This window comes from Bradyrhizobium sp. AUGA SZCCT0176 (genome assembly GCF_018130145.1).
Lineage (GTDB): Bacteria > Pseudomonadota > Alphaproteobacteria > Rhizobiales > Xanthobacteraceae > Bradyrhizobium.
Genome location: NZ_JAFCMB010000002.1, coordinates 568,086 through 625,756, shown reverse-complemented (window position 1 = coordinate 625,756; position 57,671 = coordinate 568,086). Strand labels below are relative to the sequence as shown.

The following is a 57,671-nucleotide window of genomic DNA, read 5'->3' as shown; positions in this document are numbered from 1 at the left end:
TGGTAGACGAACCGCAGCGGCTTGCCGTCCTTGGCGCGAATGCCGTCGCCGCCCTTTTTCCAGCCGGCGGCTTCCAGGATCGCGTTGGCCTTCTCTATGTTGAACTCGAATTTGGTGTTTTTCGAGCGAACCTTCTCCGGGGCGTTGAGGAAGTTTGCGGTGGCGCTCGCCGTTCGGCCATAGATGAACTTCTCGATCGAGGCGCGATCGATCAGGAGATTGATGGCCTGGCGCACCGCCGGGTCGCTGAACAGCGGATGCTTGGTCTTGACGCTGGCGCGTTCGCCGTCGACCTCCGCCGCCGGATCGGTCGAGTTGAGCATGATGAATTCGATATTGCCGGTCTCGACGATGTTGACCTTGCCCTTGCCGGCGCCTTCCAGCTTGGTCAGGATTTCATCTTCCACCTGCATGTTCCAGGCATAGTCATATTCCCCGGTCTGCAGCACCGCGCGCGCGGCCGACACCGCATCGCCGCCGCCCTTGATTTCGATGTTGTCGAAATACGGACGGTTGGGCATGTGGTAGTTCGGATTGAGCTTGCCGCGGACGATGTCGCCCGGCTTGAAATCGACGAAAACGTAAGGACCGGTACCCACCGGCTTGAGGTTGGCCGGCGCGTCGCGCGACTTGCCGCCGATGTAATCGGCAAACAGATGTTTCGGGATGATCATGCCGTAGGTGCCGACAAAGGCGTCGGCCCAGAACGGCGTCGGCTTTGAAAACGTCACGCGAACGGTGAAATCGTCGACCTTTTCGACCTTGGCGTCCTTGTAGCTGGCGATCGAGACCGCGGCGGTCTCGGGATTGCGCGCATATTCCCAGTTGAACACGACGTCGTCAGCCGTGAACGGCATGCCGTCATGCCATTTGACGCCCTTTTTCAGCTTCCAGACCACCGAGAGGCCGTCCTCGGTGAGGCCGTTGTTTTCCTTGCTTGGAATTTCGGCGGCCAGCACCGGGACCAGATTGCCCTCCTGGTCCCATCCGGCCAGCGGCTCGTAAAAGACGCGGGAGCCGTCCTGGTCCTTGGTGCCGACGGCGAAATGCGGGTTGAGCAGGGTGACTGCCTGCCAGTACAGGATTTTCAAAAGCCCGCCGCCGCCGGCCTTGGTCGGCTTGTAGGGGATCGCGGTCTGGGCCATCGCCACCCCGGATTGGGCCAGCATCATGCCGGCCATCGGTGCCGTCAGGCCGACGGCGATCATCTGCTGGACAAAAGACCGCCGCGACAAGCGTCCGGTCTTGACGTCTGCAATGAGATCTCGAAGTTCCCGTTCTTGCATCGGATTGGCTCCTCGGCTGGTGCAAAATGTCTGACTCACGCCCCCTGGCGCCCCTGCCGCCGCAGGGGGCGTGGACCAAATGATCGGACCACCAAGGAAATGGATCAGGTTAGTACCAGCCTGTCAAAGCAGGAACCGGGCCACGCTTCGCCAAAACCGTCTTGACCAAAAGTCCGGCTTGACCCGGCGGACCAAGCGACCGGTTCGCCACGAGACCGGTTATCCGGACTGCAGCCACGCTAGTTCGTTGGGAAAAGCGGCGTCCGCGCCTAATTGCGGTGGCGCACCATGCCCGGCTCAAGCCCGGCAACGACCGCCGGCGCCTGCGACGAAATGCTCGCGGTCGACGGCAAGCTCGCGACGGGCGCCGGGGTGCGATAGCGCGGCAGTTGATCCCCAAGCGAATAGAACACGCACAGCGCAAGGCTCGACCAGACCGCCAGGCTGAAATACAGCGACATCCAGGCAATCTCTTCCTTCCACTCGGCAATGTCGTGCGTCACGATCCAGCGCGTGCGCACGTCGCGCAGACCCTCGAGCGGGTGCAGCAGCGGATTGCCGTCGGCGACATCGGCCCGCCATCGGTTCAAATACATCGGGACGTCGACGGTCATCAGGAACGCCAGATAAAACGCGATCCCGACGATCGTGACGATCAGGATCGCGCGCACCGCACCGTCGAACTCCGGCAGCAGGCGGCAGAGACCGACGCCGATGATGAAGAAGACGACGGCCCAGATCGAATTCTCGATGGCGTTGTTCAGATATTTGGTGGTCAGCACCGCGTGCCAGGAGAAGCACTCCGCGATCACGATCAGCGGCACGATCACCCAGGCGGCGTTCACGGTGGTGTCCGCGCCCGTGATGGTGCCGAGCTGGTGCAGGATAACAGCCCATTGTGCCGCGAAGGCGATCTCCGCCACGGTCGCAACCGAGCGGCCGACGAACACGCTCGACAGCCAGGTGTCGAACAGGCAGATCCGTTGCACGTCGGCGCGCGGCAGGATCGAGCGGAACGCGCAACCGAACACATAGGCCGCGCTGAGCGCGAGCATCAGCTCCACGCCGGACGTGCTGGCTGGACTTCCAATCGGCTGTCCGTGGAGCTGGCGGTACAGCACGAACCAAACCGCGATATTGGCGCCGCTGACCAACGTCAGCATGCCCCACCACCGGATCACCGGATTCGACCAGGCCAGGGAGGCTGGTTGCGCGCGCCATTCCAAGCTCATTTACCGCTCCGCATTTAATCGAACTGACATCTGATTGTTTTACTTCTGTCATGAATTGCAGCGAATCACGACAAAAATATGCGTGGGTCGGAGTCTTGCGGGAGTGACGGCGAGCGCGTCGGCGTTCTGCACTTGAGGAATCGGTCTTGTCGGCGCTGATGGACGCCGCTGTCATAAAACTGTCATCAAATATTTAGGCCGCGATCGAATTCATCGTCGCGAAAATTCGTCAGCCGGCAGTTGCGTTCGATCAAGGAGCAGCGTTGCAGGTCATGCTGCAGGTGGATGCATCGGCTGGGAATGAGCCCCCTTGCAGGCTCTCACGCAACCGACCGCCCGATCGCACTGGGACGTGAACCCATAAATTTTGAGTGGTCGGCGGACGTCCGCTTTGCTGCGCGTTTCGGACTCAAGTCGGACATCACGGCACTTCCGAGAAGTGCCAACAACGGAAGTCGCATTCATTCGATTACTTCGTTGCATCCGGTCCCAGGCTGCTTTTGGTCATTCGGGCAGCCCGGCTTGCCGCAATCCTTCTTCGTATCGCAAAAGGTCTTCGGCCCGCCTAAAAGGGCCCAACACGTCTTTGAGAGTGGAAACACGTAGCGTGGGGTTCAGTCGCCGCAGCCGAGCCACTGCCTTATGTGCTTGCTCCGGCCGCCCGGCCATTGCATTGCTTGCGGCGGCGATCCGTAATCCAGGTTGATAGTCCGGATTGTCCTGCAATGCCATTGCCGCCCACGATGCCGCTTCGTCATAGCGGCCCAGGAAGAAATGTGCATTCGCGGTCCCGCTTGGCATTCTTAGCAGCGACGGATCAAGTGGGCTCAGGCGCATGGCACGCGCGAAGCGCTCGATCGCCGCTTCCGGCTCGCCGAGCCAGATTTTTACCCAGCCGCCGAAACTCCATGCCTCGGCCCAATTGGAATTGAGCACAAGCGCGCGATCGATCAAGCCAGCGCCCACCTCGAGATCGCGAACGACAAACGCTAGCGCCCACCCGCCGGAGGCGAGCGCGATCGGGTCATCCTTGCCCAACTCAACCGCCCGCTGAGCGAGCCTTGTCACCTCAGCAATCTCGTTCCGTGTGACTGAAATCCAGCCATTGGCCCTAGCTATGGCGTAGCAATGGGCGGCACGACCGTAGGCAGATGCAAAATCTGGGTCGAGCTCGATCGCGCTGTTGAACAGGCGTAATGCCTCTTCGTTCGCTTGCCTGCTTGCAACCTGATAAAACCTGGGCAACCCGCGTAAATAGAGGGCATAGGCGTCGAGACTCTCGGTCGGCTTGCGCTTGGCACGCTCGATCTCGGCTTTTTCCACCGCCGGCGCGATCGCCCCCACAACGCTCTCGGTTACCTGATCCTGCAGATTGAAGATGTCGCCGAGACCACCATCAAAACGTTCTGCCCAAAGATGTGCCCCAGTGGCGGCATCGACGAGCTGTCCCGTGATGCGCACCCGGTTTGCGGCCTTCCGAACGCTGCCTTCCAACACGTAGCGCACCCCAAGTTCGCGCCCGATCTGCTTCACGTCGACGGCGCGCCCCTTGTATGTGAAGCTCGAGTTGCGAGCGATGACGAACAGCGCCTTGAAATGAGATAGCGCTGTGATGATGTCATCTACCATCCCGTCCGCGAAATATTCCTGTTCCGGATCGGAGCTCAGGTTGGTGAAGGGGAGAACGGCGATCGAGGGTTTATTGGGTAGAGCAAGGGTCTCATCAACAGGCCAGCGGTTCGGCACGGCTGGCACGGCGCGACCGTATGGGACGCGCCAGACCCGCATCGGCTCGGCGATATTCTTCAAGGATTGCGAACCCAAATCCTCAAACGTTACATCTACCTTGCCACGAATTTGCCGACGAGCGTCGTCCGAGATGCTGATGCCGCCCGGCTCTGCCGTCCCTTCGAGACGCACTGCAATATTGACCCCGTCACCAAAGATATCGTTTTCTTCGATAATAATATCGCCGACGTGAATGCCGATGCGGAGTTCGATCTGCTTGCCGTGCGGCACGTCGATATTTTGTTCGGCCATGCCGCGTTGAATTTCGTCGGCACATCGGACGGCGTCGACCACGCTGGCGAACTCGGCAATAGCGCCGTCCCCGGTATTCTTGACGACGCGTCCGTGATGCTCAGCGATTTTGGGATCGAAAATCGTTCTTCTAAGCGCTTTCAGTCGCGCCAGCGTGCCCTCTTCGTCTATCCCTATCAAGCGGCAAGAGCCCGCGACATCCGCCGCCAGAATAGCTGCCAGCCGCCGCTCTACGTGCTCGCTGCTCAAGACGCACCCCCAAAGCTCGGGGAAGATTGAATGGGTATATAGCAGAATTGTGGGCCGGCGTCCGGCTATGCCCATGTCCGAAACGGGTCAATCGCGTCGATTTTTGCATGTCGGGCATGTCCGGTTGGCGGTTAGTCTTGGAAGTGCGCTCAGGTGCTCCCTGGCGCGACCTGCCCGCCAGCAAGAAGCCTGGGCAAACATCCCGCCGAAACGAAATCGCAAAGACGCGATCTGCTTCAGCCCGTTCCTCGCGCACGAAACTTGATCGATCGGTTCTTCAACAAGATCAAGCAATGTCGGTGTGTCGCGACCCGATACGACAAACTCGCGGCCAACAACTTAGCGTTCATGAAGCTCGCATCAATCCGCAATTGGCTGCGCGCTAATGAGTCCGCGCCCTAATTACTTGCTATTCAGGTTGGATACCGAGTTCCTGGATGACCTTGCCTGCGGACGCATGCTCGGCATCGAGAAACCGCTTCGCGCCTGCAGGCGTCACCGCGTCACCAATGCCGACATCAAAGCCGAGGGTGGGGGCGCGCTCCTGCACCTCCGGGGACTTTAATGCGCCCGCAATCTCGGAGCTGAGCTTCTGGATGATGTCGGTGGGCGTGCCGGCCGGCGCCATCAACATGAACCAGCCTTGCAGGTCGACGCTCTTCAACGTTTCCGCGATCGCCGGCACGTCCGGCAACGAGCCGATGCGCTTGCTGCCCGCAACGGCAACAGGTCGAAGCGTGCCCGCCGCGATGAAGGATTCTGCAATCGATGCGGCTTGTATAGTCACCTGGACCCGTCCCGTCATGCTGTCCTGCACCGCGTTCGTGGTCGTATTGTAGGGGACCAGAACGAAGCCGGTCCCGGCCTGCTTGTTGATCGATTGTGCGATCAGGCCCGAGAGGTTGCGCGGACCGTCGACCGCCATGCTCAGGGATCCCGGCGCTGACTTTTCCAGCGCGATCAATTCCGCAAGCGTCTTGGCCTTCACCTCGGGGTTGACGAGAAGGACGTGGTTGCTTCGGGCCACCATGGCGACCGGCACAAAATCCTTCATCGGATCGTAGGGAAGCTTCTTGAACGTATAGGGGTTGGTGACAAGCGCTGCCGAAGTGGCAAACAGGAAGGTGTATCCATCGGGGGCGGCGCGGGCGACGGCCTGCGTGCCAACGAGGTTCGCGGCGCCTGGACGGTTCTCGACGACGAACTGCTGTCCGAGCGCCCGCGAGAGTTTGTCAGCGATAATGCGACACAGCACATCCGGGCTGTTGCCCGCCGCCTGCGGCACCACGACCGACACGGGTCTTTGCGGCCATGATTGTGCGTACGCCGGACCCGAGAGGCAGAGCGCAATGCCGGTCAACAGCACGCGGCGGGATAGTTTTGGCATGGTGATCCTCCCTGAAATATTCGCCTGCGATTTCTGATCGCTTGAGGCGGCGTCCTCTCGGACAAATGTCGGCGCGGGCTACCCGCTTCGATCAAATTTCGTCGGCGACGCCATTGCGCAGTACGCCAAGGCGATCGATTTCGACCTCGACAATGTCGCCCGGCTTCAGCCAGAGCGGCGGGGTTCGCTTGGCGCCAACACCGCCGGGCGTCCCCGTTGCGATCACATCGCCCGGCTCGAGGCGCGTGAAGGACGAGCAGTATTCGATCTGACGCGGAATATCGAAAATCATCTGATCGATCGTCGCATCCTGGACGATCTGACCATTGACGCGGGTCTGCAGCCGCAGCGGTGCGACGTCGCCGAGTTCGTCCGGCGTCATCATCCAGGGACCGAAAGCGCCGGTTTCCGGAAAATTCTTGCCGGGCGTGAACTGATGCGTGTGGCGTTGAAAATCGCGTACGCTGCCTTCGTTGTAGCAGGCATAGCCGGCGATGTGGTTCCATGCGTCAGAACGCGCGATATGGCGTCCGGGCTTTCCGATGATGATCGCGAGCTCGCCTTCGAAGTCGAGATCGTGTGAGAGTTTTGGCCGGATGATGTTGGCGAGGTGCCCGGTCTGGCTGTTGGCAAACCGGCCGAACACGGTGGGGTTCTCGACTTCCGCGCGTCCGGTTTCCTTGCGGTGCATCTCGTAGTTCAGGCCGATGCAGAGAATCTTGTCGGGATTGGGAATGACCGGCAGCCAAATGATCTCAGCCGTGGGGTAACGCTTTGCCGTGCGGATGGCGTCGCGCACCGCGGCCAATGCGTCGGCGGCGATCGCCGATTTGAGATCGGGGTAGCGATCCCTGAGCAGCGCGCCGACGTCAATCGCTTCCTCGCCCTCGATCACGCCCCAGGTGCGGCTGTTGCCGATCGTAAAACTCGCCAATTTCATTGTGATGTCCTCGCTCTGGAAACCGCGTAACGGTGATGAGTGTTGGTGCCTTCAAGCTGCAATCCCTGATGGATCATTGAAGCCGTCCCGCAAGCTCTGACAGCATCTTGCCGAGTGCGCGTTCGTCGTTGGCGACGCCGAAGACGTAGTGGTCCGGCCGGATGATCGCGGCCCGGCAGCCATGGCGGTCGAACCAGGCTGCGAGAACGCCATCTTCTTCAGTGACGGCGTCGTGCCCGGCCTGATCTGCCGCGTCAGCAGGACGGACGCGGATCAGTCGCATGCCAAGCCCGGTCAGGTGCGCCCGCACATCAGCGCTCAGATCCGGCGCGTTGCGCTGGTCCAGCACAAGCCGCCATCCAACGCCCGCAGTGATGTCGAGCAGACGCCGCCCTTCTGCCGTTCTGATCCAGGGCTGCGGAAACAGCGTGCCGTGCGCCGGCTGCAGCGGGAACGCCAGCAGGCCTTTCTGAAGCGGGGGGACAATCTCCTGGCGGGTGAAGGTGCGGGGAAGTCCGCCGCCTTCGGCAAGGATGCTGATATCGCGCGCCTCGGCCGCGGCGGGATCGCGCTCGCAAATCACGTGCCCGATCGCCTTGATCCGGGTGGTGAGTTGGCGAACATGCTCGCTTCGCTCCTCGCCATAGGTGTCGAGGAGCGTGGGGCCGGATTGTCCTTTGAGTACCCGATCAAGCTTCCATACGAGATTTCCGACATCGCGAATGCCCTGGCACATGCCCTGGCCGATAAACGGCGGTTGCTGATGCGCGGCATCGCCGGCGAGGAATATGCGGCCCCGCCGCCACTCCTCCGCAACGAGCGCATGAAACCGGTAGCTCGCCGCACGCCACAGCGTGGCGTCGTCAGGCTTGATCCATCGGCTGAGCAACCGCCAGAGTTGATCAGGCGCTTCCATCTCACGGGGATCTTCACCCGGCAGGAGCATGATCTCGAAGCGGCGATGATTGCCGGGGCCGACGATGAACGACGTCGGGCGCGACGGATCGCAGAATTGCGCCGCCGTCTCCGGCAGCTTGCCGAGTGCGGCATCGTTGACCCGGAGATCGACGACAAGCCAGGGCTCATCGAATACGAGGTCTTCGAAGGTGATGCCAAGCGCTTGCCGTGTTCCGCTCGAGGCGCCGTCGCAAGCGATCATATAGTCGGCGGTGACCGAACGCGTCGCTCCCTTGTCGTCGCGCAGTTGCAGCGACACGCGCTCCGGCGATTGGTCGAAGCCGATGAGCTCAGTTCCGAGTTCGACGTCGACGCTGTCATAGGCCGCCGCGTGCGCGCGCAGCGCCGCCTCGACCGGCGGCTGCGTGAACACCATGCTGGGGGTGTATCCAAGCGGATAGGGTTCCGGAACCATATCGATCCGGCGTATCAGCTGGCCCTTGGCGCCGAAATGCTGCGAGGCAGGAAACGGTGCGATGTAGGGCAGCACGCGCTCTGCGGCGCCGAGATTATCGAGCAGGCGCAGGATTTCGTGGTCGATCGCAATCGCGCGCGGCTTGTCGTAGACGTCGCGCTGACGGTCGATCGCCAGGGTACGGATATTCCTGTCTCCGAGCAGGCTGGCCGCGATGGTGCCCGACGGGCCGTGACCAACCACGACCACTTGGAAATCGCTCCGGTGCTGCTCTGATGAAAGCGTCACTCAGGACTCCAGTCGAGATTCTAAAGCGAAGCGGATCGGGCGGTTAAGCATCGGCGTAGAGCACGGCCGTCTGGGCCGCCTTGACGTGATCGGCCTTGGGAGGGGCGATGCCCCAGTGATCTGTCCTGCCTGACGGCCAGACCCATTCCGACGGCCCGCGCACCACATAATTGTCGTCGACCTGCAGAACTTCGGCGGTGTATTCGATGACGATCCCGACCGGATCGATGAAATAGGCGAAGACGTTGTCGCCCGGGCCGTGGCGGCCGACGCCCCAGGCGATTGGAAATCCGGCGTCGATCATGCGGCCCGAGCCCCGCATCACCGCTTCCAGGTCCGGCATCATGAAGGCGACGTGATTGAGCCCGTTCACCGGCGCATCGGCGATGACGATCGCATGGTGGTCGTCATTGCAGCGGACGAACGCCATGGCTTTGGTGCGATCCGTCAGGCGAAAGCCAAGCGCCCGCTGATAGAACGCGGCCGAGCCGTCGACATCCCCAGCGTTCAGGTTGACGTGAGCCAGTCTCGTCGGCCGGTTCTCGGACGGAAGAGATGCGGCGTGCCGCATGTCCCCGTAAACAAAGCGCAGCACGCCGCCGCCGGGTGCCCGAATGGCCATGACCGTCCCGCCATCGGGACCGGAATTTTGGACAGGGCCATCGAGCAGCGTCGCGCCCTGCTGCTGTGATGCCGCAGCGATAGAGTCGAACTCCCCATCGGAATCCAGTCGGAAGGTGACAGCCCGGAGCGCCGGGCGATCGCCCTGCCGCAAGGCGACCACATGATGATCGGTACCGCTGGCCCGCAGATACGTCACGCCGTCGTGGCGCGTCACCAGATCAAGCCCCCAGACGGACGTATAGAAATGCTCCGACCGGCCGATCTCAGGCGTTTCGAGCTCGACGCTGCGCAATGCCGTGACGGGAAAATGGGTCATTCCGTAGCGTGCTCCCAAATCCGGGAAACGTTGAGCGTTGTCGCAAGCAGCGTGGCTTTCGGTCCCGCTGGACGTTTCCTCGGTTCTCGGAGACTCCTAACCTATATAAAATGTGCTTAGCAAACATTAATTTATATATTTCGTACGAATACGAGAAAGTGTATATAAGGGGAATCGGTCACCGGGTTGAGGACCGAAAGGAGAGTTTGGGCGTGGTCACCACATCAGCGCTTCGCTTGGCGTCGGTTACGCCATCCTCCACGCAAGCGAGCACGGTCTATGATCGGCTGAGGGAAGACCTGCTTTCGGGGAGGCTTGAGCCAGGCCGGAAGTTGCAGATGCGGTTCCTGACCGAGACGTATCAGACCAGCCAGACGCCTTTGCGCGAGGCGCTCAATCGCCTGACCGCCGATGGCCTGGTCGAATGCCGCGAACAGCGCGGGTTTTACGTCGCGGACATCAGCCGGAACGAATTGATTGAACTGACCAAGACCCGGTGCTGGGTCGAAAGCCTTGCGCTGCGGGAATCCATGGCGGCCTCGACGCCGCAATGGGAAGAGCTGCTGCTGCTCGCGGAGCATCGTCTGGCCAGGACGCCTCGTTCGCTCAACACCGAACGCTTCGAAGACAATCCGGAGTGGGAAAGACTGCATCGCGTCTTTCACAGAACCCTGATCGGAAATTGTGGATCCCAGTCACTGATCGCGTTTTGCGGACAACTTGCCGACCAGCTGTACCGGTATCGGCGCCTGTCAATCCAAAGGGCCTTCCCATCGAGGCACGTGAGCGACGAACATCAGGCGATCATGGCGGCCGTATTGAGCAAGCAGGCGGACGATGCCGTGGCCCTGCTTACGGCGCATTACAATCAAACGGCCGAAGTCATCCTGAGGGATCAGAAGATATTCCCGGAATTGCAGAACGACGGCGAACTCGCATAGGCCGCGCGTCGTGATCAGACGCCAGCCGCTGGCGTGCTTGAAAGCTCAAGCCTGCAGCTTTCTCTGCGCCATTTCCGCCGCAAGCAGGATCGCAGCATGTGCGGCGCCGATCCCCGCGATTCCCTTCCCGGCGATGTCATAGGCCGTTCCGTGGGCCGGCGTACAGATCGGAAACGGAAAGCCGCCCAGCAGCGTCACGCCACGATCGAAGCCCATCAGCTTCATCGCGATCTGGCCCTGGTCATGATACATCGTCAGCACCGCATCGAATGCGCCGCCTTTGGCGCGGAGAAACACGGTATCCGCGGGAAACGGGCCTTCGGTCGCGATCCCGTCAGCGCGCGCCTCTTCTACCGCGGGACCGATCGCGTCGATCTCTTCCCGCCCGAAATTCCCGCCATCGCCGGCATGGGGGTTGAGACCGGCGACCGCAATGCGCGGACGCTTGAATCCCGCGGTTCGCATCGAGGCATCCGTTAGCCGCAGCGCACGCAGGACGCGTTCCCTGGTGATGTGCGAAGCGACCTCCGCAAGCGGGATATGCGATGTGACGCGGGCATTCCAAAGCCCGTCCAGTACGTTGAATTCGCTTGCCGGGCCGTCTAATCCGACCACGTCGGCCGAAAAGCTGATCTCGTCGTCATAGACGGGATGTGCAAGCCGCATGGCATTCTTGTTGAAGGGCGTAAAGCAAACGGCGTCGGCCCGGCCGTCACGTGCCATCGTCAGCGCTTGACGATAATTCGCCAGCGCAAACCGGCCGCCTTCGGCTGTCGCGGTGCTTCGCGCGACCGATGCCGGATCGAGATGGCCGAGATCGATGAAAACCGGGGCCCGCTCTTCCTTCGACAGATCGGCGTCGGGAGATGCGGTTACCAGGTCAAGCTTCACGCCGGCAACGCGCGCGCCATCATCGAGGACGCGGCGGTCACCGATGACGACGATCCGGGCCTTGGCGACGACGTCATCGAGAGCAAGGAGCCGGGCCGTCAGTTCCGGGCTGATGCCGGCGGGGTCGCCCATCGCAAGCGCTATGATCGGTCTCATCAGGATCTCCGGGGCCTTATCTGCGGTCAAATTGTTCTGTGCGACGATCATGGCTTTACCTCCGACCGCGGCATCATCCGGCCGATCGTTCGCCAGATTGTCGGCATCAGCAGCAGGGCCGCGCCAAGCAGGATCAGCGTTGTCACCAGCGGTTTGGCAAAAAATATTCCGAGCGAGCCTTTCGACATCAGCATGGATTGGCGAAACGCGTCTTCCGCCTTGTCGCCAATCACGATCGCGAGCACCAGCGGCGCCAGCGGATAATGAAGCTTCTTGAACAGATATCCGAGCACGCCGAATCCCATCATCAACATGACGTCGAGATAGGAATTGGAAACCGAATAGGCTCCGACGGTGCAGATGATGACGATCACAGGCGCAATGATGAAGAACGGCACGCGCATCAGCGCCGCGAAGATCGGTACCGTCAGCAGCACCAGCACCACGGCGACGACGTTGCCGAGATACATCGAGGCGATCAGTCCCCAGACGAAGTCCTTCTGCTCGACGAACAGCATCGGTCCGGGATTGAGTCCCCAGATCATCAGGCCGCCCATCATGACGGCCGCGGTCGCCGATCCCGGGATGCCCAGCGACAGCATCGGAAGCAGGGCGCTGGTGCCGGCGGCATGATCCGCGGCTTCCGGAGCGACGATGCCTTCCGGCTCGCCCTTGCCGAAATTCGCGCGCCGGGGCGAAAGACGCTTGGCGATGCCGTAGCTCATGAACGATGCGGCGGTCGGGCCTCCCGGCGTGATACCCATCCAGCAGCCGATCGCCGCGCTGCGCAGCAGCGCCCAGCCGTGTTTTGGAAGACCCACGAGCGTACGGAAGACTTCGCGCCACTCCACCCTGGAGGAGATCGCCTTGACGTGAAATTCCTCTTCCACGGCAATCATCAACTCGCCGATCCCGAACAGGCCCATGACGGCGACCACGAAGCTGACGCCCTTCACCATCTCGTCGATGCCCATGGTGAGCCGCACGCTGCCGGAGACCGTGTCGATCCCGACGGCCGCCAGCGCAAAGCCGATCGCGAGCGACACCAGCGTCTTGATCGGCGGCGAGCCGCCCATCCCGATGAAGCTTGCAAACGCGAGAAAATAGACGGCGAAGTATTCCGGCGGCCCGAAGGCCAGCGCCACTTGCGCGACCCATGACGCCGCAAGCGTAATCAGAACGACACCGGCGAGCGCGCCAAAGGCAGCCGAGCCGAACGCCGTCGCCAGCGCCGTGGTCGGCCTGCCGTCGCGCGCCATCGGATAGCCGTCGAACGTGGTCGCGACCGAGGATGGCTCGCCGGGAATGTTGAACAGGATTGACGTGACCGAGCCGCCGAACAAGGCGCCCCAATACATCGACGAGAGCAGGATGATGGCCGATACCGGCTGCATTCCGAAGGTGAGGGGCAGCAGCAGCGAAACGCCGTTGGGCGCGCCGAGGCCGGGCAACACGCCAACGAGAATGCCGAGCAGCACGCCGATCACCATCAGGAAAATATGATTGCCTGACAGCGCGATGCCAAAGCCGTGCATCAGGGCTTCGAGATTTTCCAACGAAGCGCCTCCTAGAAGCCAAAGAAGGTGCCGAGCGCGCCGCGCGGCATCGAGATATGGAACGTCAGCTCGAACATCAGATAGAGCGCCAACGCCGCCCCGATCGCGGCGACGGCCGCGAGCAACAGCGAGCCGCGCCTGTGCCAGGCCAGCGCGCCGAACACATAGAGCGCGGCGGCCGGATACATCCCGATCAGCGGAATGACTCCGACAAAGACCGCGGCCGGGACGAACAATGTTGCCAATCGCCTGAATTCGCTTGGCCCGAGAATAACGGCCCGCGCGTGCAACCACCCCTGCACGAGATTGAACAAACTGCCGGCCAGGATGACGAGGCCGACGATCAATGGAAAGGTGCCGGACTCGACACCGGCGGCGGACCAGCCGATGCCGTTGTCGAGGCTGGAGACGATCACGGCTGCGCCGAACGCCCCGGTGATGAGCGCCGTCGTCGCTTCCAGACTGCGTCCAGAGACCATCGTCCGAACCCTAGTTGGAGATCAGCCAGCCTTCATCGGCGGCAACCTTGCGGGTGCGTTCGATGTCTTCCTTGATGAACTTGTTGAAGGCATCTCCGGTCAGGAAAGTGTCGGTTTGCGACGTCCGCTCGATATATTCCTTCCATTCCGGCGTGGCCTGCACCTTCTTCATCAGATCGACATAGAAGGCGGCCTGATCGGCGGTCACCTTTCCCGGCAGCCAGACTGTACGCGGTTGCTGGAATTGCGGAATGGCAAGGCCGGATTCAACGCAGGTCGGGATGTCGTGCCAGTTCTGCGTTGCCGTGACCTTGGGTCCGTCGGGCAGGCGCTGCGGGCTGAAGGCGCACAGCGGACGCTGCGTGCTGCCCTTCCACTGTCCGATGCTTTCGCTGGGATTGTTGACGTGGGCGTCGATATGGCCGCCGGCCAGTTGCACCGCGGCTTCGGCGCCGCTCTTGAAGGGAATGTAGACGAATTTCACCTTGGCCGCCTTGTCGATCATGCGGGTGAGGGTTTCATCGGTGTCCTTTGATTGCGCGCCGCCCATCTTGACATCGCCCGGCGGCTTCGCGGCAACGGCTTTGAGGAAATCCTGCACGTTCTGGTAGGGCGCGTCCTGCTTCACCCAGAGCAGGAATTCGTCGTGCACCATCGCGGCAATCGGCGTCAGGTCGGTGTAGTTATAGGCGACCTTGGAGACCATCGGCTGGTTCCACGCGTTCGATGTGCCGAACACGACCTTGTAGGGATCGCCCGCCATCGCCTTGGTGTAGGTGTAGCCCTCGGCGCCGCTGCCGCCGGCCTTGTTGACGACGACGATAGGCTGCTCGACCAGCTTATACTTGGTGATGATGTTCTGGACCGCACGCGCAAAATTGTCCGTGCCGCCGCCCGGACCTGCCGTTGCAATGAATTCGATCGGCTTGGCCGGTTGCCACGCGGCATTCGCCGCTCCCGTGAGCCCAATGGCGAGACCGAAGGCGATCGCAGCGAATGTCGGCTTCTGAGACATCTAGTCCTCCCGTGCATCTCTGATTTTTGTTTTCTTGGTCTTGGTGTCGTCTCAGGCTTTTGCGTCAGCCCGCTTCATCCCTTGCAAACTCCGGCGCGGCAATCGCGCCTTCCTTGTGAAGCGCTGCAATTTCGTCGGCGTCAAAGCCGTAAGCGCCGAGGACTGCATTGGTATGCTCGCCGTAGAGCGGCGCGCCCGACCGCACCTTGCCGGGCGTCTGCGAGAACTTGATCGGCAATCCAATCGTCTTCACGCTGCCGAGCGTGGAGTGCTCGACCTCGACCACCATTTCGCGCGCGATCGTCTGCGGGTCGGCGAGGGCCTGCAGCATGTCGTTGACGGGGCCGCAGGGGACGCCGGCCTCCTCAAGCGCAGCCAGCCAATACTCGGCGGATTTGGTTTTGAAGCGCGCCGTGAGCACGGCTTCCAGTTCCTTCAAATGTCCCATTCGATCGGCGCCGGTCGCAAACCGCGGATCCCGCGCCAGTTCGATCGCGTCAAGCACTTCGAGCGTGCGCATCCAGTTTTTCTGGTTGGCGCCGCCGACCACGATCCATTTGTCTGATGTTTCGAACGCCTGGTAGGGCGCATTGAGCGGATGGGCCGAACCCATCGCCTGCGGCGCCACGCCGGTGGCCATCGCGATGGCGGCCTGCCAGTAGGTCTGAACGAGGGCGGCCTCGAACAGGGAGGTTTCGACCCATTGCCCCTCGCCGGTTTTGAGCCGGTGGGCATAGGCGGCGAGGATGCCCATGGCCGCGAGAATTCCAGCCGTGATGTCGGACAGCGGCGCGCCGCATTTGACCGGTGGTCCGTCGGGCCGCTCGCCGGTGAAGCTCATGATGCCGCTCATCGCCTGCGCCACCAGATCGAAGCCGCGGCGATGCTTGTACGGGCCGGTGCGGCCAAAGCCGGACAGCGAGCAGTAGATCAGGGCAGGGTGCGCCTTTTTGATATCGGCGTAACCGAAGCCGAGCTTATCCATCACCCCGGGGCCGAAATTCTCAACCAGCACGTCTGCCGATCCGATCAGGCGCCGCAGCACCTTTGCGCCGCCCGGTGTCTTCAGATCGAGCGCAATGCCCTTCTTGTTGCGGTTCATCATAAGGAATGAGGCCGCCACGTCGCCGATCCTGGGAGGGACCATGTAGCGGGTGTCGTCGCCGGCCGGAATCTTTTCGATTTTAATGACCTCGGCGCCCATGTCTGCGAGCATCAGCGTGCAGGTCGGGCCCGCCATGACGTGCGTCAGATCGACAACCTTCAATCCACTCAGGGGGCCCATGGTTTCTCCCGCAATGTTGTTGTTCTTGTTGCTTAGTCACCAGTCCATTGCGGCTGGCGCTTGTTGAGGAAGGCATCCATGCCTTCGCGGAAATCCCGGCTTTGGTAACACATCAGGATCAGGTCCTCGTCTTCGGCCGGCTTCGGCTGCGCGCGAAGCAGCGCCTGCTTGGTTGCGCGCAGCGTCAGCGGGGCGTGACCTGCGACAAGCCGCGCCAGTTCATCGGCCCGCCGTTCGAGGGCGGAAAGATCCTCAACGACTTCATGCAGCAGGGCGATGCCGGCGGCCTCTTCGGCTTCGATCAGGCGCGCGGTAAAAATGATCTCCTTGAGCCGCGTTGCCCCGATCAGGCCCGAGAGCCGGCCGATACTGGATGCCGACAGGCAATTGCCGAGCGTGCGCGCGATCGGAAACCCGAATTTCGCGGTCCTGGTGCCGATGCGCAGATCGCAGCATGCGGCGATCGCGGCGCCGCCGCCGGTGCAAGCGCCGTTGATCGCCGCAATGGTCGGCACCCGGCATTGTTCGAGCGTGGTCAGCACGCGGTCGATCCTGGCTTCGTAGCCGATGGCGTCTTGCGGAGTCTTGAACGCGCGAAACTGGTTGATGTCGGTGCCGGCCGCAAAAGCCTTGTCGCCTGCGCCGCTCAGGATCAGCACCTTGAGGCTGCGATCGCCGGCGGCGGCGTCGCAGATCGCGGCCAGCCGCTCATACATGCCGAAGGTCAGCGAGTTTCTCGCCTGCGGCCGGTTGAAGATGATCCGGCCGATGCCGTCGCGGACCTCGTAAAGCAGGTCTGTGTCGGGGGTGACGTTTTCATTCATATTCTTGACAGACCCCTCAGGATGGAACCTCAGTTTGGCTGTAGAGGGCATTTTTGAATGCAAAAACTATCAAATGCAACAGGATTCTGGTCGAATTTGCTTGGTGCGGATCATTTTTGCATTCAAAATGGTTCCATCGAGTCGACGAGGAGAACCTCGATATGATGCATGACGAGGTGGTTTCCCGCCTCAGGCACGTCTTGACGGAGGGCGAAATCCCGCCGGGTGCGCGCATTCCGGAGCGCGAGCTGTGCGCGTCGTTCGCGATATCGCGGACCCCGCTACGCGAGGCGCTCAAGGTGCTCGCGGCCGAAGGGCTTGTCGTGCTGCTGCCCAATCGCGGCTCTCGCGCCGCCAAGCTCACCCGAAAGGACGTCAAGGAGCTGTTTGAAGTCTGCGAGGCGCTCGAGGCCGCGGCCGGTGAGCTGGCATGTCCGCGCATTTCCGATGCGCAACTGCGCGAAATTGCCGAGCTGCAGGCCAACATGGTCGAGCATTATCGCGCGCAGGATCTGCTGTCGTACTATCGCTGCAACCGGTTGATCCATGAGGCCATCGTTCGCGCGGCCGACAACGCAGTGCTTGCCGGCTTCTACGAGTCGATCGCCGCAAGGATACGGCGGGCACGGTTCATCACGCCGATGTCCCCTGAGCATTGGGCGCTCGCCATCCAGGAGCACGAAGGAATCCTGAACGCGCTGCAGCGGCGCGACGCCGGCGGGCTCGCCCATATTCTGCGTAACCATCTGCGGCGCAAGCGCGAGGAAGTCGTCCGGGCCGGCTTCGCCGAGGGTGAATGATCGCTGTCGTCCAACTGGTGCAGCCGCACCACTGCTCTCTTACATGATCTGCGCCGTCACGATCCCATAGAGAATGAACACCACGCCGAGGCCCCAGACCATCGCGGGAATCTGCAACCTGCGGCCCATGGTGACTTCCAGCGCCAGATAGCTCAGCGTTCCCAGCGCCATTCCGTTGATGAGGTTGTTGGTCAATACCGTCACCAGCAGCGTCAGTACGATCGGCGCCGCATTGCCGAGGTCCATCATGTCGATGCGCGCGAGACCCTGCATCATCAGGATGCCGACCAGCACCAGCGCCGGCGCGGTCGCCTGCGGCGGAATGATCACGAAGACCGGCCAGAAGAACAGCGCGAGGCAGAAGAAAGCGGCGACCGTCAGCGATGTCAGACCGGTGCGCCCGCCGGCCTGCACGCCGGTGATGGATTCGATGTAGGCGGTGACCACCGAGGTGCCGAGCAGCGGTCCCACGATCGTGGCCGTCGCATCGGTGGCGAAGGCGGCCGTGGCATTGGGGATCGACCCATCGGCCCGGCGCAGATTTGCGGCGCCCGTCACACCGATCAATGTGCCCAACGTCGAGAAGAATTCGGCGCAGAGGAAATAGAACAGCAGCGGCAAGGCCACCAGGAAATGGGTGAAGAGATAGCCGACATCGAGCGCCATGAAGGTGCTGGTCGGCCAGCGCGGCCAGGACAGGATCGCCGAGGGCACGGAAGTCACCATCTTGCCGTTCGCGCCGGGAACGAAAAGGCCGATCAAGGTCAGGGCTGCGATCGACAGGATGAGGGCGCCGGGAACGCGCTTTGCCACCAGAACCGGGGTCAACAGCAGGCCGGCCAGCGTCAGCAGCATCGCCGGGCTGCGCAACGATCCCATGGCGATGAAGGTCGAAGGATTTTGCACGATGAAGCCGGCGCCACGCAGTGCAATGAACACGATCAGCGTACCGACCGCGGCCTGGATGCCGATCTTCATCACCTCAGGAACGTCCCTAGCGACCCGCTCGCGAAGCTTGGAGAGGCTGAGGATCAGAAACAGCACGCCGGTGAACGCGACCATGGCCAGCGCCCCCTGCCAGGGCATGCCCATCTGCTTCACGATCACATAGGTAAAGATGACGTTCGAGCCCATCGCCGGCGCGACCGCGAGCGGCAGATTGGCGGTGAGCCCCATCATGACGCAGCCGAAGATCGCCGCGATTGCTGTGGCGCTGACGAGATCGGCGCGGTCCATTCCGGCGCCCGACATGATAGCCGGGTTCACTGCGATGATATAGGCCATCGCCGCGAAGGTGGTCGCGCCGGCGATCACCTCGCGCCCGACGCTGGTGCCGCGTTCGGTCAGGCGGAAGAAACCGTCGATCGAGCGTGCAGCGGGAGCCGATGAAGTGGCGGCATTTGCTGCGGTCGGACCGGAGGCCAGTTGCGGCGGTGTCATCTCGTTCATGGTGTCCCCTCCGATCGTTGCCGTCACCAGACCACTGGATGCGGCTGGCCCGTCTGCACGTTGATGAAACCGAGCGGGGCCTGCTCGCATGGCGCGACCAGCACCCAACTCCACGGCGCGCAGGTCAGGGTCGCGAACATCAGCCGCTCCGGAAATCCCGGATACCAGCGCGGCCGGTAGGTCGGCTCGAACATCCAGTCCACCTTGCGGCCCTCGGCGTAGAGCGCCTGCATGTCGGCATCGAGCGCTTCGGCGGGACGGCAACTCATCAAACCGCCGACCTCGAACCGGACGGTGGCCGCGAGTTCCCCCTCGCGCACCAGAGCCCAGCCGCCCTGCAGTTCGACCAGCGCGTTGACCGCCTTGGCCATCGCGGCGTCCGAGGAGCCCACGACCCAAATGTTGTGCTTGTCGTGCGCCACCGAGCAGGCAACCGCCGTGTCCGGCGTGCGCGGTCCGCAACCGCGCCAGAACATTTTTGAGACGCGGCCATCGCCGGAAAAGCGGTCGACGATCGCGAATTTGGTGATCGCCTGACTCTCGTCCCGCTGTACGGCGCCGCCCTGCACCGGCAGTTCGAGGGTGTAGAAATCAGGATGCCAGTGGAACGGCCGGATAACGGCGGCCTTCATGGTGGCGCGGCCGGGCTCGGCGGCGAGCGCGAAATCCTGCGGCTCGATCGTGCGATTGATATTGACCGTCCTGGTCGCCCATTCCGGCCAATTGATCTCCGGAACCGGGCCGATGTAACGCTTGCCGTCCGACACCTGGGCGCCGTCGGCCCATACTTCGGCGATATCGAGCTTGCCGACATCCGACAACAGCACGACGTCGCCGAAGCGGCCGGGCGACAGGCTGCCGACATACGGGGTGAGGCGCATGTGGCGCGCCGGATTAATGGTGAGGCATTGGATCGCAATTTCCGGCGCTAGGCCGGCCTCGATGGCGAGACGTGCATTGTGATCGCTGGCGCCGGTTTCGAGCGTGTGGCTGGCGCTGCGGTCGTCCGTCGTGAACGCGATCTGCGACCAATCCTGCAGGCCCCGCGCGAGCAGCCACGCGACGATCTCGGCCATCGCGTAGACGCGCAATTCGATGAACAGGCCGCGCGTCAGCTTGTCCCAGGTTTCCTCCGGTGTCTGCACTTCATGGTCGGAGGCGAGCCCGGCCGCGGCAAAGGCGTTGATGGACGGTAGGTCCCGCAAGCCTGCCGCATGTCCTTCGACGACGCCGCGCGCCGCGAAGGTCGCCTCGATCATGCCCCAGATCCGCGCGTAGGACGGATTGTCCGGATTCCATACCGCGGGCCAGTCCATCACTTCATCGAGCCCGGTGACCATCAGGCTCTGGCCCATGAAATGCGCCTGCTCCTTGCCGCCGTACCAGCCGCCGCCCCACTCATAGGCGGTGGGCGGCACCGCCGATCCGGGCTGGGGAAAGATCTTCAGCGGCGACCCGCGCCGGCGCGCCTCGAACCAGAATTCGAGATTGCGCTCACCGTTGACGTTGGAAAACTCGTGGCTGGCTTCGCAGGTCCAGGTATTGCCGCGCGGCAGCACCAGCGCTGCCTCCCATTCCGGCGTCAGATGCGAGCTTTCGATGTGCTTGTGGACCTCGCCGAAGCCCGGAACGGCCGCCAGATTTGGCCGATGCACACGTTCGCGGACCTCACCGGGATAGCTGCCCGCCGGTCCGACCCAGGCGATGCGGCGGCCCTTGAAGACGATCTCCTGGTCCTCGCTCCAGCTCCGGCTGTGCACGTCGAGCAGGCGCCCGACCCGCAAGGCACGATCGGCCGGGCGGCGGCCGAGGGCCGTCAGCACCAGGTCCTGACGGATGCGAATCTCGTCGCTTGCATTGATCAGCAGATCGTCCGGGATCGCGTTCAGGGGTGCCATGGCTCTGTCCTGTTCCTACGCCGGTGGTTTTGCGGCCGCCGTCCGTTTTCGCTTTGATTGACTGTCCTTGTCGGAAGACAGTCGTGCGGCGGCCGCGTCCCGCCGGCGAACGTCCTTCAGCAGCGTGGTCAGTGCCCACTCGATCGCATCGGCGATCTCGGCGCTGGACATGCCGAAGTCCTCGCGCAGCGCGCTCCACGCCAGCACGTTGTTGAGATAGGTCGCGAGCGCCTCGGCTTGACGAGCCTCCTTCGGCTTCAGGTGCCGCGTCAAAGGCGCCATCGCCTTGCGGTGATGTTCGATCAGACGGCGTCGGAAGTCGGCCCGCATGGTGCGGCCGGCCCGGGTCAGGGCGATGGCGCGTGCCAGATGCGGATGCCGATCGAAACTCCGACACAGTTTGCGAAAGATGCCGGGCAGTTCGTCCGGCGAGGTGAAGGGAACGTAGCCGAATACATTGTTCTCGATCCATTCGCCGGCGGCGGCGAGAAGCTCCGCGCGGGTCTTGAAATGCCGGTAGATGGTGCGCTCGGCGACCTTGGCGCGCTTGGCGACATCAGCCATGGAAACGTCGTCGCCGGCTCCGTCCGCAAGGGACTCGACAAAGGCGGCAACGATGCGCCCGCGCGTCAGGGCGGCGTATTCGTCGCGCAATTCGGAGCTCTGTCGCTTTACTGTACTCATGTCATAACTATGACATCAGCGGATTTGGCGCGGCAAGGTCAGATTTTAGGCATTGACGCCGCGTAAGTGTGCGGCTGGTTCGGCTGGCCGGAAAACAACAAGGTGGAGGCGATGGGCGATGCCTTCGCGCGCACGTCCTCGCCCGAGGAGCTGAAGAAGATCGCGGCCGAGATCCAGACCGAAGTCTATGATCAGGTGATCGATATCCCGCTCGGGCAGTATCTCGTGACGGCTGCGTGGCGCAAATCGCTGTCCGGCGTCCTCGACGGCCCGGCGACGCCGGTGTTCTGGAATGTCGACAAGTCGGAGTGACGGACGCGCGCCGGCTGTGCGCGCGATCATCGCAAGCTGACTAAAACGATTCCATTTTCAAACGCTTCTAAACTGGACGCGCGCTATCGGCCTTGAGGGCGTTCTGCGCGGATTGCATAGTGTCGGCATGATCGTTTCTGAACCGCGTTGATGCCGCATATCTACGACCACATTTTCGAGCAGTTCCGCATCGTCGATCCCGATGACAATGACAGGTCGATCGTGGAAGATTTTGCCAGCCGCACGCAATGGCTGGAGACGCCGGGCTGCCTTTTCCAACGCAACAATATCGTGCTGGGCAGCCGGATTCGCACTGAAGGTGTCATCAAGGCAGGGCTTTTTGTCTCCGTGATACTCAAGGGGGCAGGGAGCGGCCGGGCGCGCAAGGGCGCCACCCGGATCAACTATTCGGATGCTTCAATCGTGGTCATGGCGCTCAGAGAGCCGACGTTGTGGGACGGCGATGCGCCCCGCGGCGCGCACATGCAGGCGGCCGGCGTCGCCTTTCCGATCTCGTCCCTGGAGCGGCTCGGAATGATGGATGAGTTCATCGGACTGTTCGACACCAGGGACCAAAACGTCTTCGTCGCTTCGCTGAAGGCGTCGCCCCGGATCAAGGCCATAGCCATGGAGATGCTTTCCCCGGTGGCCGACGGCCGGAACGCCGAGCTGCTGCTGTCGGCGCAAGCGACCGAGATGTTGGCCCGGGCCATGCTGGCCCTGCGCGGCAACGAGGGCGTCAGTCTGGTATCCGACCATAAGCGTTTGCGCCTGCAGGCGGTCAGGGAGCTGATCGAATCCGATCTGCGGCATCCCTGGACGATTGCCGAGCTGGCAAGGCACGCCGGTGTCAGCCGCCGCTCGTTCACCGCGCAATTTCATCGGGTCTATGGCGTCAGCGCCTCGGAATATCTTCGAACCAGCCGGCTGAAATCGGCGCGCGAAGCCTTGCTGCATCAGGGATTGTCGGTCACCGAGGCGGCCTATGCCGTGGGCTACGCCAACCCGGCGAATTTTTCCACGGCGTTCCGGCGGCATTTTGGCTACGTGCCGAGCAGCTGCCAGCGCGACGGACTGTCCTGACCTCATCGACATTCCCAAGGGGGAACCGGGCCGCCTGCGTGGCGGCCGGCGCCACCGTGCCGCACCGATGCGTGACCGGCGGAGTATTCCAACGTCGAACTTGGAGAGTGTCGACGCACGATCAAAGGTTTTTTGCGCATACGCAAAGGCATCCAAGAATCAAATCTGGTCTCTCGTGAACGGGGAATAGTGAACGGGGTGAGACTGATGCGTGATTCTGTACAGCCGTCGGCGTGGGGCGCGGCGTCGAAGGCGTTGTTCTGCGTAACCGTATTCGGGTTGAGCATGCAGATCGGGGAGGTTCACGCGCAGTCCGGCCAAACCTTGCCACCCGTCACCGTCGATGCCCCGAAGCCGCAAGCGGCGCGTCCGGCACAGCCTTCCCGCCGCGCGGCGCGGTCGCAGACGGCGACGCGGCGCGTTGCGGTTCCCGCCCAGCAGCAACCGGTGCAACAGGGTGCTCGCGGCGGCGCCGGCGAACGCGCCACCGGACCCGTGGTCGGCTATCTCGCCAATCAAAGCGCCAGCGGCACCAAGACCGACACGCCTATTCTGACCACGCCGCAGTCGATTTCGGTCGTCACCAAGGATCAAATCGCGGCACAAGGCGCCCAGAACATTGTCCAGGCGCTGCGTTACACGCCAGGTGTCTCGCTCGATACGTATGGCGCCACGACCTTCTTCGACGCCATGAAGCTCCGTGGTTTTGACGTGCCACGCTATCTTGATGGTCTGCGGCTGCCGATCGATCAGGGAACGCAGTTCGCCAACCCGAAGATCGAGACATACGGCCTCGAGCGGCTGGAAGTGCTGCGCGGGCCGTCGTCGGGCCTTTACGGCCAGACTGATCCCGGTGGTCTGATCAACATGATCAGCAAGCGCCCGACCGCGACGCCGCAGCATGAGATCGTCGGCACCTTCGGTTCGTTCGATCAGTTCCAGGGCGCGTTCGACACCTCGGGGCCGATCGACAAGAACGGCGAATTTCTCTACCGCCTCGTCGGTCTGGGGCGAAGCACCGGCAATCAGCAAGACTTCGTGCACGAGAACAAGGCGTTCATCGCGCCCAGCCTGACCTGGCGGCCGACCAACGACACGTCGTTCACATTCCTCTCGCACTATTCGAACATCCAGAACAAGGGATGGCAGCAATATGTGCCGGGCGACGCGGCGGGGCTGGCGCCCAATCCGTTTGGCCGCATTCCCTATAGCCGCTACATCGGCGAGCCCAGCGCCGACCGTTTCACGCTGGAACAGTTTTCGGTTGGCTACGCCTTCGAGCATCGCTTCGACAACAATCTGCAATTCCGCTCGAATTTTCGCTACTTCGACGTGTCGCAGGATCTGGCCGGCGTCCGTTCCGAAGGCCTGCTTCCCGATTCCAGAACCGTGCTGCGCTCGTTCAACTACTTGAACTCCGCCGCGCAGAACGTGGCGCTGGACAATCACGTCCAGGCCGATTTCGCCACCGGTCCGCTGCTTCACAAGGTGCTCGTCGGGTTCGACTATAACCGCCAGGCCTCGACCTCGGACTACAAGTTCGCGATGATCAACTCGATCGACGTATTCGCGCCGGTCTATGGCGCGCCGATTCCGGCGGCGAATACTCTGCCGTCCTTCATCAAATCCGCGACGACGTTGAACCAGGCCGGCCTGTACCTGCAGGATCAGGTCAAGCTCGACCGCTGGACGTTGACGATGACGGGACGGCAGGACTGGGCGCAGGCGGAAACCGTCAGCACGGGTTTCTTCCCGGCGCCGGGCACCTATCTTCAAAATGACCGGGCCTCGACCGGGCGCGTCGGCCTGAACTATCTGTTCGACATCGGCCTGTCGCCCTACGCCAATTATTCGACCTCGTTCGTGCCGATCTCGGGCACCGACCAGTTCGGCAGCCCGTTCAAGCCGACGACCGGCGAGGGCGCCGAGATCGGCGTCAAGTTCAAGCCGGTCGGCTCCAACCTGATGCTCACGGCCGCGGTATTCGAGGTGACCCAGCAGAATGTGCTGACGAGGGATCCGGGCAATATCAACTTCAGTGTCCAGACCGGCGAAGCCCGCGTGCGCGGCATTGAATTCGAGGTGCGCGGCAACGTGACGAGGGAACTGGAGCTCGTCGGAGGCTACAACATCTACGATCCGCGGGTGACCAAGAGCAACGACGGCTTTGTCGGCAATTATCTCGTCAATACCGCGCTCCGGCAGGCGTCGCTGTGGGCGAAATATACCTGGTACGACGGCCCGCTGGCCGGGCTCGGCATCGGCGGTGGTGCCCGCTATGTCGGCGCAAGCTATGGCGATGCCGCCAACACGCTCTTTATCCCGGACTACACCCTGTACGACGCCGCCATCAGCTACGACTTCCAGTATCTGCGGCGCGACCTGAAGGGATGGAGCGCGCAGGTCAACGCGACCAATCTCACCAACAAATATTATGTCTCATCCTGCCTGACGGCGATGCCCTATTGCGGCCTCGGTGCGGCGCGTACGGTGCTGGGTACGTTGAAATACGCCTGGAACTAGCTGATCATGACGCCAGCGACACGATCTCTTCGCAGATGGGGCGCCGTCCATAAATGGACGAGCCTCATCTGCACGATTTTCATGCTGCTGCTGTGCATCACCGGCCTGCCGCTGATCTTTCACGAGGAAATCGACGAGCTCCTGCACAGCCAGGTGAAGGCGGCGGATGTGACTCCCGGCACGCCTTTCGCCGATCTGGACAAGCTGTTGGCCAACGCATTGGCGAATGCGCCGAAGAATATGCCGGTGCCGCATTTCCTGATCTGGGACCGCGACGATCCCAACGCGATGTTCGTCAGCGTCGGCGAGTCCCTCACGTCAGACCCGACCAACAACCGCTTCGTCCGGATGGATTCGCATACCGGCGCCTATCTCGATTCGCCCGATGTCACCGGGCGCTTCACCTACATCATGCTGAAGCTGCACACCGACATGTTTGCGGGTCTGCCGGGCAAGCTGTTCCTTGGCCTGATGGGGATCCTGTTCTGCGTCGCGATCATATCGGGCATCGTGGTCTACGCGCCGTCGATGCGGAAGCTGGACTTCGGCACCTACCGCAGCCAGCGTCCGCGCATCGTGCGCTGGCTCGACATCCATAATCTGGCGGGCATTCTGCTTGTGATGTGGACGCTGGTGGTCGGCTTCACCGGCGTGATCAACACCTGGGCCGACCTTGTCCTGAAGATGTGGCAATACGGCCAGCTCGCCGAGATGACATCGCAATACCGCGATCGCGCGCCGCCCACCAGGCTGACCTCGCTGCAATCCGCCGTCACCGTCGCGACGGACACGGTGCCGGGCATGACGCCGAGTTTTGTGTCTTTCCCCGGAACGATTCTCAGCAGCAAGAGCCACTATGCCGTCTTCCTGAAGGGCGACACGCCGGTGACCTCGCGCCTGCTCAAGCCGGCCTTGATCGATGCGGAAACCGGCAAGCTGACCGACAGCCGCGACATGCCCTGGTATGTCACGACCCTGTTCATTTCGCAGCCGCTGCATTTTGGCGACTATGGCGGCATGCCGCTGAAGATTCTCTGGGCGCTGCTCGACGTGCTGACGATCATGGTGTTGGGAACCGGAGTCTATCTCTGGCTGCGCCGGCGCAAGACCGGCGTCAGCGTCGATCGCGCCATCGCGCAGGGGTCCGCCATCGATACGCCCTTGCTGTCCCGGTGATCGCTTGAGAAATCATCGCAACCTGCGGCAAATCTTTGCGCTGCCGATCCTGATCGGCATCCTCTCCACCGTGGGCCTCGTCGCGGCCCTCGTCGGTGACGGCTGGTGGGACGGCCTGTCCTGGAGCTCGCTGTCCCTGCCGGTGTTGCTGTATTTTTTCTTCACCATCCGCAGACAGGCGACGTCGCGCGATTAATTGCTGCGACATTTGTGTGACGCCGCACCTGCCAGGAAATCTGCCTAAGACAAATTGCCAAGAGAAAGTCGTCTCCATGGCAAACTTCCGACACATGATGGCGGCGAAAAGGGGCTCTCCGACATGACGCTGGCGCGGCGGCAAACCCGGTTCCGGTTTTGCCGTCGTGCGCATTTTAGAAGGGGCCTCGATGTCGCACAAATTTCTGCCCTCGCTCCTGCTCGCTTGTGCGCTGTTTGCTTGCCCCGCGGCGCTTGCCCAATCCAATACCGCGCCGACCGCCACCGCCCCGGCAACCAACAACGCCAGCGCGCTGACGCCTGATCAGGCGAAGCGGGCGCTGGAGACGTTGCAGGACGACAAGAAGCGCGCACAGATGATCGACACGCTGCGTGCGATTGCGGGGGCGTCTTCATCGCCGCAGGCCGCCGAGCCCGCGCCCGAAGCGAAGCCGGCCATCCCGCTCACCGCTGATAGTCTTGGCGCGCAATTGCTGTTGACGGTCTCCGAACAGGTCGGCGAGATATCGCGCGAAGTCACCTATCTGGTGCGGTCGGTGACGCATTTTCCGGCGTTCTATTATTGGTTCCTGCGAACCGTCAACGATCCCGCGGCTTACGGCCAGATATTCGACATCGCGTGGAAACTGGCGCTGGTGTTCGGCTGCGCTTTCGCCGCCGAATGGCTGGTGTTCCGCCTGATCAAGCGGCCGGTGGCGCTGTTGGAAGCGCGGCTGCCGCAAACCGCGCGCGCGCCGGCGCAGACGCTGGCAATGGTCGATCCGCCATCCTCCGCGGCTGACGTCACCGTGGAGCCGGCGTTGCACCGGCGGCGTCTCAGCCTGGCGCGGGCCTGGCAGTCGCTGATCCGGTTGCCGTTCGTGCTCGGACGGCTCGCGCTCGAACTGCTGCCGGTATTGGTCTTCGTCGGCGTTTCCACCATGCTGCTGAGCACCGAGATCGGCGATCGTCCGACGGTGCGGCTTGCGATCCAGGCGGTCGTCAATGGCTATGCGCTGTCGCGCGCGCTGATCTGTGCTGCGCGGGCGCTGGCCGGGCCGTACGGCCTGTTTCGGGTCCGCGCCGAGACCGCGGCCTATGTCGAGATCTGGGTCCGGCGCATCGTCGCGGTCGGCGTGTCCGGCATCGCCTTTGCAAACGTGGCGCTGCTGCTCGGGCTGAGCCGCGGCGGCTATGCCGCGCTGCTGCGCCTCGTGATGCTGGTCGTGCATCTCTTTATCGTCGTCATCATCCTGCAATGCCGCCGCCCGATCGCCGACGCCATTCGCGCGCCGCACGGTCGCACGGGCGCGACCGCCCAGATACGCAACCGCATTGCCGGTGTGTGGCACTATCCCGCAATCGCGCTCGACCTCGCGCTCTGGACGGTGTGGGCGCTGCACATCCGCAACGGCTATTCGCTGCTGTTGCAATATTTTGTCGGCGGCAGCGCCGTCATCCTGATTGCACGGCTCGCGATCATCGTGGTGCTGAGCCTGATCGACCGCGGCTTCCGCATTCGCCCCGAGATATCGCAGCGCTTCCCGGGTCTGGAGACCCGCGCCAATCGCTATCTGCCGCTGCTGCGCAAGATCGTCGCTTCGGTCATCGGCTTCATGGGCTTCGTCGCATTGCTCGAGGTATGGGGCATCGACGCCATCGTGTGGTTCTACGGCGGTCAAATCGGCAGCCGGCTGCTGTCGGCGGTGGTGACGATCGGCATCGCCGCGCTCGCGGCCGCCGCGATCTGGGAGATCAGCAACGCGCTGATGGATCGTCAGGTCAATGCGCTGTCGCGCGAGGGGCATTACGCGCGCGCGGCGCGGCTGCGCACGTTCCAGCCGATGCTGCGAACGGCGCTGCTGTGCCTGATCGTGACCGTGGTCGGTCTGACCACGCTCAGCGAAATCGGCGTCAACGTCGCGCCGCTGCTGGCCGGTGCCGGCATCGTCGGCATCGCCATCGGCTTCGGTTCGCAGAAGCTGGTGCAGGACCTCATCACCGGGCTGTTTCTTCTCCTGGAAAACACCGTCCAGGTCGGCGACAACGTCACGGTGTCCGGGCTATCAGGGACGGTCGAGAATGTCTCGATCCGCACCATTCGCTTACGGGCCGGCGACGGTTCGGTGCACATCGTTCCTTTCAGCGCGGTGACGACGCTCACCAATTCAAGCCGCGGTGCCGGCAATGCATCCGTCAGCGTCAATGTTTCCTACAAGGAAGACACCGACCGCGCCGGACAGATCCTCAAGGACATCGTCGCCGAAATGCGCCGCGAGGACGCCTACCGCCACGCCATCCGCGGCGATCTCGAATTGTGGGGCATCGACAAGGTCGACGGTTCGATGGTCTCGATCGTCGGCCAGATCCGCTGCACCGACAGCGGCCGCTGGCCGGTCCAGCGCGAGTTCAACCGGCGCATGAAGCAGAAATTCCAGGACGGCGGAATCGAAATCGCCTCCACAGGACAAACCATCCTGATGCAGATCCCGCAGCCTTCCGAGGTGATGCCGGAGCAGATGCCGCGGCGCGCGGCGGGTTGATGGCGGCGATGAGGCCGTACTAATACGCCCCGCGCGGTCGCCGTCCCGCAGTCGCCCTTGCACCACCATAATATGGATTGGTGATGCATTGGGCCGCGCGCCCCGATGCCGTCGCGGCGCACTGCGCCATCGAGGTAAAACGGCATATGATGGCGCTGCCATTGTGGCTGTAGGTCTGGATGCAGATCGGGTAGGCCGGATCATAGGTCTGCGCGAGAGCCGGCGCTGCGGTCAAAAGTGCTGCGACGATTACGACAGTCAAAGCCGGAATGCGCACGGGTGGGTTCCTCCCTGCGCGCGGTTTCTCGACCGAGGGAGGCCCGACACGAGGCCCTCATTCCTCGCCACCCAAAAACCGCGCCAGCGTCTCGTTACGGTAGTTCTCCCCGGCCGACATCGCACAGATGCGTGAGAGCTGCACGTAAGGCAGGCCGGTTTCCTCGGCCCATTCGTTGAACTGCGCCTGCACCTTGGCAAGGTCGCGCTTCGAGGTCACGGTCTCCGCGATATCGAGACCGGCATCGCGCAGGCACGCCACCATGTCCTTTGACGTGACGAAGCCGTCGAAGCCGAGAAAGCGCAGCATCATCTGGCCGGTGTTGCCGCCGAGCCGGCTGCCGCGCTTGGCGAGCAGGTCGAGTAGTCCGATCTGGTCGGAGGAGGGCCAGTTCACGAGAAACTTGCCGAAGCTGCCGTGCTCCTTGGCGATCTCGCGCACGAAACTCGCATTTGATCGCACCGACATGATCTTGGCGCCGTTGCGCACGATGCGCGTGTCCTTCATCAGCGCGTCCCAGAATTCATCCGCCTGCAGCGTCAGCGGCCCGGGCTTGAAGCCGAGGAACGCCTTTTCGAAGCCCGGCCATTTGTTCTCGATCACGCTCCAGGCAAAGCCGGCCGAAAACACCCGCTTGGTCATCTCGGCGAGAATGCGATCGTCGCCAAGTTTGGCGAGCGCCTTCGCCTCGGGCTTCGGCGGCAACAGCTTCTGCAGCGCCTTCGGCCCACCCTTGCGCTTCTCGGCGCGCGCGCGGATGGTCTTGAACGGAATGGTCATGTGAAAATCCTATCGTGGAACGAGCCAACGCTCCACCCGTCCGACGGGTCAACTCAGCCAAGTTCTGTCATTGCGAGCGAAGCGAAGCAATCCATGGCACGGCATAGCGACTGTGGATTGCTTCGTCGCTTACGCTCTCTTGCGCAAACGCGTTTGCGTTTGTCGCAGGCAATGACGTTGGACTGCGACAAAACAACCCGTCGGGCAAATCAGTTCGTATTTACAGAAATCGTGTCAAGCCCCAAAATAAAAAATATTTCTGTTTTACAGAATGGCAAATCAGGTGCATATCTTTGCCCATCCCGTCCCACTCAGAGGGCGTCGGCCGTCGTCACGGACGTTGGGCGGGTTGCGGTGGACGCCGGTTTACGCCTCGACGACGGCGTGGATAAGCGTACGGCAAAACCGTGTGGTCCTGGCGCCCGTTGCTGGCGTCAAGCCGTCGGCTAAGCGTGAGCTGAACCGGCGGTGACGGAGTCAACCAAGAACTCGTCTCCGGGGAGATCACGGCATAAACCGTAAAGCCATTGCGCAGGGAAGGCCGGGTGTTCACCGCTGCCCTGTATGCTCGCGTGCACATTTTTTTGTGCAAACCGCACGCGAGACCGCGGGTGCAGCGCGCACCCGGTCTTCCCTGCGCCCTCTTAATTCCGGGGGCAAGGTTTTCTGACAAAGCTCGGGCGCTGTGCGTCGCGAGATCGCGAAACTGCGTTTGGATGACGGTGCAGTTACAAACACCGCCGTCGTCCCGGCCTTGAGCCGGGACCCATAACCACAGGGAGCAGTTTTGCGAAAGGTGTTTGATACCGCGGCCTCTTCGAGAGATCACGCGGTATGGGTCCCGGCCTGCGCCGGGACGACGGGATATCGTTGCAATATCAACACCATAGCCCGCCGTTAACGACGCAATGCAGCCCCCACCAACATTCCATGGCGCTTTGGCTGCGAATGGCCTAAAGGGTGCCTATCTCATTCAAATCGTTCGGGTCATCGGACCCGCGCATCCTCCAGCCGGCAGCCTCAATCGTATGGTTCGAGGCTTTATTCGGCTTTCCGGCGCAGCTGCGCCCATTAAGGTTCTGATCCCGTGACATCCCTGACCACAAGTCCGCCGCTCGCCCGAGCCCTGGCCGAGCGCAATTTCGATTCCCTGACGCCGGTGCAGACCGCCGTGCTGGCAAATGACGCCGCCGGCCGCGACTTGCTGGTGTCGGCGCAGACCGGCTCCGGCAAGACCGTCGCCTATGGCCTCGCGATATCAGCCGAACTGCTCGGCGATGCCGAGCGGTTCGAGCGGGCTGGCGCACCGCTTGCCCTGATCGTCGCACCGACGCGTGAACTTGCCTTACAGGTCCATCGCGAACTCGCCTGGCTCTATCAATATGCCGATGCGCGCGTGGTTTCCTGCGTCGGCGGCATGGATCCGCGCCGTGAACAGCGTGAGCTCGCGGCCGGCGCCCACATCGTGGTCGGCACCCCGGGGCGGCTGTGCGATCATTTGAGGCGCAACCGGCTCGACATTTCCGAATTGAAGGCTGTCGTGCTCGACGAGGCCGACGAAATGCTCGATCTCGGATTTCGCGAGGATATGGAGTTCATCCTCGAGACCACGCCGGAGACCCGCCGCACCCTGCTGTTCTCGGCAACCCTGCCGCGCGTCATCATCGCCCTGGCCAAGGAATATCAGCAGGAAGCTTTCCGTATCGAGGTTGGTGGCGACGAAGGCGGCCACGCCGACATCGATTACCGCGCCATCCGGATTGCGCCCGGCGATGTCGACCATGCGGTGGTCAATACCTTGCGCTTCTTCGAATCGCCGAGCGCGCTGGTGTTCTGCAATACGCGCGAAGCGGTGCGGCATCTGCAGGCAACATTGTCGGAGCGCGGCTTCTCGGTCGTGGCGCTATCAGGCGAATTGACCCAGAATGAGCGCACCCACGCGCTGCAGGCATTGCGCGACGGACGCGCCCGCGTTTGCGTCGCGACCGACGTCGCCGCCCGCGGCATCGATCTGCCGAACCTCGATCTTGTCATCCACGCCGATATTCCGAACGATCCCGAAGTCATGCAGCATCGCTCCGGCCGCACCGGCCGCGCGGGGCGCAAGGGTGTCAGCGTCCTGCTGGTGCCGCCGGCGCGCAAGCGGCGCGCGGAAGTGCTGCTGAACCTGGCCGGCATCGATGCGATCTGGGGCACGGCGCCGCAGGCCGATGAAATCCGCAAGCTCGATCAGGAGCGCATGCTGAAGGATGCGCTGTTCGCCGAAGAGACCACATCAGAAGATCTGATGCTGGCGCAGGCGCTGCTCGCCGAGCGCTCGGCCGAGGATATCGCCGCGGCACTGGCGCGGCTCTATCGCTCACGGCTGCCCTCGCCCGAAGACATCATCGATCCCGGCGAACATCGCGCCCGGGGCCGCGAGGATCGCGGCCGCGAAAGAGATCGGGATAGTCGTGCGCCGCGCGGTGACGATCGCAACGCCAGTCCACGATCGAAGTCGAAAAAGCCGTCGGCGCGCCACGTCATGGGCGAGAACAGTGTCTGGTTCCGCGCCTCGATCGGCAGCCGCAAGAATGCCGAGGCGCGCTGGCTGTTGCCGATGATCTGCCGCCGCGGCGGCATCGACAAGACCGACATCGGCGCCATCCGCGTCATGGACACGACGACCGAGTTCGAGATTTCCGCGCGTGCCGCCGACAAATTTGTCGGCAACCTCCGCCGTCCCGACAAGGAAGACAATATTCGCATCGAGCCGCTGCCCGAGGGCCCGCAGGGCGAGCCCGCGGCCGAGAAGCGTCCGCCTGCGCGCGAGCGTGAGGAGAGGGCACCGAGGCCGCATGGCAAGCCGTGGCAGGACAAGCCGCGGGAAGCAAAGCCTTGGGACAAGCCTCGCGATGACAAGCCTCGCGACGAAAAACCCCGTGATGAAAAGCCCTGGAACAACAAGCCGCCCGGCGGCAAATCCCGCGACAGCAAGTCGTATGACGACAAGCCTCGCAGCGAAAAGGCGCCTGGATTCGACAAGGAAAGGCGTTACGACAAAAAGCGGCCGTTCCGGGAGAAGCCCGCTTACGCCGCCAAGCCGAAACATGACGGCGCTGCGAAGCCCGCATTCGGGAAGAAGAAAAAGAAGAAATTCCGCGACTGAGGCGGCGCCGGCAACCGGCCGGCGTGATTCACCCGACGCTCATATCCTCGTGAACAGCGGAAAGCGGAAGCTCCTTCGATTGAATTGATGACGGTCGTCATATAAAAATGGCTGATGGACATCGAACGCAGGAGAGATGGATGGGAACGGCAATTGTCATCGGTGTCGGGCCTGATCAGGGCCTCGGCGCACAACTCTGCAAGCGCTTTGCCACTGAGGGCCTCAACGTTCTGGTTGCCGGCCGCACCAAGGCGGCGCTCGACGCCGTCGTTTCCGACATCGTCGCAGCCGGCGGGCGCGCGACCGCTGTTGTCGCCGACGCCACCAGCGAGGCCGATACCATCGCGTTGTTCGACAAGGCCGGCGCCGATCTTGAGCTTGCGATCTACAACGCCGGCAATAACACGGCCGGCAAGATCATCGACATGACCGCCGATTACTTCGAGCAAAGCTGGCGCGTGGTGTGCTTCGGCGGCTTCCTGTTCGGCCGCGAGGCGGTCCGCCGCATGGTGCCGAAGGGCGCGGGCACATTGCTGTTCACCGGCGCGAGCGCCTCGTTGCGGGGCCGCTCGGGCTACGGCGCCTTCAATTCGTCGAAGGCGGGCTTGCGCACCCTGGCGCAGGCGATGGCCAAGGAATATGCCGGCGACGGCATTCATGTCGGACATGTCGTGGTTGATGGCGCGATCGGCGGCGAAAAGATCAAGACGCGTTTCCCGGAGGCCGCCAGCCGCGAGGAGCGCCTGATCAGCATCGAGGGCATCGTTGACGGCTTTGTGTTCCTGCACAAACAGCCGCCGCGCGCATGGTCGTTCGAGCTCGATGTCCGGACCATGCACGAGAAATGGTGATCGGCTTTCCCAACCGGCAATGATTGTGGCATGAGTCATTCCAGCGAATTGCCCTTCAGGAAACGACGATGCCCGCCTTTCCGACCTCGACCACCGTCCTTGACTCCATCCTGTTCCGCGACGCCTTCGGCACGCCGGCGATGCGCGAGGTGTTCTCGGATTTCAGCCTGATCTCGCGCTACGCCGAAGTCGAGATCGCGCTGGCCAAGGCCGAGGCGCGCTGCGGCGTGATCCCGGCGCAAGCCGCCGAGGAAATCGCAAAACGGACGGACGTCTCGGCGCTCGATTTCGACCTGCTGCGCAGCGAGACCGACATCGTCGGTTATCCGATCCTGCCGCTGGTGCACCAGATGGTGAAACAATGCGGCGACGCCGGCCGCTACGTGCATTGGGGCGCGACCACGCAGGACATCATGGACACCGCGGTGGTCCTGCAGGTCCGCGCCGGGCTTGAGATCATCGAGGCTGACATCGCCGCCCTCCGCGGCATCCTCGCCGATCTCTCCAAGCGCTATCGCGATACGCCGATGGCGGGGCGCACCCATCTGCAGCAGGCGCTGCCGGTGACGTTCGGCTACAAGACCGCGATCTATCTGGCGATGTTCGATCGCCACGCCGAGCGCCTCGCGCAATTGAAGCCGCGCGTCCTTGTCGGCCAGTTCGCAGGCGCCGCCGGCACGCTGGCCTCGCTCGGCGACAAGGGGTTCGAGGTTCAAAAGGCGCTGTGCGAGGAACTCGGGCTCGGTGTGCCCGTCTCGACCTGGCATGTCGCACGCGACGGCCTTGCGGAAGTGATCAATTTCTTCGGCCTCGTCACCGGCTCGCTCGGCAAGATCGCGCTCGACATCATGATCATGGCCTCGACCGAATTTGCCGAACTCTACGAGCCGTTCGTGAAGGGCCGCGGCGCGTCCTCGACCATGCCGCAGAAACGCAACCCGATTTCATCCGAACTGATGCTGGCGGCGTGCAAGGGCGTGCGCCAGCACGCCGGTCTGATGCTGGACGCGATGGTGCAGGACTTTGAGCGCGCCACCGGGCCATGGCATGCCGAATGGATGGCGATCCCGGAAAGTTTTGTCCTCACCGCGGGCGCGCTGCATCAGGCCAAATTCGCGTTGGGCGGCCTGATCGTGGACGAGAAGAAGATGGCGGAAAATCTCGATATCAGCCGCGGGTTGATCGTCGCCGAAGCCGTGATGATGGGCCTGGCGCCCGACATCGGCCGGCAGGAGGCACACGACGTCGTCTATGACGCCTGCCGTGTCGCCAATGAAAAAGGCATGACGCTGGCGGATGCGCTGTCCGCGGACCCGCGGGTTTCCTCGCGCATCGACCGCGCAACCATCGACCGCCTGACCTCGCCGAAGAATTACCTCGGTCTCGCGCCCGAGATGGTCGACCGCGTATTGGCGTCGTCGAAGCGTTGAAGGAACCGGCCGGTTCGCCTATCTCTGTAGCAACGATTGATTTGAGGGCCCGTCATGACCGCACACGAACGTAATTTTTCGACGCCGATCGATCCCGTGAAACTCGACCGCCTTGCCGAGGTCGCCGTGAAGGTCGGCCTGCAGTTGCAGCCGGGCCAGGACCTGCTTTTGACCGCGCCGTCGGTGGCGCTGCCGCTGGTTCGAAAAATCGCCGAGCATGCCTACAAGGCCGGTGCGGGCCTGGTGACGCCGTTCCTGTCGGACGAAGAGATCACGCTGTCGCGCTATCGCTACGGCCACAATGACGGGTTCGATCGCGCCGCCGGCTGGCTCTACGAGGGCATGGCGAAGGCGTTCGGCAATAACACCGCTCGGCTGGCGATCGTCGGCGACAATCCGATGCTGCTGTCGGGTGAGGATCCGACCAAGGTGGCGCGCGCCAGCAAGGCCAATTCGATGGCCTATCAGCCGGCGTTGGAAAAGATCGTCAATTTCGAAACCAACTGGAACATCATCGCCTATCCGAGCCCGGCATGGGCGAAGCAGGTATTTCCCGACGTTGCAGAAGATGTCGCGGTAGCAAAACTGGCGGACGCGATCTTCGCGGCCTCGCGCGTCGATCAGGACGGCGCGGTTGCGGCGTGGGAAAAACACAACGCGGTGCTGCGCGAGCGCACGCAATGGCTGAACGGTCAGCGCTTCCACGCGCTGAAATATTCGGGACCGGGCACTGATCTTACGATCGGTCTCGCCGACGGCCACGAATGGGAAGGCGGCGCCTCGATGGCCAAGAACGGCATCACCTGCAATGCCAATATCCCGACCGAAGAAGTCTTCACTACGCCGCATTGCCGGCGCGTGAGCGGGCATGTCGTCAGTTCCAAGCCGCTGTCCTATCAGGGCACCCTGATCGACAACATCGCGGTGCGGTTCGAGGAAGGCCGCATCGTCGAGGCCAAGGCTTCGCGCGGCGAGGAAGTACTGAAGAAAGTCCTCGACACCGATGAGGGCGCCGCGCGCCTCGGTGAAGTGGCGCTGGTGCCGCATTCCTCGCCGATCTCGAAAAGCGGATTGCTGTTCTTCAACACGCTGTTCGACGAGAACGCCGCCTCGCACATCGCGCTCGGCCAATGCTACTCGAAATGCTTCATCGACGGCGGCAAGCTGACGCCACAGCAGATCGCAGCACAGGGCGGCAACAAGAGCCTGATCCATATCGACTGGATGATCGGCTCGGCCGAGACCGACATCGACGGCATTCATGCCGACGGAAGCAGTGTCCCGGTATTCCGTAAGGGAGAATGGGCGTGAGCGGGAGCTCACGCCGGCCGTCAGCTAGGCGAGCTTCAATTTGTAAAAGTCCGTCGCCGTCTTCGAGAACATCGCCGTCTTCTCGGCCTCGCTGTATTGCGCGGCGAGCCGCTTGAAGGCGTTGAAGATCGCCTGGTAGCTGCACTGGCCCTTGTCGGGCGGAAAATTGCTCTCGAACATGCAGCGGCTGGGTCCAAAGGACTCGATGCACGTCTCTATATAAGGGCGCCACGCAGCGGCGGCCTGTTCCGAGGTCGGCGGCTTCGGCCGCAGATGGAAGTCATAGCCGAGCAGGCTCATCGCGAGCCCGCCGAGCTTGACCACGACATTGGGACATTTGGCGATCTCCTGGATCGAGGTCTTCCACACCGGAAAGATCTCCTCGCGCCGGCCCGCATAGCTGCCGATTCCGATCGGGCCGCCGCAATGGTCGAGCACGATCCTGGTGTCCGGGAAGGCGCGGGCAAGATCGGTGAGTTCGCCGATCTGCGGATGAAACAGCCAGCCTTCGAAACTGAGGTCGAGCGGCGCGAGACAGGCGAACCCCTTGCGGAAGGTTGCGTCGAGCAGCAGGCCCTGCGGCCGCGTCGCATACATCCCGGCGACATTGGGATCGGCATCCCACGCCGCGGAATGCCTGATGCCGCGGAAGCGGCCGTTGCCGGCGACGATCTCCGCCTCCAGCACCGGCCTAGCGTCCTCGCCGAGCAGCAGATTGACGTGGCTGACGATGCCGGCGCAGATTGCAGCCTTGCCGTAGCCGCCGCTTGCGGCCATCGCGGCGACGCCGTTAGCGAATTCTACCTCGCCGACCGGGCGGAACGCCTCGGGCCCGTGCGCGCGGTACATCGAGCGGCAATCGACATAGACGGTCGCGATGATGTTGTGGCCGGAGGCGATGTCGGCCGCCATCTCCTCGATCATGTAGCGCTGCCCGCCGCGGTCCCACAAATGATGATGCGGGTCGACGATCGGGCGGTCGGGGTCGATGATTTCCTCGGTGTGCTGCGCCAGCCAGTCTTCGCGCGGATCGGCATAGAGCCCGCTCTTCGAGGCGGGTGCAGTGCTGACGGCCATCGATGGTCACTCCCTGATTATTGTTATCGTTGTCGTGGCGCCTCACACCCCGTCGAGAATGATCACGGTCGGCGTGGTGGGCAGCGTTTCCCGCGAAATCTTCAGGGTTCGCTGGGTGCGCTGGTCGATCTCGAATTGCTTGCCGATCAGGCGCATGAATTCGTCGAGCGGGGTCGCAAAACGATGCATCGGCAGCACGACGGAGGCGCGCAGGCGCTTGGTGATTTCGGAGACGCCATCGAGCGACATCGTAAAGGTGCCGTCGATCGGGACCATCACGATGTCGAGCCGGCCGATCGCGGCGAAATGGCTGTCGTCGAGCTTGTGATGCAGGTGCCCGAGATGGCCGATGCAAAGCCCGGCGACCTCGAAGATGAAGATCGAGTTGCCGTCCCTGATCATCTCGCCGCCGGCGCCATCGCCGTAGTAGCGGCGGATGTCGGTGGTCACGTTGCGGATATAGACGTCCTCGACGCGCAGGCCGACCAGCGCAGGCTGCCCCTTGTCGCCCCAGCCGTGCAGCACATGCTTGATCTTGGGATCGGGAAACAGCGTGAAATGCGTCGAGTGCGCGCGGTTCATGGTGACGACGTCGGGCAGCCGCCCGGTCTGGTAGTAGCCGTTGAAATCGGTCCCGATCCGCACGCCGGCGGGCGTGTCGATGTAATAGGTGGAATGCCCGACATAAGTGATCGCGACCTCCTCCACCTTGGCCGCGGTGCGGCGGAGGCTAACCGGCACAGCCCGCGGCGGGGCATTGGCCATCGCCAGGCATTCGCTGCGCAGCGGCGATTGCGCTGCCGCCGGCAAAATCAGCGAACCGAGGAAGGCAGTGGCAAGCACAAGCGATCGCAGCATGGCATGATCCGTATGCGGCGACGGCCGCTGGCATACTGTATCGCCGAATTCAGCGCCCGTCATGATGTCAATCGCGCACAGCTCCTGTGCCGCATTTGCTTCACCGGCGTTAGGCGATACCGTGTGGCCGGATGCCACAACGGAGTGACGCCTTGACCGAGCAAGCTTCAACGCCAGCCCAAAATGCCGCGCGCGCACCATCGTCGAAACGGCTGGAACCGCTGCGCAGCATCGATGCCGGCGTGCTCAAGATCGCCTATTACGAGGCGGGGCCGGCGGACGGACCTGTCGTGATGCTGATGCACGGCTTTCCCTACGACATTCACGCCTATGTGGATGTGGCGCCGCAGCTTACCGCCGAGGGATGCCGCGTCATCGTTCCCTATCTGCGCGGCTACGGGCTGACCCGGTTTCGCGACAAGGCGACGCGGCGTTCGGGCGAGCAGGCGGCGATCGGCGCGGATTTGATGGCGCTGATGGATGCGCTCGGCATCAAGCGCGCGGTGTTCGCCGGCTATGACTGGGGTGGCCGGGCCGCCTGTATCGGCGCGGCATTGTGGCCGGAGCGCTGCATCGGCCTGGTGTCGGTCAACGGCTACAACATCCAGGATATCGCCAAGGCGATGGTGCCGGCGCGGCCGGACCGCGAAGTGGCGCTCTGGTATCAGTATTATTTCCAGCTCGAGCGCGGACGCGCCGGCCTTGCCACCGACCGGCGCGGCATCGCCAAACTATTATGGCAGCAATGGTCGCCGAACTGGCATTTCGACGACGCCTGCTTCGAGCGGACGGCGGTCGCGCTCGACAATCCTGACTATGTCGAGGTGGTGATCCACAGCTACCGCCATCGCTACGGCCTTGCCGAGGGTGATCCGCAATATGCCGATCTGGAGCGCCGGCTGGCGGCGCAGCCCGTCATTACCGTGCCGACCATTACGCTCGACGGCGACGGGGATGGCGTGAGCCCGGCCACCGACGGCAGCAAGAGCGCACCGAAATTCGCCGGCCGCCGGGTTCATCGGGTGGTGCCGCGCGCCGGACATAACCTGCCGCAGGAGGAGCCCGAGGCGTTTGCAGCGGCGGTGCTGGAATTGATCAAGGCGTAGGCCAGAGCAGCGACGTGATCGAACGAGCGAAGCTGGACCAGTGGCTGGCTACGCCGTCGCCAACCGATTGGGATGCTGACGCAGATAGACGTAAGCCGCCGGTCCCGGCGTCGATCAGACTCTCCCCTTCCCTGGACCCGAGGGAGCGCCGAGTTGCGGCGGTGGCCCGAGGTCCTCGTCGAGTGAGCTCTTCAGCAGTTTGAGCTCAATGTCCAGATTGCCGAGGTCGGCACTCTGCAAATTCCTCGCGTAATGGGTGAACGCGGCATCGAGCCGGTCGATCAGTTCAGCCGTTGCGGTGATCCGCGCCATGTCGCGCATGCCGCCCTTTTCAAGCAGCGCATAGGCCTCGGCGAGTTCGGCTGCCCGCGGCAAATAATAGGTGAGGAAGCGCCGTACCAGATCGATGCGCAACGGGTCATCCTCGACGCCCGCGAATATCTCGCGGGAAACCCGCGCCAGATGGCGGACGCGGTCGGCGACCTTGGGCGTGCCGATCGAACTCACGGCAACCTCCAGCCGCACCGCAAGCGGCTCGGCATCGGTCAGCAGTTCCCGCGCGAATTCGATTCTGCCCCGCGCGGCCCCACGGGCATCCAGCCTCTCGAACGGTTTGCGCGGCGAAAATGCAGTCACCAGCCCGCCGCCCGCCGCCAGGCTGACAATGCAGGCGATCCAGAACGGCATGCCGGTGCCGATCGCCAGCACCGGCAGCAGCACGGCTGCCGTGGCGCCGCCCGCGATCCAATTCATGCCTGAAAATGCCGGCAGCATTCCTTATAGCCTCGCACCGCGCGAAATGCCGAGCGCCAGCGCGAACAGCAGGCCGGCAAGGCAACGTCGCATCGTGGACTTCATGTCGTCGACTTGGACATCGCTGACTTCAACTCGTCGGTCAATTGCGCCATTCGCTGCTCGATCTCGGCGCGTTTCTTGCGGCCTTCCGCCTGGACGTTGAGGACGCCCGAAATGGTGTCGACCAGATCGCTATTGGTTTTCTCCAGCGTCGCGATATCGATGATGCCGCGCTGTGATTGCTTTTCGATCTCGATCGCCTGGGTCTTCATCATCTCCGAGGCCTGTTTCATCATCTCGTTGGTGGCGTCGGTGACGGTCTTCTGCAAATCGAGCGCGGACTTCTGACGGGTGAGGCCGAGCAGAAGGATCATCTTCTGCTTCCAGACCGGGATCGCGAGTTCGGTCGTCGCCTGCAGGTTCTCGATCAGGGTCTCGTCGCCGGACTGCACGATACGGATCTGCGGCAGCTGTTGAATGCCGATCTGGCGCGCCTGCTGCAGATAGAAGACGCGCTTCTCGAGCCGGTCGAGTGCCTGCGCGGCATCCTGATAGGTTTGCGCCGCCAGCAAGGCGTCGCTGCCTTCGCCGGCTGCCTTCACGGCCTGTTCCAGTTCGACCAGCCGGCCACGGCGAAAGTCCTCGGCAAAGGTCTTGCCGGCAGCGATATGCGAATCGAGGTCGCCGAGCGATGCCTTGGTTTGTTCGTGCAGTTCGTCCAGCACGGCGATGTCGCGTCGCAAGGTTTCCTTGTTGCGGTCGAGTTCGACGCAGACGCGGTCGATCTGGGAGGCGACGTCGCCGAATTGTTCGGAGAACCGCCGCAAGCGCGATTCCATCGAGGAGAACAGGCGCGTGAAAAAGCCGCTGTCCTTGAGCGTCGCCGGATCGAGCCCACGCGCCTTGCCCAGGATGTCCGACAACAATTTGCCTGTTGTCCCGAGCTCCCGGTTCTGGGTTTGGGCGAGGATGCGGTCCGCGAACTCAACGACCGATCGCTGCGCGCGATCGCCGAATGTAACGATGCGCGACCGATCGGAGATGTCGATCTCCGACTTGATCCGCGCAACCGCGGACGCGTCCACCATGACCGCCGGGACATTGATGGTTTCGCGCATCGCGCTTCCTCTCCTGTGTGCTCATTCCCGCCACATGGTGCCGCGGTAGTGCTTCGGCAAGATAGCCCAGCCAGCCAAACGAATCGATGACGGCGGCGTGGCCTTCCAGCCAGTCAGGCTTGCCGGAAATCCGCCCTCAACTTCAATAGGATATAGCTTTGTCGGGGTTCGGTCTGCCGAGGTTCACGGCTGAATACCGGGCGCTTCCGCATCAATCCCTTCGCGGGCTGATCTTCCACGTCCCGGCCAGCATCAGCGCGGTCATGGCGCCGCTGATGACGGCGGCAATCGGGATTGTGACGGCGAGGATCGCGGTCGCCGCCCATCCGATCGAGCAGAACGCTTCAGCAAATGTCGCGATGCGTGACGAGGTCTGGCGGCGGCGAAACTGGCTGCGTTTGGCCTGGACGCGAAACCACAGCTGGATCGCGGCCGCCGACACGGTGGCGATGACGACGAAGACGGCAGTGACCGCTGCCTGTACGGGTGAGGCCAAGGCCAGTGCAGCCACCAAGGGAGCGAAGATGACGCCGATCGCGATCATCACCACCTCGACCTTGGCACGGATCACGCTGCCGGGCGGCATCGGGGCGGTCGCGACCAAGTCTGCGGCGTCCTCGCCTGAAATCGTCAGCCAGGCGAGACCGCCGGCGAGTTGTCCGGCCGCCATGACGATCACGGGCGTGATCAGGACGGTCGCGGCCGAGCTATCGGAGAAGCTGCGCCACAGCATCAGCGCCGGCGGCACCAGATAAAGCAATTGCATCAGGCTCTGCGACACCAGCCAGGGATCACGCCGCAGCAGCATGAACTCCTTCCAGCGCAGCGCGGCTTGCCGCGAACCGCGGCGAAACGAGGTCGCGCGCGACCCGCGACGGATCGTCGTTGCGGTTGCCGAAGCGCTGACGACGGTGCCGGCAAATTTCGGCGAGAGGACCGCCATCACGCCGCCGAGCAGCACGAGGCTGCCGGCCAGCAGAAGCGAGAGCATTTCGCCGTCCCCGATCGCGGCGCGCGCCGGCCACCACAGCGGACTGTCGAAATCGGGGGCGTAGGCCGCCGCGGCGTCCGACGTCAGCACCGTAAACCGCGACAGTGTGCCGTAGGAGAGGATCGCGGCGACCTGGAGCGCGATGACGAAACCCGCACCGATGACGGCGGCGAGAATCTGTGCAGCGAGCCGCGTCCGGCTCGGACCGATCAACCGAAACAATAATACCGTGATTGCGATCGCAACCGCCGCGGCTGACAGGCCTATGGCGATGACGACGCCAAACGCCGAGAACCACCTGATGCCGCCGCCGATCACGAGAACGTCGACGAAGGGGCTCGACAACAGCAGGGCCATGGCCGTGACCGAGAGCGCGATTGCCGCGATCCGCACCGAGAAGATGTTGGTCAGCCTGACCGGAGAGGACATGATCAAATCGAGGTCGGCGCGCGCATAGAACACCCGCGTCACCGATTCGATCGCCTGCGACAGCATCAGGGCCCAGGCCAGGAAGATCGTTGCTGACATGACGATCAGCGTCGGCTTGTCGAGCGGGGCTTGCAGATCGGCAAAGCGGCCGATCACCGCATAGGCCGGCAGATGCAGGAAGGCGGCGAGCACGAGCAGCCCGATCACGGCGCGTGTTCGTTTTCGCCGCGCGCCCGTCATCATGGCGAGCCATTCGCGCCACGCCAGCCGGATTTCGTGCCGGGCAAACCAGGTGAGATCAGCGGCCGAGCTCATGCGGCCGCGTCGGTGTCGACGAGTGCAATGAACATGTCTTCGAGGCTGGTGTCGTTGCGGCCGTTCTGCTGGCGCAATTCGGTGAGCGTGCCTTCGGCCACCAGCCGGCCCGCGGCGATGACGCCGATGCGGTCGGCCATCCGTTCGGCGACTTCCAGAATATGCGTCGTCATGATCACGGTGCAGCCGGCGCGGACGCGTGCCTGCAGCAGTCCCTTGACGTGACGCGCGGACAGCGCGTCGAGGCCGGTGAGAGGTTCATCGAGGATGATCAGGCGGGGGTCATGGACCAGTGCACCGGCCAGCGCCACCTTCTGGCGCATGCCTTTCGAAAATCCTTCGCAGCGTTCGTGCAGATGCGGCTGGAGCCCGAGCGACACCAGCAGATCCTGCGCGGAGGATTCGGCAATCGAAGCATCGACGCCCCAGAGGCCGGCAACGAATTCGAGATATTCCAGTGGCGTCAGCTTGTCATAAATCATCGGCTCGTCCGACACCCACGCCATGATCTGCTTGGCGGCGACGGGATCGGCGAGCGCATCGATGCCCAATATTGAGACAGCGCCGGCGTCGGGTCGCAGCAGGCCGGCCACCATGCGCAACGTCGTGGTCTTGCCGGCACCGTTGGGGCCGAGCAGGGCGTAGAATTCGCCGCGGTGGACGGTGAGATCGAGCGCATCGACCGCTGGGCGGTCAAAACGCTTCGTTAACCCTCGCACCTGCAGCGCTGATACATCGGGATTCATGAGGTCGGGACGGTCCGGGTTTCATGTGTCGCCGCGAACCATGGACCCAAGAACTTTCGGTGCGGTGAATCGAAGACCCCAAATCGCGCCGATATGAACGCTTCCAAGGCTACTTTGAAGGCTACTTCGAAGCCAACTTCCGCCCTGCGGCATTTCTGCGCAATTGTTAACGCGGGCCGCAACCAGCGCTCTGTTGACAGTCGTCGGCGCTTTGGTCTCAATGGGGACGGACATATGTGACTTTCAGCGCTTCGACACAAGAGCGCGAAGGCAGGATGCGTTAAGGCGATCCGTAGAATCGCGGGGCATCCGGGGGAGGGGAATCGATGCTGGACTTCGTTCAGCAACTGGTGAGTGGCATCGCACTTGGCTGCGTTTACGGCTTGATCGCGCTCGGCTTCGTGCTGGTGTACAAGGCCACCGAGGTCGTCAATTTCGCCCAGGGCGATTTGATGATGCTGGGCGGTTTCTTCGCCTTCACTTTCATCGGTATGCTCGGCCTCAATTACTGGCTCGGATTCGCCGGCGCTGTGATCTGCATGGCGCTGTTTGGCATGCTGGCCGAACGCGTGGTGGTGCGTCCGATCCTCGGCTATCCCCAGTTTTCTATCATCATGGCGACGATCGGGCTCGGATATTTCCTGCGCTCCATCGCCGGCATGATCTGGGGCACCGACGATCTCAAGATCGAGACGCCGTTCAGCCAGGGTGTGTTGCGGATCGGCTCGCTGGTGCTGGCCCACGACAAGCTCTCGGTGATCGCCGCGACCGTCATCCTTTGCGGGTTGCTCTATCTGTTCTTCAACCGCACCACGCTCGGCACCGCGATGCGCGCCAGTTCCGAGAACATGCTGGCTGCCTACTACATGGGCATTCCGGTCAAGCGGGTGGTGTCGATCGTCTGGGCGATCAGCGCTGCGGTCGCAACCGCCGCCGGCGTGTTGCTGGCGCCGATCACCTTCATTCATTCCAACGTCGGGCTGGTGCTGGGATTGAAGGCGTTTCCCGCCGCGGTGCTTGGCGGCTTCGGATCGATTCCAGGTGCGGTGGTCGGCGGCGTCCTGATCGGCGTGATTGAGAGCATGGCCGGCTTCTATCTGCCGCAAGGCTGGAAAGACGTCGCGCCTTACCTCGTTCTCCTCGTGGTGTTGCTGCTCAAGCCCGAAGGCCTGTTCGGCGTGCACACGCGCAAGAAGGTTTAGGGGCCGCGATGCGTTTTCTCTTCAAGACCGACTACGAAGACGACATCCGGCTGATGCCGCACAGCGGCTATCTGGTCACCTATGGCGTGCTGCTGGCACTGCTGGCGGTCGCGCCGTTTGTGCTCTCCAGTTATATCATGAGCCAGCTGGTGTTCGTCTGCATCTACGCCACCGTCGGCGTCGGGCTGATGATCCTGACCGGCTTTACCGGGCAGGCGTCGCTGGGCCACGCCGCCTTTCTCGCCATCGGCGCCTATACGGCGGCCTTCCTGCAGCAATACAACGTCCCGTTTCCGGTGTATTTCCTGGCCGCAGGCCTGCTGACCGGCGTAGTCGGCGCGCTGGTCGGATTCCCGGCGCTGCGGCTACAGGGCATCTATCTCGTCATTGCGACGATTTCCTTTGCCTTCATCGTCGAGGAAATCCTGGCGCGCTGGGAAAGCGTGACCCATGGCAATGAGGGCATGCGCGTCAAGACCATGCAGGTGTTCGGCATGGCGATATCGCGCGATAGCCCGACCTTCTATTTCCTTTGTCTGGGTTTCCTGATCCTGACCATCGTCGGCACACTCAATCTCCTGCGTTCTCCGACCGGCCGCGCCTTCGTCGCGATCCGTGACAGCGAGACCGCGGCGCGCAGCATGGGCATCAACGTCTCGCTCTACAAGGTGAAGTCGTTTGCGATCAGCGCCGCGATCACCGGATTCGCGGGCTGCCTGTTCGCCCACAAACTGTCCTTCATCAGCCCGGAAATGTTCACGCTGCTGCTCTCGATCGAGTTCATCATCGTGATCCTGATCGGCGGCTCGTTCAGTCTGCACGGCGCGGTGCTGGGCGCGATCTTCCTGGTCATGATCGATCCGCTCCTGACCTATCTGAAGGACGACTTGCCCGGCATGATCGCGGGCGTCGCCTCGACGTTTGGCGCGGGCAAGGAGAGTGCGTCTCATATTCAGGACAAGGCCGCCGCCATCGCTTCCGCGAACGGCCTCAAGGGCGCGATCTACGGCCTGATCATCGTGCTGTTCGTGCTGTTCGAGCCGCTTGGCCTCTACGGTCGCTGGCTGAAGATAAAGCTCTTCTTCCAGCTGTTCCCGCTCTACAAGCGCGCCACTTTCAAGCGGCAGAAAATCTATGTGAAGTCGGAGCGGAACCGATGAGCTATTTCCGGGCCGAAGACCTGTCCTTGCACTTCGGTGGCCTCAAGGCGGTCGATGCCGTCAGCTTCGCGGTGGAGAAGGGCGAAATTCTATCGATCATCGGCCCCAACGGCGCGGGCAAGAGCTCGATCTTCAATCTGATCTCGCGCATTTACCCGCCGACCTCGGGCAAGATCTACTTCGAGGATCAGGACATCACCCAGCAGCCGGCTTACGAAATTGCCGGCCTCGGCATTGCCCGCACCTTCCAGAACATCGAATTGTTCGAGAACGCGACGATGCTGAGCAATCTCTTGGTCGGCCGGCACCGCCACTCCACCACGCAGCTGTGGCAGGAGTTGCTGTTCCTGCCGAGCGTGCGCGCCCACGAAAAGGCGCATCGCCGCCGGGTCGAGCAGGTGATCGAGTTCCTCGACCTCGAAGTCTATCGCGACAAGCTGATCTCGGGGCTGCCCTACGGTGTCCGCAAGGTGATCGAGCTCGCGCGCGCGCTGTGCTCGGAGCCGAAACTGATCCTGCTGGACGAGCCGTCCTCCGGGCTGAACGTCGAGGAGACCGGCGACATGTCGTTCTGGATCCGCGACCTGAAGACCGACCTCGGCATCACCGTGCTGATGGTCGAACACGACATGTCGCTGGTGAACCGGGTGTCGGACCGGGTGATCGCACTGAACTACGGCAAGGTGATCGCGATGGGCTCCCCTTCCGAAGTGCAGCGCCATCCCGACGTCGTCGCGGCCTATCTCGGCGCATGAGGATGATGCCATGAGCGCTCCCGACATCATCCTGAAGCTCAGCAATATCGAGAGCTATTACGGACCGATTCAGGCGATCAGGGGCATCAGCCTCGAAGTGCCGCGTGGCAAGATCGTCACACTGCTCGGCGCCAACGGCGCCGGCAAGACCACCGTTCTGAAAACCATTTCCGGCATCCTCGATCCGCAGAAGGGCTCGATCGAATTTCTGGGCAAATCAATCCAGCGCGTGGAAGCCGACAAGATCGTGCGACTGGGCCTAAGCCACGTGCCGGAGGGGCGCGAAGTGTTCCCGTTCCTCTCCGTGCGCGAGAACCTGATGATGGGCGCCTATCCGCGCAAGGATCGCGACGGCGTCGCCGAGGATCTCGAACGGGTCTACGGCTATTTCCCGCGGCTGAAGGAGCGCATCAACCAGCCGGCCGGACAGCTCTCCGGCGGCGAGCAGCAGATGCTGGCGATCGGGCGCGCGTTGATGAACCGGCCGACGCTGTTGCTGCTGGACGAACCCTCGCTCGGGCTGTCGCCGATCCTGGTGAAGGAGATTTTCACCATCATCAAGCGCGTCAACGAAGAGCAGGGCATGTCGATCCTGCTGGTCGAGCAGAACGCCAAGGTGGCGCTGGAGACGGCGCACTATGGCTATGTGCTGGAAATCGGCCGTGTCGTCATGAACGACAGCTGCGAGCGGCTGATGCATTCAAAGGACATCCAGGAATTCTATCTCGGCGCCAAGGAAGAGGGCGCGCGCGGTGAGCGACGCTGGAAAAAGAAGAAGACATGGCGCTAAACGACGCAGTTAAGACCTTGGCGTTCCTAGTGATTTTGAGCTAAATTCGAGCCTGCCTCGACAACAAGACCGGCTGACAAGACCGGCGTCGGACGCAGGCGAGAGAGGGAGGAAGACGCATGGCCAGACCGGCAGTGCTGACGGTCGCCGACACGATCGCGAAGAGCTTTTTGCTGGCAGTGGAAACGCGCGGCGACCGGCCGGCGATCCGCGAAAAGACGTTCGGCATCTGGCAGCCGACCAGCTGGCGGCAGTGGCTGCAGATATCGAAGGATATCGCTTACGCCTTGCATGCCACCGGCTTCAAGCCGGGCGACGTCGCGTCGATCATCGCGAACGCGGTTCCCGAATGGGTGTATGCTGACATGGGCATCCTCTGCGCCGGTGGCGTCTCGTCCGGGATCTATCCGACCGACTCGTCGGTCCAGGTCGAATACCTCATCAACGATTCCTCGACACGCGTGATCTTCGCCGAGGATGAAGAGCAGCTCGACAAGATCCTGTCCTGCCGCGAACGCTGCCCGACCTTGCAGAAGATCGTCGTGTTCGACATGGAAGGCCTCTCTGGCTTCAGCGACCCGATGGTGATGTCGCTGGCCGAATTCACCGCGCTGGGGCGCAACCACAGTCACGACGATCCGGCGCTGTGGGATGCGATGATCGCAAGCCGAGGCGCGGGTGATTTGGCCATCCTCGTCTACACGTCAGGCACGACCGGTCCGCCCAAGGGCGCGATGCATTCCAACCGCAGCGTCACGCACCAGATGCGCCACGCCAACGATCTGTTCCCCTCCACCGACGCCGAAGAGCGGCTGGTGTTCCTGCCGCTCTGCCATGTCGCCGAACGTATCGGTGGCTATTACATTTCGCTGGCGCTGGGCTCGGTGATGAATTTTGCCGAAAGCCCGGAAACCGTGCCGGACAATCTGCGCGAGGTGCAGCCGACCGCGTTCCTGGCGGTGCCGCGGATCTGGGAAAAATTCTATTCCGGGATCACGATTGCACTCAAGGACGCGACGCCGTTCCAGAACTGGATGTACCGCCAGGCGCTGGGAATCGGCAATCGCGTGACCGAGAGCAAGCTTGAGGGTGAAACGCCGCCGCTGACCTTGCGGATCGCCAATCAGTTCGCCTATTGGCTGGTGTTCCGCAACATCCGCCGCATGCTCGGGCTCGATCGCTGCCGTCTGGCCTTCACCGGGGCTGCGCCGATCGCGCCGGATTTGATCCGCTGGTATCTCGCGCTCGGCATCGACATGCGCGAGGTCTACGGCCAGACCGAGAATTGCGGTGTGGCCACCGTGATGCCGCCCGACCGCATGAAGCTGGGTTCAGTCGGCAAGGCCGCGCCCTGGGGCGAGGTCGCGATTTCCCCGCAAGGCGAAATCCTGATCAAGGGCGACTTCCTGTTCATGGGTTATCTCAACCAGCCGGAAAAGACCGCCGAGACCATCGACGCCAAAGGCTGGCTGCACACTGGCGACGTCGGTTCGATCGACAACGAGGGCTTCGTCAAGATCACCGACCGGATGAAGGACATCATCATCACCTCGGGCGGCAAGAACATCACGCCGTCCGAGATCGAGAACCAGCTGAAGTTCTCGCCCTACGTCTCGGACGCGGTGGTGATCGGCGACAAGCGGCCGTTCCTCACCTGTCTCATCATGATCGACCAGGAGAATGTCGAGAAGTTCGCGCAGGACCACGACATTCCCTTCACCAACTACGCGAGCCTGTGCCGCGCGCCCGAGATCCAGGACCTGATCCAGCGCGAGATCGAGGCGGTCAACGTCAACTTCGCGCGGGTCGAGACTATCAAGAAATTTTTCCTGATCGAGCGTCAGCTGACGCCCGAGGATGAGGAATTGACGCCGACCATGAAATTGAAGCGGAGTTTTGTGAACAAGCGTTACGCGGCCGAGATCGGCGCCATGTACGGCGAACGGGCGGTGGCGTAACGGACGAACTTTGAGCAAAATTTGTAGAAACGGCGAAGGACAAGAAGGCCCCACCCTTCGCTCAACACGGGCCAACGAAGAGGAGACTGCAATGTCGAAATCGTCTAGGGCGTTGTGCCTTGCGGTGAGCGCCCTTGCGCTGACCCACCTGCCGGCCTACGCCCAAACCAAGGTCACCAATGAAGGCATCTCGGCGAGCGAGATCGTCATCGGCACCCATCAGGATCTGTCCGGCCCGATCAAGGGCTGGGGCGTTCCGGTTTCCAACGGCATGAAGATGGCGATCGACGAAGTCAACGCCGCCGGCGGCATTCACGGCCGCAAGATCAAGCTCGTCCTGGAGGACTCCGGCTACGACCCGAAGCGTGCGGTGCTGGCGTCGCAGAAGATGGTCGAGCGCGACAAGATCTTCGCGATGGTCGGCCCGATGGGATCGCCCACCGTGCTCGCCTCGCAGGACATTTTGCTCGAGGCCGGGGTGATGCAACTGTTTCCGCTCACCGCGGCCGAATTCACCTTCAAGTTCGATCCGGCCAAGCCGCAGGAACGGCTGAAATTCAACAACCTCCTGCCTTACGTCGAGAGCACGCGCGCAGCGCTCAAATACATGATGGAGGCCAAGAATTTCAAGAAGCCGTGCATCATGCATCAGGATGACGAGTACGGCAAAAACGTGCTCGATGGTTTTAACCAGCAGCTCGCCGCGATGAAGGTCGCACCGGCCTCCATCACCAGCTACAAGCGTGGTGCATCCGACTTCAGCGCACAGGTCGCCAAGATGAAATCCGACGGCTGCGATCTGGTCGTGTTGGGCGCGGTGCTCCGCGAGCCGATCGGCACGATGGGCGAAGCCAAGAAGCTCGGATGGGACGTCACCTTCCTCGGCGCCACGCCGGTTAACGTGCTCGAAGTGCCGGCGCTCGGCAAGGAAGTGGTTGAAGGTCTGTATGCCGCTTCAGGCTTCGAAATTCCCTACGAAGACACCGCCAAGGGAAAAGTGAAGGACTGGCTCGTCAACTACAAGAAGATGTTCGGCGCCGACGCCAATACCCAGGCGATCATTGGCTACAATGCGGTGATGACGTTCGCGCATTATGCAAACAAGGCCGGCAAGGATCTGAGCGGCCAGAAGATGCTTGATGCGCTGGAGTCCGGCGATAAGTTCCAGGATATCTTCAGTTCGCCGCCGACCGTGTTCTCGAAAACCAACCATCTCGCCACCACCATCACCCAGGTCCAGCAGGTCAAGAACGGCCGCTGGGTGCTGGTGAAGGAAGGCCTGATGTTCTGAGGCTCGTCTTCCGAAGGTTTGCCTTCCGAACGACGAAGGGCTGCGCGATCACCTCGCGCAGCCCTTTCTTTATTTGGATGGATCTCACTCTCCGTCATGGCCGGGACAAGCCCGGCCATGACGAGTTGGGTTACTGCTTCGGCTGTCCCGCGGCTTCGGCCGGCTTCGGCCTGATCGCATCCGCCGTGCCCTGGATGAAGGCGGCGATCTTCGTCACATCCGCTTCCGTCAGCTTGCCGGTGAAGTCCGGCATGCCCTGGTCGCGGAACGGGCCCTTGAACACGAAGTCCTTGAGGTTCTCGATGGTCTCCTTCGGAACATAGCCGAGGTTACGGACATTGCCGCCATTGTGGACGCCGGGCACGCCGTGGCAGGTGGCGCAGGCGGCGACATAGAGGTTGGTGCCGTCGGGCACGTCCTTCGGATCGTACTTGACGCCCGCAAGCAGGCCTTCGGTCTGATACTTCACGAAAGTCGGCAGTGGCGCCTTGCCGTCGACCGCAAACGTGTAGACCGTGCCCGGGCTGCGCAATTCGGTAGCGCGTACCGCGATCCCGAACACGCCGCCCCAGCCAACCGCGATCGACACATATTGCTTGCCGTCGAGCATGTAGGTCGAGGCCGCCGCGACGACGCCGGACCCGGTCGGCGATTCCCAGAGCTTCTCGCCGGTCGTGGCATTATAGGCGACGAAGCGTCCGTCGGCAGTGCCCTGGAACACCAGATTGCCGGCTGTTGTCAGCGTGCCACCGTTCCATGGCGCCACATATTCGGCGCGCCAGACTTCCTTCTGCTTCACGGGGTCCCACGCCAGCAGGCGCCCGAACGCCGGATTCTTCGGCGGGACAGCGTCCAGCACCATGCCGACATTCCAACCGGTGGTGGCGCCGAACTTGCCGGGAGTTGGCGCGTTGTGAACGAACATTTTTTCCGGCGTCAGGTTCAGCGGCACGCCTTGCGCCGGCAGATAAACGAGGCCGGTCTGCGGATTGAACGACATGGGATGCCAATTGTGCGCGCCATATGGACCGGGAACGCTGTCATACGGCTCCTTGCCGCGCGCTGCCGGTACTTCGATCGGACGACCATTGGCGTCGTAACCGGTCGCCCAGTTCACATCGACGAAGTTCTTGGCCGAGATGAACTTGCCGTTGGTGCGGTCGACGACGAAGAAGAAGCCGTTCTTCGGCGCATGAAGAATGACCTTCCTTGGCGCGCCATCGATGTTGATGTCCGCCAGGATCATCGGCTGCGTCGATGTGTAGTCCCAATGATCGCCGGGGGTTTCCTGATAGTGCCAGATGTATTTGCCGGTGTCGGCGTTCAGCGCCACCAGTGACGCCAAATAGAGATTGTCGCCGCCGGATGGGCTGCGGATGTCCCGATTCCACGGCGAGCCGTTGCCGGTGCCGACATAGACCATGTTCAGGTCGGGATCGAAGGTGATGGTGTCCCACGCCGTTCCGCCGCCGCCGTTGAGCCAGTATTTTCCGGCCGGATCCCAGGTCTTGGCGGCTGCCGCCATCGATTCATCTTCGAACGGTTTTGAGGGATCGCCAGGCACGGTGAACCAGCGCCAGGCCTGGTTGCCGGTCTCGGCGTCATAGGCGGTGATGTAGCCGCGCGCGCCATATTCGGCGCCGCCATTGCCGATCACGACCTTGCCGTTGAACACGCGCGGCGCGCCGGTGATGGTGTAGGAGTGCTCCTTGCTGACGATGGTGTCCTTTTCCCAGACGACCTTGCCGGTGACGGCGTCGAGCGCGATCAGGCGGCCGTCATAGGCGCCGAGGAAAACCTTGCCCTTCCAGAGCGCCACGCCGCGATTGACGACGTCGCAACAGCCCTTGTAGCCCTTCTCCTTGTCGATGCCGGGATCGAAGGTCCAGAGTCTCTTGCCGGTTCGGGCGTCGATCGCGTGCACCACGCTCCAGGAGGCGGTCTGGTACATGATGCCATCGACGACCACCGGGGTTGCCTCGACACCGCGGGAGGATTCGAGCGGATAGCTCCATACCAGGCCGAGTTTCTTGACGTTGTCGGTGTTGATCTGGTTCAGCTTGGAAAAGCGCGTTTCCGCATAGTCGAGGCCGATGGTCGGCCAGTCGTTCGATGTCGCGGTGTTGGCCTTGATCGAGGCGCCGTCGACCGCCGAGGTAACGGCCTTGATGTGCTCCGGCGATCCCTTGGCGGGACTTTGCGCGAGCGCCGCCGTGGAGGAGATCGCCAGCCCAAACCCGATCGCCAGCGCCAGGCGAGCCGGCCGATGCAAACTGGAAAAGCTTTCAGGAAAAAAACGGCAAACAGAATCACCGCACGGCCAACGTGTCATCCTAGTCCCCTCCAATGATCTCTAGCGGATCTGTCGGAATGGTATGCCGGTGGGAACGACGGCGTCAATCAAGCGCGAGCGTGAAAAGAAAAAGAGAAAATTTGTATCGTCATGTTTTCGCCAAACAGAATGAACATGCGTTCCGGCTGCACTGCAGCATGGCTTGATGACTTACACTGAATCTGATCGTGCAATGAAAATTGCGGGATGCCTTGTATCCGATATCCCAGATGCGCGATCATGGATCGCGCGACGTCCGGTCCGGTCCGCTGCAGCGAGGGCGTGATGCAGCACGCAGTTGCTCCATCATCGCTGCGGATGAAATTGCGGCAGGATTGCTGTCAATCGGCTTTCGTCGGAGCCTGATTGGCGGGCGTGACAACGCCGGGCGCTGCCAGCGCGCTGATGACGACCGGCGCTTCGGGATTGCCGGATGCGGCGGTGAGCAGGGGCGCATCGGTGTATCGCATGACGCTGTGCTGATCGATCACGAAGGTGGGCCGGTAATTGCGGATGTCGGAATCCTCAACCATCGCCATGCGGCGGTTATCGAGCGTCAGCCAGTGCCCGTCGAGCCGCGCGGCGGCAACCGCGTGATCCTCGCCGCGGACGGTGTCGCGCATGATCACGATCCGCAGATCGTCGGGCGCAATGCCGGCCCGGCGCAACGCCACGAATTTCGCAATGGCGTAATCCTCGCAGTCGCCGCCCCGCGTTAGCGTCGCGAGCGGCGAGGCCCAGACGTCGAGTTGGCCATATTGTGCGAGGTCGCTCATCGGCCGCACCGCAAGGTTGACGGCGCGGTTGATCTCGCCGAGTCGGGCGCGGCCCTCGCGGAGCTTGGCGGCATCGACGATCGCGAGGAATTGCAGCGCGGCCGGCGAGACGCAGCCTCCGCGGTCGCCCTCGCACAGCGCAAGCTGCACCATTTCATCGTCGAGGCGGCGCTGCACACTTTGCCATTTCTCGTGCAATCCGCCGTCGAGAAGCATCGCGGTGGGCTGCCCGAACGGCTGGGTGGATTTCTTGACCAGGACCGCAGCGCCAGGTGACAGCAGCGTTCCGGCGTCCGCCGGTCCGAACCAGGCCAAGCCGCTTATGGACAGGCCGCACGCGAGGAAGGTTGCGCGCAACGCACGCGGATAATTTGAGATCGCCATCTGACACCCCTAGTCCGGGCATTATCGGCAGGCTCGTTAACCTACTCGTGACCGGATCATTTCGCTGGGGGCATAGTGGGTAGGTGGGCTTTTGATCTGCTTAAAACCCGCGATATCAGGCCGGAAAGCGCGAAACAGCTTAAAATTTGTCTCGCCGGTTTCCCGAAAATTTTATCGAACCTTTGCGGAGCCGTGACTGCCCTATCCATGGGATGGTGCTTAACCGTGCGTTATCGTTGTTTTCAGGTTAATATGACTAATCTGGTCAGATTCGCGTGAGTTGTAAGCCAAGTCACAGTTTTGACTTGGAAAATCGCATCATATACCGGGGTTATACGGGGGAATCGGATTGATAAGTATAGACCGCAGTCGTTTTGCTGCGAATATCTCAACTAATCTCCCTGGTGCTCAAGCTTATCCATGTATTCCTCTGTGTATGGCAGGGGAGTACCAGATATGCTTGAGAAAAATCGAGAAGACTGATCTGGAAAACGGCTCTAACCTAAGCAAGCTGCACAAAAAATGGATGGTTCCGTAGAAGACCATCCGTGATATGCAAGCTTAGACCTTTGAATATTGTATTTGTATTAACCTTAGCGGCGGCGGGGCTCATTTGACTTTGGCCGGTAAATTTACCGACGTGCTGCCTGACGGCCACGGCGCTCACCCGGGTGGGCACCTCCAGGTCGACAGTGTTTCCACACATGCGCCGTCGGGCGCCATTATCGTTCCAGACGCCCATTTGCTCTTCACCGGCGATTTCAAGCGCGCGGGTGTCGACCTCGTTCTATCGGGCGACGGCCGCGAGTTGGTGCTGCATGACTATTTCAAGGGCGAGAAGCGCGCAGCCCTGGCATCACCCGATGGCGCCCATCTGACTGGCAATATTGTCAACGCGCTGACCGGTCACACCCAGCTGGCGCAGGCCGACGGCAGCCCGAGCGTGGCCCAGGTCATCGGCCACGTCACCAAGCTGGTCGGCACCGCGACAGCGATCCGCAACGGCGTTTCGATCATTCTGAACAATGGCGACAACGTCAACAAAGGCGACGTGGTCCAGTCCGGTTCCGATTCGACGCTCGGCATCACCTTCATCGACGGCAGCGTGTTCGGTCTCGCATCGAACGCCAGGATGGTGCTGAACGAAATGATCTACGACCCGAACGGGTCGAACAATTCGTCGCTGATCAGCCTGGTGCAGGGCACCATCTCGTTCGTCGCCGGCGCGACCGCCAAGAAGGGCGACATGAAGGTCGACACGCCGGTTGCCACTATGGGCATCCGCGGCACCGCGGTACTGGTCGAAATCGATTTCGCGGTGCCGGGCCAGGGCGGAGCGCCGCCGGCGAAATTCCAGGTGCTGGTCGAGCCCGACGGCACCACCGGCTCCTACATCCTGTTCGACAAGACCACGATGACGCCGATCGCGACCGTCAATCAGGCCGGTACGCAGACCATCGTCAGCGGCCAGGGCACGGTCAATTTTCTTTCCTCGGTGCAGTTGTCGCCCGATGCGCAGAAGATCATCTCCGATGTCTTCCAGCTGAAATTCACCGACCTGAACAATCCTCAACAGCTGCACCGGTTCACCGATTCGCCGGTTCCGGAAAACATGTTCATCAGACTGGCGGGCGGAGAAACCGTCCCGGTGAAGGTGACGGTTACTCCGATTATCGACACTCCCGTCGTTACGACTACCCCCACGACCGTCAAATCGGGCGACCACATTCCGGGGCCGCCCGACGTCATCACCTCCAATGCGGCTTTCACCGAGCGCGCAGGCCTGACCGGCAGTGCCGCGCAGGATACGTTGACCGGCGAGATCGCGTATTCCGACCTCAATCCGGGCGACGTGCCGACCGCCCAGGCGAGTTTTGCCTCGTTCAAGTATGAGAACGCGCAGCACAGCGATGTCAGCGCATCGCTGACATCAGAGCAGATAGCCGCGATCAAGGCGGTGGAAGTGCCGCTTACCGTGGTGCAGGATCCCAACCAGAAAAACCGCGGCACGGCGACCTGGACCTACAGCGTCCCTGACGGCGCCTTCGATTTCCTGGCCGCCGGCGAGACCTTGACGCTGACCTATCTGGCGCGGGTCGACAATAATTTCGCGGCGAACAACGAGATCACGTTCAAGACCTTCACCATCACGATATCAGGCACCAATGACGCGCCGACCGTTACCACCAGCGGCGGCACCGTCATCGAGCGGGACGGCACCGGCAATACCACCATCGATACGATCTC

45 protein-coding genes and 2 pseudogenes (2 of these 47 cut by a window edge) are annotated in these 57,671 nt (G+C 62.5%); 21 read left to right on the top strand and 26 right to left on the bottom strand.

Features of this window, described 5'->3' with window-relative positions:
- The 3 genes from JQ600_RS07920 to JQ600_RS07910 form a co-directional block, all read right to left on the bottom strand.
- Window positions 1–1,286, bottom strand: partial view of a peptide ABC transporter substrate-binding protein gene (locus tag JQ600_RS07920; RefSeq protein WP_212390267.1) — the 5' portion only. 505 nt of this gene lie to the left of the window's left edge; 1,286 of the gene's 1,791 nt are visible here — the first part of the coding sequence; its start codon is at window positions 1,284–1,286; its stop codon lies off the left edge, out of view.
- Between the two features lie 269 nt (window positions 1,287–1,555).
- On the bottom strand, window positions 1,556–2,518 hold the full coding sequence (locus JQ600_RS07915; protein WP_249135736.1) for a hypothetical protein: 963 nt from the start codon (window positions 2,516–2,518) through the stop codon (window positions 1,556–1,558).
- Window positions 2,519–3,022: 504 nt separating this feature from the next.
- Complete coding sequence (locus JQ600_RS07910) at window positions 3,023–4,807, bottom strand: adenylate/guanylate cyclase domain-containing protein (protein WP_249135735.1); 1,785 nt, start codon at window positions 4,805–4,807, stop codon at window positions 3,023–3,025.
- 175 nt (window positions 4,808–4,982) lie between these two features.
- On the opposite strand from JQ600_RS07910, the pseudogene JQ600_RS07905 reads away from it, so the two are divergent.
- A pseudogene (locus JQ600_RS07905) lies at window positions 4,983–5,209 on the top strand (IS5/IS1182 family transposase); the annotation flags it as partial.
- A gap of 7 nt (window positions 5,210–5,216) precedes the next feature.
- On the opposite strand, the gene JQ600_RS07900 reads toward JQ600_RS07905, so the two are convergent.
- The 4 genes from JQ600_RS07900 to JQ600_RS07885 all read right to left on the bottom strand — a co-directional run bounded on the left by JQ600_RS07900 (window position 5,217) and on the right by JQ600_RS07885 (window position 9,734).
- Entirely contained in the window at window positions 5,217–6,194 is a 978-nt protein-coding gene (locus tag JQ600_RS07900; protein WP_212390265.1) for a tripartite tricarboxylate transporter substrate binding protein, read from the bottom strand.
- Window positions 6,195–6,285: 91 nt separating this feature from the next.
- Window positions 6,286–7,134, bottom strand: a complete 849-nt coding sequence (locus tag JQ600_RS07895; RefSeq protein ID WP_212390264.1) for a fumarylacetoacetate hydrolase family protein — start codon at window positions 7,132–7,134, stop codon at window positions 6,286–6,288.
- A 73-nt stretch (window positions 7,135–7,207) separates the two neighbouring features.
- The gene (locus tag JQ600_RS07890; RefSeq protein ID WP_212390263.1) at window positions 7,208–8,794 is read right to left on the bottom strand and encodes a bifunctional 3-(3-hydroxy-phenyl)propionate/3-hydroxycinnamic acid hydroxylase; all 1,587 of its coding nucleotides are present in this window, start codon (window positions 8,792–8,794) and stop codon (window positions 7,208–7,210) included.
- A gap of 43 nt (window positions 8,795–8,837) precedes the next feature.
- Window positions 8,838–9,734: a VOC family protein gene (locus tag JQ600_RS07885; protein WP_212390262.1), complete on the bottom strand. Its 897-nt coding sequence runs from the start codon at window positions 9,732–9,734 to the stop codon at window positions 8,838–8,840.
- Window positions 9,735–9,970: 236 nt separating this feature from the next.
- Between JQ600_RS07885 and JQ600_RS07880 the strand changes: the two genes are divergently transcribed.
- On the top strand, window positions 9,971–10,675 hold the full coding sequence (locus tag JQ600_RS07880; RefSeq protein ID WP_249135760.1) for a GntR family transcriptional regulator: 705 nt from the start codon (window positions 9,971–9,973) through the stop codon (window positions 10,673–10,675).
- Between the two features lie 45 nt (window positions 10,676–10,720).
- Here the strand turns inward: JQ600_RS07880 and JQ600_RS07875 are convergent, their stop codons facing one another.
- The 6 genes from JQ600_RS07875 to JQ600_RS07850 all read right to left on the bottom strand — a co-directional run bounded on the left by JQ600_RS07875 (window position 10,721) and on the right by JQ600_RS07850 (window position 16,881).
- Window positions 10,721–11,722 (bottom strand): 4-hydroxythreonine-4-phosphate dehydrogenase PdxA, encoded by a 1,002-nt coding sequence (locus tag JQ600_RS07875; RefSeq protein ID WP_249135734.1) that lies wholly within the window; start codon window positions 11,720–11,722, stop codon window positions 10,721–10,723.
- 47 nt (window positions 11,723–11,769) lie between these two features.
- Window positions 11,770–13,278, bottom strand: a complete 1,509-nt coding sequence (locus tag JQ600_RS07870) for a tripartite tricarboxylate transporter permease (protein ID WP_192736990.1) — start codon at window positions 13,276–13,278, stop codon at window positions 11,770–11,772.
- A gap of 11 nt (window positions 13,279–13,289) precedes the next feature.
- The gene (locus JQ600_RS07865) at window positions 13,290–13,757 is read right to left on the bottom strand and encodes a tripartite tricarboxylate transporter TctB family protein (protein WP_212390259.1); all 468 of its coding nucleotides are present in this window, start codon (window positions 13,755–13,757) and stop codon (window positions 13,290–13,292) included.
- A gap of 10 nt (window positions 13,758–13,767) precedes the next feature.
- Window positions 13,768–14,772 carry a tripartite tricarboxylate transporter substrate binding protein gene (locus JQ600_RS07860; protein ID WP_212489767.1) on the bottom strand — a complete coding sequence of 335 codons (1,005 nt, stop codon included), beginning with the start codon at window positions 14,770–14,772 and terminating at the stop codon, window positions 13,768–13,770.
- A gap of 64 nt (window positions 14,773–14,836) precedes the next feature.
- The gene (locus tag JQ600_RS07855) at window positions 14,837–16,057 is read right to left on the bottom strand and encodes a CaiB/BaiF CoA-transferase family protein (protein WP_212390258.1); all 1,221 of its coding nucleotides are present in this window, start codon (window positions 16,055–16,057) and stop codon (window positions 14,837–14,839) included.
- Window positions 16,058–16,089: 32 nt separating this feature from the next.
- The gene (locus tag JQ600_RS07850) at window positions 16,090–16,881 is read right to left on the bottom strand and encodes an enoyl-CoA hydratase/isomerase family protein (protein ID WP_212390257.1); all 792 of its coding nucleotides are present in this window, start codon (window positions 16,879–16,881) and stop codon (window positions 16,090–16,092) included.
- Between the two features lie 161 nt (window positions 16,882–17,042).
- Here JQ600_RS07850 and JQ600_RS07845 point away from each other — a divergent pair, with 161 nt between their 5' ends.
- The gene (locus JQ600_RS07845) at window positions 17,043–17,681 is read left to right on the top strand and encodes a GntR family transcriptional regulator (RefSeq protein ID WP_212390256.1); all 639 of its coding nucleotides are present in this window, start codon (window positions 17,043–17,045) and stop codon (window positions 17,679–17,681) included.
- A gap of 39 nt (window positions 17,682–17,720) precedes the next feature.
- Here the strand turns inward: JQ600_RS07845 and JQ600_RS07840 are convergent, their stop codons facing one another.
- From JQ600_RS07840 to JQ600_RS07830, 3 genes are read right to left on the bottom strand one after another with little or no spacing between them, the layout of a single operon-like run.
- On the bottom strand, window positions 17,721–19,130 hold the full coding sequence (locus JQ600_RS07840) for an NCS2 family permease (RefSeq protein ID WP_212267936.1): 1,410 nt from the start codon (window positions 19,128–19,130) through the stop codon (window positions 17,721–17,723).
- A 23-nt stretch (window positions 19,131–19,153) separates the two neighbouring features.
- Window positions 19,154–21,028 carry an adenine deaminase gene (locus tag JQ600_RS07835; RefSeq protein ID WP_212467594.1) on the bottom strand — a complete coding sequence of 625 codons (1,875 nt, stop codon included), beginning with the start codon at window positions 21,026–21,028 and terminating at the stop codon, window positions 19,154–19,156.
- Between the two features lie 15 nt (window positions 21,029–21,043).
- Window positions 21,044–21,712, bottom strand: a complete 669-nt coding sequence (locus JQ600_RS07830) for a TetR/AcrR family transcriptional regulator (RefSeq protein ID WP_212390254.1) — start codon at window positions 21,710–21,712, stop codon at window positions 21,044–21,046.
- A 72-nt stretch (window positions 21,713–21,784) separates the two neighbouring features.
- Between JQ600_RS07830 and JQ600_RS07825 the strand changes: the two are divergent.
- From JQ600_RS07825 to JQ600_RS07800, 6 genes and pseudogenes are all read left to right on the top strand, one after another.
- Window positions 21,785–22,024: pseudogene (locus JQ600_RS07825) on the top strand (ABC transporter substrate-binding protein); the annotation flags it as partial.
- 150 nt (window positions 22,025–22,174) lie between these two features.
- Window positions 22,175–23,107, top strand: coding sequence for a helix-turn-helix transcriptional regulator (locus JQ600_RS07820; protein WP_212267944.1), 933 nt, complete (start codon window positions 22,175–22,177; stop codon window positions 23,105–23,107).
- 207 nt (window positions 23,108–23,314) lie between these two features.
- Window positions 23,315–25,630, top strand: a complete 2,316-nt coding sequence (locus JQ600_RS07815; RefSeq protein WP_249135733.1) for a TonB-dependent siderophore receptor — start codon at window positions 23,315–23,317, stop codon at window positions 25,628–25,630.
- 6 nt (window positions 25,631–25,636) lie between these two features.
- On the top strand, window positions 25,637–26,806 hold the full coding sequence (locus JQ600_RS07810; protein WP_212390253.1) for a PepSY domain-containing protein: 1,170 nt from the start codon (window positions 25,637–25,639) through the stop codon (window positions 26,804–26,806).
- Between the two features lie 4 nt (window positions 26,807–26,810).
- Entirely contained in the window at window positions 26,811–27,002 is a 192-nt protein-coding gene (locus tag JQ600_RS07805; RefSeq protein WP_212390252.1) for a hypothetical protein, read from the top strand.
- 190 nt (window positions 27,003–27,192) lie between these two features.
- Window positions 27,193–29,544, top strand: coding sequence for a mechanosensitive ion channel domain-containing protein (locus JQ600_RS07800; RefSeq protein ID WP_212390251.1), 2,352 nt, complete (start codon window positions 27,193–27,195; stop codon window positions 29,542–29,544).
- 19 nt (window positions 29,545–29,563) lie between these two features.
- Here JQ600_RS07800 and JQ600_RS07795 read toward each other — a convergent pair whose 3' ends face one another.
- Both JQ600_RS07795 and JQ600_RS07790 read right to left on the bottom strand, forming a co-directional pair.
- Window positions 29,564–29,821: a DUF3551 domain-containing protein gene (locus JQ600_RS07795; protein ID WP_212390250.1), complete on the bottom strand. Its 258-nt coding sequence runs from the start codon at window positions 29,819–29,821 to the stop codon at window positions 29,564–29,566.
- A 57-nt stretch (window positions 29,822–29,878) separates the two neighbouring features.
- Window positions 29,879–30,601 carry a DNA-3-methyladenine glycosylase I gene (locus tag JQ600_RS07790; protein WP_212390249.1) on the bottom strand — a complete coding sequence of 241 codons (723 nt, stop codon included), beginning with the start codon at window positions 30,599–30,601 and terminating at the stop codon, window positions 29,879–29,881.
- A 1,087-nt stretch (window positions 30,602–31,688) separates the two neighbouring features.
- Between JQ600_RS07790 and JQ600_RS07785 the strand changes: the two genes are divergently transcribed.
- The 4 genes from JQ600_RS07785 to JQ600_RS07770 all read left to right on the top strand — a co-directional run bounded on the left by JQ600_RS07785 (window position 31,689) and on the right by JQ600_RS07770 (window position 37,341).
- Entirely contained in the window at window positions 31,689–33,749 is a 2,061-nt protein-coding gene (locus JQ600_RS07785) for a DEAD/DEAH box helicase (protein ID WP_212391788.1), read from the top strand.
- A gap of 140 nt (window positions 33,750–33,889) precedes the next feature.
- Entirely contained in the window at window positions 33,890–34,600 is a 711-nt protein-coding gene (locus JQ600_RS07780; RefSeq protein WP_212391786.1) for an SDR family NAD(P)-dependent oxidoreductase, read from the top strand.
- 68 nt (window positions 34,601–34,668) lie between these two features.
- Window positions 34,669–36,030 (top strand): adenylosuccinate lyase family protein, encoded by a 1,362-nt coding sequence (locus JQ600_RS07775; protein WP_212391784.1) that lies wholly within the window; start codon window positions 34,669–34,671, stop codon window positions 36,028–36,030.
- 54 nt (window positions 36,031–36,084) lie between these two features.
- On the top strand, window positions 36,085–37,341 hold the full coding sequence (locus JQ600_RS07770; protein ID WP_212391782.1) for an aminopeptidase: 1,257 nt from the start codon (window positions 36,085–36,087) through the stop codon (window positions 37,339–37,341).
- Window positions 37,342–37,365: 24 nt separating this feature from the next.
- Here the strand turns inward: JQ600_RS07770 and JQ600_RS07765 are convergent, their stop codons facing one another.
- Together JQ600_RS07765 and JQ600_RS07760 are read right to left on the bottom strand one after the other, a co-directional pair.
- A complete protein-coding gene (locus JQ600_RS07765) occupies window positions 37,366–38,418 on the bottom strand; it encodes an amidohydrolase (RefSeq protein ID WP_212391780.1) in 1,053 nt (350 codons plus the stop codon).
- A gap of 42 nt (window positions 38,419–38,460) precedes the next feature.
- Window positions 38,461–39,276 carry an MBL fold metallo-hydrolase gene (locus JQ600_RS07760; RefSeq protein WP_212391778.1) on the bottom strand — a complete coding sequence of 272 codons (816 nt, stop codon included), beginning with the start codon at window positions 39,274–39,276 and terminating at the stop codon, window positions 38,461–38,463.
- Between the two features lie 221 nt (window positions 39,277–39,497).
- Here JQ600_RS07760 and JQ600_RS07755 point away from each other — a divergent pair, with 221 nt between their 5' ends.
- Window positions 39,498–40,382, top strand: coding sequence for an alpha/beta fold hydrolase (locus JQ600_RS07755; protein ID WP_249135757.1), 885 nt, complete (start codon window positions 39,498–39,500; stop codon window positions 40,380–40,382).
- Window positions 40,383–40,496: 114 nt separating this feature from the next.
- Here JQ600_RS07755 and JQ600_RS07750 read toward each other — a convergent pair whose 3' ends face one another.
- The 4 genes from JQ600_RS07750 to JQ600_RS07735 all read right to left on the bottom strand — a co-directional run bounded on the left by JQ600_RS07750 (window position 40,497) and on the right by JQ600_RS07735 (window position 44,776).
- Entirely contained in the window at window positions 40,497–41,135 is a 639-nt protein-coding gene (locus JQ600_RS07750) for a 5-bromo-4-chloroindolyl phosphate hydrolysis family protein (protein ID WP_249133719.1), read from the bottom strand.
- A 101-nt stretch (window positions 41,136–41,236) separates the two neighbouring features.
- Window positions 41,237–42,295 carry a toxic anion resistance protein gene (locus JQ600_RS07745; protein WP_212267972.1) on the bottom strand — a complete coding sequence of 353 codons (1,059 nt, stop codon included), beginning with the start codon at window positions 42,293–42,295 and terminating at the stop codon, window positions 41,237–41,239.
- A 211-nt stretch (window positions 42,296–42,506) separates the two neighbouring features.
- Window positions 42,507–44,030 (bottom strand): permease, encoded by a 1,524-nt coding sequence (locus JQ600_RS07740; protein ID WP_212391772.1) that lies wholly within the window; start codon window positions 44,028–44,030, stop codon window positions 42,507–42,509.
- Complete coding sequence (locus tag JQ600_RS07735) at window positions 44,027–44,776, bottom strand: ABC transporter ATP-binding protein (RefSeq protein ID WP_211999308.1); 750 nt, start codon at window positions 44,774–44,776, stop codon at window positions 44,027–44,029. The genes JQ600_RS07740 and JQ600_RS07735 overlap by 4 nt, the downstream gene beginning before the upstream one ends.
- Window positions 44,777–45,102: 326 nt before the next feature.
- Here JQ600_RS07735 and JQ600_RS07730 point away from each other — a divergent pair, with 326 nt between their 5' ends.
- The 6 genes from JQ600_RS07730 (at window position 45,103) to JQ600_RS07705 (ending at window position 51,932) form a co-directional block, all read left to right on the top strand.
- A complete protein-coding gene (locus JQ600_RS07730) occupies window positions 45,103–45,978 on the top strand; it encodes a branched-chain amino acid ABC transporter permease (RefSeq protein ID WP_212391770.1) in 876 nt (291 codons plus the stop codon).
- An 8-nt stretch (window positions 45,979–45,986) separates the two neighbouring features.
- Entirely contained in the window at window positions 45,987–47,138 is a 1,152-nt protein-coding gene (locus JQ600_RS07725; protein WP_192737012.1) for a branched-chain amino acid ABC transporter permease, read from the top strand.
- Window positions 47,135–47,893, top strand: coding sequence for an ABC transporter ATP-binding protein (locus JQ600_RS07720; protein ID WP_212038740.1), 759 nt, complete (start codon window positions 47,135–47,137; stop codon window positions 47,891–47,893). Before JQ600_RS07725 ends, JQ600_RS07720 begins: the two co-directional genes overlap by 4 nt.
- Window positions 47,894–47,903: 10 nt before the next feature.
- On the top strand, window positions 47,904–48,683 hold the full coding sequence (locus tag JQ600_RS07715) for an ABC transporter ATP-binding protein (RefSeq protein WP_211999311.1): 780 nt from the start codon (window positions 47,904–47,906) through the stop codon (window positions 48,681–48,683).
- A gap of 119 nt (window positions 48,684–48,802) precedes the next feature.
- Window positions 48,803–50,641 (top strand): long-chain fatty acid--CoA ligase, encoded by a 1,839-nt coding sequence (locus JQ600_RS07710; protein ID WP_211999312.1) that lies wholly within the window; start codon window positions 48,803–48,805, stop codon window positions 50,639–50,641.
- 91 nt (window positions 50,642–50,732) lie between these two features.
- Window positions 50,733–51,932 carry an ABC transporter substrate-binding protein gene (locus JQ600_RS07705; RefSeq protein ID WP_212391768.1) on the top strand — a complete coding sequence of 400 codons (1,200 nt, stop codon included), beginning with the start codon at window positions 50,733–50,735 and terminating at the stop codon, window positions 51,930–51,932.
- A gap of 130 nt (window positions 51,933–52,062) precedes the next feature.
- Here JQ600_RS07705 and JQ600_RS07700 read toward each other — a convergent pair whose 3' ends face one another.
- Window positions 52,063–54,174 carry a PQQ-dependent dehydrogenase, methanol/ethanol family gene (locus JQ600_RS07700; protein WP_312011127.1) on the bottom strand — a complete coding sequence of 704 codons (2,112 nt, stop codon included), beginning with the start codon at window positions 54,172–54,174 and terminating at the stop codon, window positions 52,063–52,065.
- 431 nt (window positions 54,175–54,605) lie between these two features.
- Window positions 54,606–55,424, bottom strand: a complete 819-nt coding sequence (locus JQ600_RS07695) for a transglutaminase-like cysteine peptidase (RefSeq protein ID WP_212391764.1) — start codon at window positions 55,422–55,424, stop codon at window positions 54,606–54,608.
- Between the two features lie 619 nt (window positions 55,425–56,043).
- Here JQ600_RS07695 and JQ600_RS07690 point away from each other — a divergent pair.
- Window positions 56,044–57,671, top strand: partial view of a VCBS domain-containing protein gene (locus JQ600_RS07690; RefSeq protein WP_212489766.1) — the beginning only. 4,351 nt of this gene lie beyond the right edge of the window; only the first 1,628 of its 5,979 coding nucleotides appear in the window; its start codon is at window positions 56,044–56,046; the stop codon falls past the right edge of the window.

Coding starts and splice junctions, on each gene's coding strand:
- JQ600_RS07915 (WP_249135736.1), bottom strand. CDS start 2,518: ATGAGCTTGGAATGGCGCGCGCAACCAGCCTCCCTGGCCTGGTCGAAT.
- JQ600_RS07900 (WP_212390265.1), bottom strand. CDS start 6,194: ATGCCAAAACTATCCCGCCGCGTGCTGTTGACCGGCATTGCGCTCTGC.
- JQ600_RS07895 (WP_212390264.1), bottom strand. CDS start 7,134: ATGAAATTGGCGAGTTTTACGATCGGCAACAGCCGCACCTGGGGCGTG.
- JQ600_RS07885 (WP_212390262.1), bottom strand. CDS start 9,734: ATGACCCATTTTCCCGTCACGGCATTGCGCAGCGTCGAGCTCGAAACG.
- JQ600_RS07875 (WP_249135734.1), bottom strand. CDS start 11,722: ATGAGACCGATCATAGCGCTTGCGATGGGCGACCCCGCCGGCATCAGC.
- JQ600_RS07865 (WP_212390259.1), bottom strand. CDS start 13,757: ATGGTCTCTGGACGCAGTCTGGAAGCGACGACGGCGCTCATCACCGGG.
- JQ600_RS07860 (WP_212489767.1), bottom strand. CDS start 14,772: ATGTCTCAGAAGCCGACATTCGCTGCGATCGCCTTCGGTCTCGCCATT.
- JQ600_RS07855 (WP_212390258.1), bottom strand. CDS start 16,057: ATGGGCCCCCTGAGTGGATTGAAGGTTGTCGATCTGACGCACGTCATG.
- JQ600_RS07850 (WP_212390257.1), bottom strand. CDS start 16,881: ATGAATGAAAACGTCACCCCCGACACAGACCTGCTTTACGAGGTCCGC.
- JQ600_RS07845 (WP_212390256.1), top strand. CDS start 17,043: ATGATGCATGACGAGGTGGTTTCCCGCCTCAGGCACGTCTTGACGGAG.
- JQ600_RS07840 (WP_212267936.1), bottom strand. CDS start 19,130: ATGAACGAGATGACACCGCCGCAACTGGCCTCCGGTCCGACCGCAGCA.
- JQ600_RS07835 (WP_212467594.1), bottom strand. CDS start 21,028: ATGGCACCCCTGAACGCGATCCCGGACGATCTGCTGATCAATGCAAGC.
- JQ600_RS07830 (WP_212390254.1), bottom strand. CDS start 21,712: ATGAGTACAGTAAAGCGACAGAGCTCCGAATTGCGCGACGAATACGCC.
- JQ600_RS07820 (WP_212267944.1), top strand. CDS start 22,175: ATGCCGCATATCTACGACCACATTTTCGAGCAGTTCCGCATCGTCGAT.
- JQ600_RS07815 (WP_249135733.1), top strand. CDS start 23,315: ATGCGTGATTCTGTACAGCCGTCGGCGTGGGGCGCGGCGTCGAAGGCG.
- JQ600_RS07810 (WP_212390253.1), top strand. CDS start 25,637: ATGACGCCAGCGACACGATCTCTTCGCAGATGGGGCGCCGTCCATAAA.
- JQ600_RS07800 (WP_212390251.1), top strand. CDS start 27,193: ATGTCGCACAAATTTCTGCCCTCGCTCCTGCTCGCTTGTGCGCTGTTT.
- JQ600_RS07790 (WP_212390249.1), bottom strand. CDS start 30,601: ATGACCATTCCGTTCAAGACCATCCGCGCGCGCGCCGAGAAGCGCAAG.
- JQ600_RS07780 (WP_212391786.1), top strand. CDS start 33,890: ATGGGAACGGCAATTGTCATCGGTGTCGGGCCTGATCAGGGCCTCGGC.
- JQ600_RS07775 (WP_212391784.1), top strand. CDS start 34,669: ATGCCCGCCTTTCCGACCTCGACCACCGTCCTTGACTCCATCCTGTTC.
- JQ600_RS07770 (WP_212391782.1), top strand. CDS start 36,085: ATGACCGCACACGAACGTAATTTTTCGACGCCGATCGATCCCGTGAAA.
- JQ600_RS07765 (WP_212391780.1), bottom strand. CDS start 38,418: ATGGCCGTCAGCACTGCACCCGCCTCGAAGAGCGGGCTCTATGCCGAT.
- JQ600_RS07760 (WP_212391778.1), bottom strand. CDS start 39,276: ATGCTGCGATCGCTTGTGCTTGCCACTGCCTTCCTCGGTTCGCTGATT.
- JQ600_RS07750 (WP_249133719.1), bottom strand. CDS start 41,135: ATGAATTGGATCGCGGGCGGCGCCACGGCAGCCGTGCTGCTGCCGGTG.
- JQ600_RS07745 (WP_212267972.1), bottom strand. CDS start 42,295: ATGCGCGAAACCATCAATGTCCCGGCGGTCATGGTGGACGCGTCCGCG.
- JQ600_RS07740 (WP_212391772.1), bottom strand. CDS start 44,030: ATGAGCTCGGCCGCTGATCTCACCTGGTTTGCCCGGCACGAAATCCGG.
- JQ600_RS07735 (WP_211999308.1), bottom strand. CDS start 44,776: ATGAATCCCGATGTATCAGCGCTGCAGGTGCGAGGGTTAACGAAGCGT.
- JQ600_RS07730 (WP_212391770.1), top strand. CDS start 45,103: ATGCTGGACTTCGTTCAGCAACTGGTGAGTGGCATCGCACTTGGCTGC.
- JQ600_RS07725 (WP_192737012.1), top strand. CDS start 45,987: ATGCGTTTTCTCTTCAAGACCGACTACGAAGACGACATCCGGCTGATG.
- JQ600_RS07720 (WP_212038740.1), top strand. CDS start 47,135: ATGAGCTATTTCCGGGCCGAAGACCTGTCCTTGCACTTCGGTGGCCTC.
- JQ600_RS07715 (WP_211999311.1), top strand. CDS start 47,904: ATGAGCGCTCCCGACATCATCCTGAAGCTCAGCAATATCGAGAGCTAT.
- JQ600_RS07710 (WP_211999312.1), top strand. CDS start 48,803: ATGGCCAGACCGGCAGTGCTGACGGTCGCCGACACGATCGCGAAGAGC.
- JQ600_RS07705 (WP_212391768.1), top strand. CDS start 50,733: ATGTCGAAATCGTCTAGGGCGTTGTGCCTTGCGGTGAGCGCCCTTGCG.
- JQ600_RS07695 (WP_212391764.1), bottom strand. CDS start 55,424: ATGGCGATCTCAAATTATCCGCGTGCGTTGCGCGCAACCTTCCTCGCG.